We start from the raw sequence: 57,671 nt of genomic DNA, 5'->3' as shown, positions 1-57,671 counted from the left end.
TTTCAGCCTATCTCCGCTTACCAATGGCAACAAAACCGACTACATCGTCTTTCACGCCTTTGACACATCAGAAAACCAAGTACTTGTCCGTTCTTTAGAAGAGTCTGAAGCCAAATTCCACAAACTATCTCAACTACTCCCAGACGGATTACTGCTCGTTGAAAGTGACTACATCTTGTCATCCAACCCAGCAGCAGCGCGCTTGCTTGGCTTTAACTCAACCACAGAGTTAATTGGCGAAGAGTTGGGACGCCTATTTATCGATGAACAAACCAAAACAGTCTTTAGTAATAACCTCAGCTCTATTATTTCTGAATCTGGTTTGGTTTGCTTAACAGGTGCCCGATGCGGCTTTGAACGTAAAGTTCAGCTCAACATCGACTCCACCACCGTTCTTGGAAGCAACACTCAGCTGGTGCTTATCCAAGACGCACAAGAAACCGCAAAACAATATACACCGGCAAACAGTGAAGATGCCTACATCGATGCACTGACCAAGCTCTACAACCGAGTTGGGTTTACTAAGCGTCTTGAGCAGTTCATTCACAACGATACGCAGGTGGTGATGCTCTATCTAGATATTGATAACTTTAAGAATATCAATGACTCACTTGGTCATCACATCGGTGACAAGGTGATAAAAGAGGTCGCTTCGCGCCTTAAACGCCTACTGCCTCGTAAGGCCGTGATTGGGCATTTAGGCGGGGATGAGTTTGGTATTATCCTGCCAGAACCTGAACATCAACGAACACCTGAAATGCTCGCTGAAAAGATCATATCTCTGATCAATCAACCCTTCGATCTTCACCACTTTAGCAAACGCTTAGCCTGTTCGATTGGTAGCGTGAGCTTTCCTCAAGATGGTACTGATGCTCGTATCTTGCTGCAAAATGCAGACACAGCAATGTATGAAGCCAAAGATCGTGGTCGCAACCGCCTGATCAAGTTCAACGAACAGATGAACAAAGAAGCGCGCATGCGACTGTGGCTTGAGATAGAGCTACAAAAAGCGCTGCAACAAAATGGACTAGAGGTTTGGTATCAACCGAAAGTGAATGCCCGTGATTTCACCATCAACGGCGCTGAAGCTCTGGTACGTTGGAAGCATCCTGTCGAAGGTTATATCAGCCCGGCCGCGTTCATTCCTGTAGCGGAGAGAGCTGGTCTTATCGAACAACTTGGTAGAGTGGTGATGCGCGAAGTATTTGCTACGGTTAAACGCTGGAAGATGCAAGGTATCCTTCCAGGTCGTGTCGCGATCAACCTATCTCCAGAACAGTTTGGGAATCCAAAGCTGATTGATTACATGGAAAAATTGCTGCGTTCGACCGAGCTTGATCCAAGTGCGATTACGTTCGAGCTAACGGAAAGCGCGGTAATGAGTGATAGTGAACACACACTTCAAATGCTTAACGCCATCAAGAAACTCGGCTTTGCTCTCTCCATTGATGATTTCGGTACTGGTTACTCTTCACTGTCTTACCTTGCTCGCTTCCCGATTGATGAACTTAAGATTGACCGAGCTTTCATCTCGGATATCGATACCCTACCAAAGCAAATTACAGTGATTGAAAATATCATCAATCTAGGTAAATCTCTCGATTTGACCGTGGTTGCTGAAGGTGTCGAAACCAGTGAGCAAGCGACTCTGCTATCGAACCTCAACTGTAGTTCGATTCAAGGTTTCCACTTCTATCGCCCGCAACCGAAACAAGATGTCGAAGAGTTGTTTGCCCAAAACCGCCGTCATAAGAACTAGCTAACCAATTCAAGTACCTCATATTTAAACCAAGCCAACATCTAAAACGGTCACTCGTCAGTACCTCAAACGGAGTAAAAGCAGATTTATCCATCTAAACCTGCCTTACATCAATTCCGTCATTCACAATTCTTCATAAAATGCTCGCTTCAACTTAATTCTACTGGTAGTGAGCAAATGGAACTCTTATGCCCAGCGGGTAACTTACCTGCTTTGAAAACCGCTATTGATTGTGGTGCGGATGCTGTCTATATCGGATTCAAAGACGATACCAATGCCCGACACTTTGCAGGCCTAAACTTTGCGGGTAAAAAGCTCGATCGTGCTGTGCAGTATGTGCATGACCACAACAAGAAAATTCATGTTGCCCTAAATACGTTTGCTCACCCAAATGGCTTCGACCGTTGGACCAATGCCGTAGACAACGCCGCAGCTCTGGGTGTTGATGCGCTGATCATCGCAGACATTGCGGTGCTTGAGTACGCAGCAAATAAGTATCCAGATCTCGAACTGCACCTGTCAGTGCAAGCATCTGCGACCAATGCGGCGGCTATCGACTTCTACCATAAAAACTTCAACGTTAAGCGTGTCGTACTGCCGCGTGTGTTGTCGATTCATCAGGTCAAACAGCTTTCTCGTAATATCACTTCTGACGTTGACCTTGAAGTATTCGCTTTTGGTAGCTTGTGTATCATGGCAGAAGGCCGTTGTTACCTCTCTTCATACATGACAGGCGAGTCACCAAATACCGTTGGTGCTTGTTCTCCGGCGAAATACGTTCGCTGGCAAGAAACAGAAACTGGCCTCGAATCTCGCTTGAACGAAATCCTTATCGATAAATATGAATCAGGTGAAAACGCAGGTTATCCAACGCTGTGTAAAGGCCGCTTTGAAGCCGAGATCGATGGTGAACGTAAGCGCTATCACGCACTTGAAGAGCCCACCAGCCTCAACACGCTATCCATGTTGCCTGAGCTTTTCGCGGCAAACGTTGCCTCAGTGAAGATTGAAGGTCGCCAACGCAGCCCTGCTTATGTTGAACAAGTCACTCGCACTTGGCGCGCAGCTATCGCTCGCTACTTAGCGAACCCAGAACAATACCAAGTGGAACAAGCTTGGAATGCGACACTGGCGAATGTATCTGAAGGTACACAAACCACGCTTGGCGCTTATCACCGTAAATGGCAATAGAGCCAAATGGAGAACTCAATGAAATACGCATTAGGCCCTCTACTTTATTTTTGGCCAAAACAAGACGTTGAAAGCTTCTATGAGCAAGCGAAATCAAGCTCTGCCGACATCATCTACCTAGGTGAAGCGGTGTGTTCAAAGCGTCGTGAGATGAAAGCGAAACACTGGATGGACATTGCTAAAGAGCTGTCTACTTCAGGTAAGCAAGTTGTCCTCTCGACCATGGCATTGCTCGAAGCGCCAAGCGAAGTCAACATCATGAAGAAGTACATTGATAACGGTGACTTTGCTATCGAAGCCAATGATGTGTCTGCAATTCAACTAGCCAGCGAAAGCAAAGTACCTTTCGTGGTTGGCCCTGCAGTAAACACCTACAACGCACGCACGCTAAACCTGTTCTTGAAACAAGGTATGACGCGTTGGTGTATGCCGGTTGAGCTTTCTCGCGAATGGCTAAGCAACGTGATGACCCAGTGTGAAGAGCTAAATATTCGTAACAAGTTCGAAGTTGAAGTGTTTAGCCACGGCTACCTGCCGCTTGCTTACTCGGCACGCTGCTTTACCGCTCGCGCTGAAAACAAAGCTAAAGACGATTGCGAAACCTGCTGTATCAAGTACCCAACAGGGCTACAAGTAGAAAGCCAAGAAGGCCAATCAGTCTTCAACCTTAATGGCATCCAGACGCAATCAGGCTACTGCTACAACCTAGTCAACGATTTACCAAACATGCATGACCTGGTTGATGTGGTTCGTTTAAGCCCACTCGGTATCGATACCTTCTCTGAAATCAATAACTTCAGAGCAAACGAGCAAGGTCAAAAACCGATGAAGATTGAAAGCCGCCAATGTAATGGTTACTGGCATCAGCTTGCAGGTTTAGACGTTAAGAACATCTAGTTCCTCGCATTGAACTAACCAGCAACAGATACAAAAAAGGTCTAGCATTCGCTAGACCTTTTTAATTCGACTTAAGAAACACGACCTATGCCGTCGCTGTTTCCATCGGTGAGGCATCGAGCTTCTTTAAGTCTTTGTAAAGCATTACCATCACCACCACACTTAGTGCGATGTTAGACAGTGGGTACGCAATCCAGATCCCCGGCACACCGTACAACTTAGGCATAATGTACAAGAAAGGTAACTGGATCAGCATGTTACCTATCGTCACAAACATCGCCTTGCTGCCCTTGTTCACTGCCTGATAGTAAGCACCTGCGACTACCAAGAAGCCATCCAGCGCTAAGGCAAACATGTGAAGTCGAATACCCAACACGGTGTACTCAACTAACTGAGGTTCGTCTGAGTTAAATACTGATACAAACTCACGTGGGAACGCGTTCAAAAGCAGCACGAAAGCCACACCAATCAATACCGAACTCATCATCGCTATCTTAAGTAACTTACGGATGTTCGCTTGGTTACGCGCACCATGGTTGTAGCTCACCAATGGCTGCATGCCGTTGGCGATACCTTCCGCTGTGAGGTAATAAACTGTCACGATGTAGCCCAAAATAGCGTAAGCACCAATCATCAACTGGTCGCCATATTGAGAGAACAACGCATTGTGCAGCGCCACCATCATCGAACCATAAGCGTACATAAAGAAGCTTGATGTACCAATGGCGAAGATTTGTGGAATCACATCCAGCTTCAGTCTCAACTCATTCCAACGTAAACGTAGGTTTGCTCGACGTGAGAAGAAGTAAGCCAAGCCGAGAGCCGTTACTACAAACTGGGCAATCGCTGTTGCTAATGCTGCACCCATCAACTCCCAGCCATAGAGCGCGATAAACAGGTAATCGAGTACGATGTTAATCACCGCACCAACAATCATCAGTATCGTCGCTAGATTAGGGCTATCATCGTTACGCAGTAAAAACGGCATCGCGATCGAACCTAACGTGAAGACACTGGCACCAATCAGAATGTGTAAGTACTGCAGGCCAAGTTCATACACTCGCCCTTCAGCGCCCTGCCAAAGCAAGAAGTTATCAGCAAACAAGAACAGCAATGCAGAGACAATAGGCGTTATCGCTAACAACAAGGTTAAGCCCGTTGCTAAGATCTGTTTAGCGCCTTGAGTATCTTTTTCACCTTGGCGAATCGAGACAAGCGCACCTGTGCCCACACCCACCAACATACCAATACCGAGAATCGAACCAATCACAGGCCACGCAACATTGATACCTGCAAGACCATCAGCCCCCACATAGCGGCCGATGAAGATGCCATCCACCACTTGGTACAGGCCATTAACCAACATGGCTGCCACAGTAGGGATTGTGTATCGCCAAAACTGGCGACTAATTGAGTTACTCATTTCTTATTCTACTTTCATTTGTGAGTCGCATATCAACAAGATATGACTCGAAAAATTAGTTAACAAGGCTAACTAAATATCTAAATATTTACTTCAAAGCTTTATTTAATAATAAGTTTAGCTGCTGAGATTCTTGCTCAGACAAACGACTTTCCAGTATCTGTGCCATGACCTGATAGATCTTACTTTCTTCTTCCAAGCCCACTTCAGCTTTGCTGGTCAATACGACCAACTTAGACCTAGCATCTTCGAGCGAAGCTTTACGCTCCACAAGCCCCTTTCTCTCAAGCCTTTGAACCATAGTGGTTGCTGAAGGTTTGGTTACTTGCATTTCAATCGCCAGATCAGTCAATCGGATCGGTTCAGGAGAGGCTTGGATGACCTTCAAATAGTCATACTCATTGAAGCTCAATTGGCAAATAGGATCTTCATTTACCTGAGTGCGCCATATCTTAGAGGCGAAGCGCTCAATCTTTTCTAAATTCTGGTTCAGCATACTCACCTAATCAAAAATGGCATTTAGTTAGCAAGGCTAACTATTTTAGTGTTGTTTAAATAAAAAGCAATCAAAACGAGATGAAGATCATAAAAAAGGAGCATAAAAAAACCGCTGACAGGCAGCGGCTTTTCGGAATCAAAATGTGTTGCTTACTTAGCGTTGGCTTCTTCTTCGGCCTCAGCCAGCTTAACTTGCGCTAAGTGTTCGGCTTTGAGCGTGGTGAAGATACGGCTTAACTCTAAGAAAGAGTAACGGTGTTCTACGTATTCATACACGTTAAAAGAAACCGCTAACTTGTACAAAGAGATAGCATTCGCGTAGTCACCATTCATATGGTAACGCTTAGCAAGGTAGAAGTACGTCTCTGTTAGGCGCTGCGCAAGTAACGTGTTGTCACGAGTACCGGTTAAGATCGCCTTGAAAGCCTGCTCTTCAGTAATATCATCAAGCATAATCGCGACTAATACCCAGCCCCACTGCTCATCACGGCTCTCATAACGTTTTTGTAAATCAAGCTTAGCTTGTTCTGGCGTTAGCTCATGCTGAATGATGTACAACCACAGAGCGCGAAACGGATCGCTAGGATCATCGGCATAGTGCTTCATCATCTCTTCATTGGCTAAGTCGTAACGCTCGCCATAATAAAGCGCGATAGAGCGGTTTCTTTCTGCGTAAGAGTTTGCAGGATCAAGCTCTAACGTAGAATCAAAAGATTCATAAGCTGCATCAAACTCCCCTACCTGCGTAAAGTAAACACCCAAAAGATTAAAGATATCAGGTTGAGCAGGGTTCAATGAAAGAGATTGGTTGAAGTCGAGACGCGCGAGATCACGCAGGCCAACACTGTCGTAGTAGTTACCACGTTCAAACAGCATCTTAGCTCGAACTTCATCGTTCAAATCTGGGCGCTGTAATAACTGACTAAGACGTGCAATTTGAACTTCTTGCTGAACGCTTGGTTGCAGTGGCACAGCCATCGGTGGATAAACCCAACGTGAGGTGTTATCTGATGTTGTCGCACAACCTGTTAGTACAAGCAGTAAACACATACTCGCGGTTTGAAACCATTTCACAAATAATTACTCCTGTTATGACCGCAATAAAAAAGGGGAGCGATATGCTCCCCTTTATAACATGCTTTGTTGACGATAGGTTAGAAATCACTAAAAAGCGATATCACCATCGACACACTGAGAATTACTCAGCAGCAGGTGCTTCGCCTTCAGCTGGCGTTTCAACTGCTTCTTTCATGCTTAGACGTACACGGCCTTGACGGTCAATTTCAAGAACCTTAACAGGAACTTCTTGACCTTCAGTTAGGTAGTCAGACACTTTCTCAACGCGCTTGTCAGCGATTTGAGAGATGTGTACTAGACCATCTTTACCTGGAAGGATAGTAACGAATGCACCGAAGTCAGCTAGACGAGCAACTTTACCTTGGTAAATGCGGCCAACTTCAACTTCAGCTGTGATCTCTTCGATACGACGGATAGCTTCTTTAGCAGCTGCGCCTTCAGTAGCAGCAATCTTGATTGTGCCATCGTCTTCGATTTCGATTGTAGTACCCGTTTCTTCACAAAGAGCACGGATAACTGCGCCGCCTTTACCGATAACATCTTTGATCTTATCAGAGCTGATTTTCATTGTGTGGATACGTGGAGCGAATTCAGAGATATCTTCACGAGCACCAGAGATAGCTTCATCCATTACAGAAAGGATGTGCTTACGTGCACCTTGCGCTTGGTTAAGTGCAATTTGCATGATCTCTTTAGTGATACCTTCGATCTTGATGTCCATTTGAAGTGCAGTGATACCAGCGTTAGTACCTGCTACTTTAAAGTCCATGTCACCTAGGTGATCTTCGTCGCCAAGGATGTCAGAAAGAACAACGAAATCGTCGCCTTCTTTAACAAGACCCATTGCGATACCCGCAACAGAAGCTTTGATTGGAACACCAGCATCCATAAGAGCTAGAGATGTACCACATACAGAAGCCATTGAAGAAGAACCGTTAGATTCTGTGATTTCCGATACAACACGAACTGTGTATGGGAATTCTTCAACAGAAGGCATTACTGCTTGGATACCACGTTTAGCAAGCTTACCGTGACCAATTTCACGACGCTTAGGAGAACCAACGAAACCAGTTTCACCTACACAGTATGGAGGGAAGTTGTAGTGTAGAAGGAAGTTGTCTTTCTTCTCACCCATTAGGCTGTCGATGATTTGAGCATCACGTTGTGTGCCAAGCGTTGCAGTAACAAGTGCTTGAGTTTCACCACGAGTGAATAGAGAAGAACCGTGTGTACGTGGAAGAACACCAGTACGTACGTCTAGCGCACGAACCATGTCTTTTTCACGGCCATCGATACGTGGGTTGCCAGCGATGATGCGGCTACGTACTACGTTTTTCTCTAGAGAACCAAGCATGCCGCGGATTTCGCGCTCATCTAGGTTTTCGTCTTGTGCAATTAGAGCTTCAACAACGTCGTTCTTGATTGCGCCAACTTGCTCGTAACGAGCCATTTTCTCAGTGATCTGGTACGCGTCAGATAGACGAGTTTCAGCAAGTTCAGCAACTTGAGCTTTAAGCTCAGTGTTAACTGCTGGCGCTTCCCAGTTCCAAGATGGAGTTGCAACTTCAGCAGCAAACTCGTTGATTGCTTTGATTACAACTTGTTGTTGGTCGTGACCGTAAACAACAGCTGAAAGCATTTCTTCTTCAGATAGGTTATCTGCTTCAGATTCAACCATAAGTACTGCGCCTTCTGTACCAGACACAACTAGGTCTAGTTTAGAGTTTTCAAGCTCAGTATTTGATGGGTTAAGAACAAGTTCGCCGTCGATGTGACCAACACGTGCAGCACCGATAGGACCATTGAATGGAGCACCAGAGATAGCAAGTGCAGCAGACGTTGCGATCATAGTGATCATGTCTGGGTTTACGTCAGGGTTGATAGAAACAACCGTAGCGATAACTTGAACTTCGTTTTTAAACGCACTTGGGAAAAGTGGACGAATTGGACGGTCAATCAGACGAGCTGTTAGTGTTTCGCCTTCAGATGGACGACCTTCACGCTTGAAGAAACCACCAGGGATTTTACCCGCAGCGTATGTACGCTCTTGGTAGTTTACTGTTAGTGGGAAGAAGTCTTGACCTGCAACTGCTTCTTTCTTAGCAACAACAGAAACGAATACTGATGTATCGTCCATAGTCGCCATTACAGCAGCAGTAGCTTGACGTGCAATTACGCCCGTTTCTAGAGTAACGGTGTGGTTACCGTACTGGAACGATTTTACAACTGGTTTTTCAAACATTGTATATCCTTAGCTCTAAAGTCAGACTTTAGATTAAGTGAATAATGACTCAAGACATTACCAATCGCGACTAGTGAAAAGGGACTTAGGATGGTGACTCTTTGTATGTGTTCATACGCCGAATTAGGACCAAATCCGCCTTTGAATAGTCGCGACCTATTGGCCGACATCTGTGACTGTAATCTCTTGAGAGGTTGATTGCCAAACGCTGAAAACGCTATAGGCGGGCGTAGTATAAACTATTTTTATTAGGAGATATATTTCCTATCAGAAAAAGCCAGATGATATTCTGAGCATCCAGCCTAGCATTTTCTTACAGGCACAAAAAAAGGAGCATAAATGCTCCTTTTCTTCAAACTGTCTTTGCAGACATCGCTATTAGCGACGTAGGCCTAGACGCTTGATTAGGTCTTGGTAACGAGCAAGGTTTTTGCCTTTCAAGTAATCAAGAAGCTTACGACGGCTAGAAACCATACGTAGTAGACCACGACGGCTGTGGTGATCGTGTTTGTGCGCTTTGAAGTGACCTTGTAGGTGGTTGATAGAAGCAGTAAGTAGTGCTACTTGTACTTCTGGTGAACCTGTGTCGCCTTCAGATTGTGCGTATTCTGCAACGATTGCTGCTTTAGTTTCTGCATTCAGAGACATAATTCTCTCCTGATAAGAGTAAGTTTATATTTGTAGCAGCCAATCTCTGATTCAGCCGCTACGCGAGCCGAGGATTATAGGGAAGTTTGTCAGTTGGTGCAATAACAATCGAACCCATTAAAAACGAAAAAAGCGAACCACCTAAATTAGGCGTTCGCTTTCTGTCTTATCTGCTCGCTTTTCACGACTCAGCGCTAAGATCAGACACTATGTAAGCGCTACGCTTGTGGCTCTTCATCTCTGAAAACAACCAAACGCTTCGGTGCAACTCGGCCATCTTCAGCAATCTGAGCAACGCCGACAAACAGCTTCTCTTCGCCACTTGTCATACGAACCGTGCCTTCCGTTGGCGCACCAGCAACCTGAACTGGCATACCGTGCTGAACTAAGTCAGTCAGTTCCGCGTTCAGGTTCACTTCTGGTAAGTCTTCAACAGCAGTGTCCATTGGCATCAGCAGAGGATCAAGCAGCTCTTTCGGTGCAATTTCTTGCGTCTGTGCTTGCTCTAGGATCTCGTTTAACTGCTCCAAAGTAACCATACGCTCGTATGGGTACTTTGCAACACCTGTACGACGAAGCATAGTCACGTGGGCACCACAACCTAGCATCTCACCAAGATCGTCGGTAATTGTGCGGATGTATGTGCCTTTCGAACAATGCACTTCCATTTCAACTTCATCACCTTCAAAGCGAAGCAGTTCAATTGAGTACACAGTGATCTTACGAGACTCACGAGGAACATCGATACCTGCACGTGCGTACTCGTACAAAGGCTTACCTTGATACTTCAATGCCGAAAACATTGATGGTATCTGATCGGTTTCACCCTTGAAGCTCGCAATGCAACGCTCAAGCTGTTCTTGAGTCACGTTAACATCACGTGTCTCTACCACTTCACCATCGGAGTCAGAGGTATTGGTACGCTCACCAAGCTTAGCGATAACAACGTAGCGCTTATCAGAATCTAGAAGAAACTGAGAGAACTTCGTCGCTTCACCAAGACAAATTGGCAGCATGCCAGTCGCAAGAGGATCCAGAGCACCGGTGTGCCCTGCCTTCTCTGCAAAGTAAATACGCTTTACTTTTTGCAGTGCATCATTAGACGAAATGCCCGTCGGCTTATCTAATAGAATTACCCCGTTGATAGGGCGACCTTTACGACGGCGAGCCATTACTCTTCGCCCTTAGACTGAGTTTCGTCAGTGCGGCCAGCTTCTTCTTGCTTACGCTTGTCGTCGTTCAGAACTTCACTTACTAGGTTAGACATACGCATGCCTTCTACTAGTGTGTTGTCGTAAGTAAAACGAACTTCAGGCGTTAGACGGTGGCGAATACGCTTACCAAGAGCCATACGAACTGGCACTTCATGCTCTTTAAGAGCTTTAAGACATGATTCAGGAGTTTGCTCACCAACACATAGGAAAGTCACGAACACTTTTGCGTAAGCAAGGTCACGAGACACTTCTACGTCTGAGATAGTTACCATACCGATACGTGAGTCACGAACTTCACGTTGTAGGATAAGCGCAAGCTCTTTTTGAAGCTGCTGAGACACACGTTGTGTGCGGCTAAATTCTTTTGACATTTTCTTTTCTCACTTAGAAAGATGGGGGGCTTGGTAATTACCAGCCCCCCATGGTGTATTCAACAACCGATTACTTATTACCTTTACTAGTAATGTTAGTAACCTTAGTCAATATGTCGAGTCGTACAGACTGATTAGTCTAGAGTACGTTTAACCTCAACGATTTCGAATACTTCGATCTGGTCACCAACGCGAACGTCGTTGTAGTTCTTAACGCCGACACCACACTCGTAACCGTTCTTAACTTCTTGAACGTCATCTTTAAAGCGACGAAGTGACTCTAGTTCACCTTCGTAGATAACAACGTTTTCACGAAGTACACGGATTGGGTTGCTACGCTTAATCGTACCTTCAGTAACGATACAACCAGCGATTGCACCAAGTTTAGGCGACTTAAATACGTCACGAACTTGTGCAAGACCAATGATCTCTTGACGGAATTCAGGAGCAAGCATACCGCCCATCGCCTGTTTAACTTCGTCAATCAGTTGGTAAATGATTGAGTAGTAACGTAGATCTAGGTTTTCGTTCTGAACCGTGTTACGCGCAGTTGCGTCAGCACGAACGTTGAAACCAAGGATGATAGCGTTAGAAGCTGCAGCAAGAGTTGCATCAGTTTCAGTAATACCACCAACACCAGAACCTACGATGTTCACTTTCACTTCGTCAGTTGACAGTTTCAGTAGAGAGTCAGCAATCGCTTCTACAGAACCTTGAACGTCAGCTTTAAGTACAACGTTAAGCTCAGCAACTTCGCCAGCCGTCATATTCGCGAACATGTTCTCTAGTTTCGCTTTTTGTTGGCGAGCTAGTTTAACATCACGGAATTTACCTTGACGGTAGTTCGCAACTTCACGTGCTTTACGCTCATCACGTACAACAGTCGCTTCATCGCCTGACGAAGGAACACCAGAAAGACCTAGAATTTCTACAGGAATAGATGGACCTGCAGTTTCGATGTCTTTACCGTTTTCATCACGCATTGCACGAACACGGCCGTACTCTTGACCACAAAGAACGATGTCGCCTTTGTTTAGAGTACCAGACTGTACTAGTACTGTTGCAACTGGACCGCGACCTTTATCAAGACGAGATTCAACAACAACACCAGACGCCATGCCTTCTTTAACCGCTGTAAGTTCAAGAACTTCAGACTGAAGAAGGATTGCTTCTAGAAGGCCATCGATGTTTGTACCCTGTTTAGCAGAGATGTGAACGAAGATGTTCTCACCGCCCCATTCTTCAGGGATAACGTCGTATTGAGCTAGCTCATTCTTAACGTTGTCTGGGTTTGCACCCTCTTTATCGATCTTGTTCACAGCAACAATCAGAGGAACGCCTGCCGCTTTCGCGTGCTGGATTGCTTCGATTGTTTGTGGCATTACGCCATCGTCTGCTGCAACTACAAGTACAACGATATCTGTCGCTTGAGCACCACGAGCACGCATAGCTGTAAACGCCGCGTGTCCAGGAGTATCAAGGAAAGTGATCATGCCGTTGTCAGTATCTACGTGGTAAGCACCAATGTGCTGCGTGATACCGCCAGCTTCGCCAGAAGCAACGTGTGCTTTACGAATGTAATCAAGTGTTGAAGTTTTACCGTGGTCAACGTGACCCATGATAGTAACAACAGGAGCACGACCTTCAGCGATAGCATCGCTATCACGGTCAGCTAGTACTGCTTCTTCAAGTTCGTTTTCTTTACGTAGGATTACCTTGTGACCCATTTCTTCAGCAACAAGTTGTGCTGTTTCTTGGTCGATCACTTGGTTGATAGTCGCCATAGCGCCCATCTTCATCATTACTTTGATAACTTCAGTTGCTTTAACTGACATTTTGCTAGCCAGTTCAGAAACAACGATAGTTTCGCCGATAGCAACGTCAGATTTAGCAACAGTTGCTGACTTATCGAAGCCTTGCTGCATTGAAGTTGGTTTAGCAAGCTTACCTTTACCGCCACGACCACGTTGGTTACGACCACCACGGTTGTTTGCAGGTTGGTTAGCAGGAGCTGCTTTCTTCTTGCGACGACGAGGTGCTTTCTCATCTTTCTTATCTGCCGCATCTTCAGCTTCACGAGCGTAAGTAGAAGTAGTCACATGGTAATCCGCAGATTTCTCTTGCTCTTTCTTCTTCTTCTCTTCTTCAGACCAACGTTCTTGGTTCTCTTCTGCTAACTTACGAGCTTCTTCAACAAGCTTAGCTGCTTCAGCTTCTGCTTTACGAGTTGCTTCTTGCTCTTGACGAGCTTTAAGTTCATCCGCTTCTTTTTTCGCTTGTGCGTTAGCGTCTGCATTTTTTGAATTCATGTCTTTTTTAGCCTTTTCAGCTTGTGCGCGTTGAGCCTTCTCTTCAGCTTCACGTTTTGCATCCGCTTCACGTGTTACTTTTTCTTCGGCTTCGCGCTGTGCTTTCTCTGCAGCATCACGTTTCGCTTGCTCTTCAGCATCGCGTTGTGCTTTCTCTTCCGCTTCACGATTAGCTACTTCCTCAGCTTCACGTTTCGCTTCATCTTCAATAGTGCTGCGCTTCACGTAAGTACGCTTTTTACGTACCTCTACTTGAACATCCTTACTCTTACCGCCTCCAGCGGCAACACTTAGCGTGCTGCGGGTCTTGCGTTGAAGAGTTAAACGAGTCGGTTCTGTTTCGCCTGAAGTATCGCCGTGCTCCTTTTTAAGGTGCGTTAGCAATGTTTGCTTCTCTGAATCAGTCACTTGATCCGACCCTGCTTTCTTCATGCCTGCATCAGCAAGTTGTTCAATTAAGCGGTCAACTGGCGTACCAATCTCTTCACTCAGTGCTTTAACTGTTAATTGTGTCATACCGCTTTCTCTCCTTGCTGAATTATTCTTCGTCGCCGAACCAACAGATGTTACGCGCAGCCATAATTAGCTCGCCTGCACGTTCTGCAGTTAGGTCTTCGATGCCTTCTAGTTCATCAACGCCTTGGTCAGCTAGGTCTTCCAATGTCGCAACGCCTTTTGCTGCTAGCTTGTAAGCCATTTCACGCTCAAGACCTTCAAGTGCAAGTAAGTCTTCAGCAGGCTCAACACCGTCGAAAGTTTCTTCTTTCGCTAGCGCTAGAGTAGTCAGTGCGTCTTTTGCGCGGTTACGTAGTTCTTCAACGATACCTTCGTCTAGACCATCTACTTCAAGAAGCTCGTTCACAGGAACGTATGCTACTTCTTCAAGCGTAGAGAAACCTTCTTCAACAAGCATTTGAGCAAAGTCTTCTTCAATGTCTAGGTGCTTCATGAAGTTTTCAATAGAAGCAACTGCTTCTTCTTGGTGCTTCTTCTCAAGATCAGCAACAGTCATTACGTTCAGTTCCCAACCAGTAAGTTGAGAAGCTAGACGTACGTTTTGACCGCTACGGCCAATCGCTTGTGCTAGGTTATCCGCTTCAACAGCGATATCCATAGAGTGTGCGTCTTCATCAACGATGATTGAAGCAACATCAGCAGGAGCCATTGCGTTGATTACGAATTGAGCCGGGTTATCATCCCAAAGAACGATATCGATACGCTCACCACCAAGATCGTTAGAAACAGCTTGTACACGTGCGCCACGCATACCAACACACGCACCAACTGGGTCAATACGTTTGTCGTTTGTTTTCACAGCGATTTTAGCACGAGAACCAGCGTCACGTGCAGCACCTTTAAGTTCAATTAGCTCTTCACCAATCTCAGGCACTTCAACACGGAATAGTTCAGCTAGCATTTCTGGCTTCGAACGAGTAACGAAAAGCTGGAAACCACGAGCTTCTGGTTTAACTGCGTAAAGAAGACCACGAACACGGTCACCTGGACGGAAGTTTTCACGAGGAAGTTGGTCATCACGAAGGATTACCGCTTCAGCGTTGTTACCTAGGTCTAGGATAACAGTGTCACGGTTAACTTTCTTAACTGCGCCAGTTACTAGCTCGCCTTCGTTATCGATGAACTGCTCAACGATTTGAGCGCGTTCAGCTTCACGTACTTTCTGTACGATAACTTGCTTAGCCGTTTGAGTCGTAATACGGTCAAACGTTACTGATTCGATATCATCTTCAATGAAACCGCCAAGTTCGATCTCTGGGTCATCGTACTTTGCAGCTTCAATAGAGATTTCTTTTGTTGGGAATTCAACTTCCTCAACAGCTTCCCAACGACGGAAAGTTTCGAAATCACCCGTTTTACGGTCAATTTCAACACGAACTTCGATTTCTAGTTCGCTTTTCTTTTTTGTTGCCGTTGCAAGCGCGATTTCAAGCGCTTCAAAAATACGCTCACGAGGAACTGCTTTCTCATTTGAAACAGCTTCTACTACCGCCAAAATTTCTTTGTTCATTAATCTAGCCTCTTAAGCTCTTCTCTCTAGGAGAACTAAAATTTAGGGATCAGGTTAGCTTTCGCAATATTGCTCAGGACGAATTCTTCTTCTTGTCCTTCAACCAATACTTTCACTGTCTCGCCTTCGATAGATTGGATATCACCTTTCCATTTACGACGGTTGCCGACAGCCATTTTCAAAACGATGCTTACCTCGTGACCAATAAATTGTTGGTAATGCTCTGCTTTGAACAGTGGTCTCTCTAAACCTGGTGAAGACACTTCAAGGTTATAAGCCACTGAAATTGGATCTTCAACGTCCATTACGGCACTTACTTGGTGACTAACTTCAGCGCAATCATCTACATTGATACCGTTTGGTGAATCGATGTAAATACGTAGCGTTGAGTGCTCACCAGCACGAATAAATTCTAATCCAACTAACTCATAACCTGATGCTGCTACTGGAGCGTCAAGCATTTCAGTAAGTTGTCTTTCTAAACCAGTCATTTAACCACTCCAGAAACAAAAAAAGGGCTCAAAGCCCAATTTAAATTCCAAGCAAACATTATCTAAATACAGTTACAAATGCTTAGATAACAAAAAACCCCGTATAAGCCGGGGTTTTTGTTGCTGGACCCTTATATGTTAAGTACCATCATATTCGATATCGCACTTAACTCACAGTGAGGTTCACACTGTGCAAACTTGCTACCAATACAAGCTATATAATAGCATTGAAATTGGTTGCGGGAGCCGGATTTGAACCGACGACCTTCGGGTTATGAGCCCGACGAGCTACCAAACTGCTCCATCCCGCGTCCGACTTGCGAGCATTATACGCCCAACAAGATGTTTTACAAGTTTGTAAACATGGTGCCGAGAGAGGGACTCGAACCCTCACACCCTAAGGCACTAGCACCTCATGCTAGCGTGTCTACCAATTTCACCATCTCGGCATCAAATCTTTACAGATTATTGTGGAATTTCGTCGCCTTGCGCCGGAACTTCACTCACTGCATCATCAGCTTGTTGAATTACCTGACCTTGGGTCGGGTCAATCCATTGTGACTCAGTTTTATGTGTAGACATATTACCAAGCACTAAGCTAAGGATAAAAAATGTAGTTGCAAAAATTGCAGTCATTCGGGTAAGGAAATTTCCTGAGCCACCAGCACCAAACACAGTGTTTGAAGCGCCAGCACCGAAAGAGGCTCCCATATCTGCGCCTTTACCTTGTTGAATCAACACTAGGCCAATTACACCAAGCGCTGCCAACAGGTAAATCACAAGTAGAACTGTAAACATTTTTCCACCTATGTTCCTAATTGTTGAGCCAGCGCCGTTCAAAAAACTATTTTTAAGAACAAGGCTAGCGACCTCCTAACTGAAGGCCGAGCAATACTAGCGAATGCGACGATGGCTGACAAGGAGAATTTGCTAAAAAATAAGCCTTTACCAAGTGAATGGTCAAAAAAAGGTCAAAAGCGACACAAAACTCATTTACGTCTCTTTTGACCTTTATATCTCTTGACCGTTATATCTTTTGACCGTGAGATAACTCAATCACTTCTAATCACGGGCGCTATTCGTTGCGCCAGCTAAGTAAAAGGTTAAATTAGCAGTTTGCTTTTACTGCATCTGCAATCTTAAGCGCAGACGCTTGAACAAGCTCTGCATCTTCGCCTTCAACCATGACACGCAGCAGTGGCTCGGTACCAGACTTGCGTAATAGCACACGGCCTTTCTCGCCAAGCTCTGCTTCTACTTCAACAACCGCTGCTTTCACCGCTTCGGCTTCAAGTGGGTTTGAATCTCCACTGAAACGAACGTTTTCTAAAACTTGAGGGTACAACGTCATGCCTTGAGACAGCTCATTCAGTGTCATTTCGCTATCAACAACTGACGCCAACACTTGTAGAGCAGCAACGATAGCATCACCCGTCGTCACTTTATCCAGTAGGATAACGTGCCCTGAGTTTTCAGCGCCGATCTTCCAGCCTTTAGCAAGAAGCTGTTCCATTACGTAACGGTCACCAACAGCAGCACGGACAAACGGAATACCTAACTGCTTAAGGCCATTTTCCATACCAAGGTTGGTCATTAGTGTACCAACAACGCCACCTTTCAACTCACCGCGACGCAGTGCATCACGAGCAATGATGTAAGCGATTTGGTCACCATCAACTTTGTTACCTAGCTCGTCAACCATGATGATACGGTCACCATCGCCATCAAAGCCAAGGCCTAAGGCCGCTTTCTCTTCAACCACTTTTGCTTGCAGAGCACGTACATCCGTCGCACCGACTTCGTGGTTGATGTTAGTACCGTTTGGCTCAACACCAATCGCAACAACCTCAGCCCCCAACTCTTTAAATACAGCAGGTGCAATGTGGTAAGTCGCACCATGAGCACAATCGATAACGATCTTCATGCCGGCCAGTGTCATTTTATGTGGGAACGTACTTTTACAGAACTCGATGTAACGACCAGCTGCATCGTTCAAACGTACTGCTTTACCTAGCTCAGAAGAATCAACACATTCGATGTCTTTATCCAACTCTGCTTCAATTGCCAACTCGATATCGTCTGGCAGTTTTGTTCCCTCAGAAGAGAAGAACTTGATACCGTTATCGTAGTAAGGGTTGTGCGATGCAGAGATAACAATACCCGCTTCAGCGCGGAAAGTTTGAGTTAGGTAAGCAACAGCAGGTGTTGGCATTGGGCCAGTAAACGTAGCCTGAAGACCAGCAGCAGCAAGGCCAGCTTCTAGCGCAGACTCAAGCATGTAGCCAGAGATACGAGTATCTTTACCAATGATGACTTTCTTTGTGCCCTGCTTCGCAAGAACACGACCCGCAGCCCAGCCAAGCTTCAGAACAAAATCAGGTGTAATCGGGTACTGGCCAACTTTGCCACGTACACCATCTGTGCCGAAGTAACGTCTCTTATCAGACATATTGATTTTCCTTAATTATGATTAGTGATTGTTATTCATCACTTCGATTATTTTCATCGCTTCCAATGTATCTTCAACATCGTGAACGCGAATAATTTGTGCGCCTTTGATTGCTGCGATAGTCGCGCAAGTGACGCTAGCGACCATGCAATCGGCTGGAGCTTTGTCTAGTAGCTTAAAGATCATCGACTTTCTCGACATCCCCGCTAAGACTGGCAACCCAAGCGTGTGAAATTTTTCAAGGTGCGCTAATAGGTGGTAATTATGCTCAATGGTTTTACCAAAACCAAAACCAGGATCCAGAATCAGCTGATCTTTTGATATACCAACAGCCTCACAAGCCTCCACCCTTTCTTTTAAGAACGCTTCAACATCCGTTAGGACATCATCGTAATTTGGGTTGGCTTGCATGGTTCTTGGCTGACCTTTCATGTGCATCAGGCAAACTGGCACATTAGCATCGGCGGCCGCTTCTAGAGCTCCGGGCTCTTGCAGTGCGCGCACATCATTGATCAAATCAGCCCCCGCTTCAACGGCTTGGCGCATCACTTCAGCTTTACTGGTATCAATGGAGATCCACACATCAAACTTAGCGCGAATTGCTTTAATGGCAGGTATAACGCGAGCGAGCTCTTCTTCTAAAGGTACATCAGGTGCTCCCGGGCGAGTTGACTCACCACCAATGTCAATAATGCTAACACCAGCTTGAATCATTCGCTCTGCTTGCAGTAGAGCATTATCTAATGAATTGAATTTTCCGCCATCAGAGAAAGAGTCAGGCGTAACATTGAGAATACCCATCACATGTGGGCGGTCTAAAACGAGCGTTTTATTATGTGCTTTTAATATCATGGAAGGCGGGTCTTAAAGGTAAAAACATCTTGGGCTAGAAACAGAAAAACCCTGAGCGTACTCAGGGTTTTAATTTAAAGCTTAGCAATTAAGAATCTTTGTTTTGAACATCATCTGTTTCAGATTTAACTTCTTCAATTTTCGACTCTTTAGCTTTTGGTTCAGCTGTTGCTTCTTCTGATTTCGCTTCAGGTTTAGCTTCTTCCTTCGCAGGTTCTGCTTTCGCCTGATCACCCCAACCAGCTGGCTCACGAATGTCGTCTTTACGTTCCATCAAGTCATCAATCTGACCTGCATCAATCGTTTCAAACTTCATTAGCGCGTCTTTCATCGAGTGCATGATATCCATGTTCTCTTCAAGAATTTGCTTCGCACGAGCATAGTTGCGGTCTATTAGAATACGAATTTCTTCATCGATCAGCTTAGTCGTATCGTCAGAAACATGTTTCGCTTGGCTCATACCACGACCTAGGAAAACTTCGCCTTCTTCTTCAGCATATAGAAGAGGACCCAGTTTTTCAGAGAAGCCCCACTGCGTTACCATCTTACGAGCAATATCAGTTGCACGCTCGATATCGTTAGACGCACCAGTCGAAACTTTGTCTTTACCGTAGATAAGTTCTTCAGCAAGACGACCACCGTACAAGCTAGAGATCATTGATTCTAGATGTTGGCGAGACATGCTTACGCGATCTTGCTCAGGTAGGTACATAGTTACACCAAGCGCACGACCACGTGGAATGATTGACACCTTGTACACTGGATCGTGTTCCGGCACCAAACGACCAACAATTGCGTGACCCGCTTCGTGGTAAGCCGTTGACTCTTTCACTTCTTCAGACATAACCATTGAACGGCGCTCTGCACCCATCATAATTTTGTCTTTCGCAAGTTCAAACTCAACCATAGATACATTGCGCTTGTTACCACGAGCAGCAAATAGCGCCGCTTCGTTCACAAGGTTCGCAAGATCTGCACCAGAGAAGCCTGGAGTACCACGAGCGATCAACGATGGTTCAACATCACCTGATAGTGGCACTTTACGCATGTGTACTTTAAGAATCTGTTCACGACCACGTACATCCGGTAGACCAACCACAACTTGACGGTCAAAACGACCAGGACGAAGTAATGCAGGGTCTAGTACGTCTGGACGGTTAGTCGCAGCGATAACGATAATACCTTCGTTACCTTCGAAACCATCCATCTCAACCAGCATCTGGTTCAGTGTTTGTTCACGTTCATCGTGACCACCACCAACACCAGCGCCACGTTGACGACCTACAGCATCGATTTCATCGATAAAGATGATACAAGGTGCCGCTTTCTTCGCTTGTTCGAACATGTCACGCACACGAGATGCACCAACACCAACAAACATTTCAACGAAGTCAGAACCAGAGATAGTAAAGAACGGTACTTTCGCTTCACCAGCAATCGCTTTTGCAAGCAATGTTTTACCGGTACCAGGAGGACCAACCAACAGGATACCTGTCGGGATCTTACCACCTAGCTTTTGGAAGCGGCTTGGGTCACGAAGGTAGTCCACGAGCTCTTTCACGTCTTCTTTTGCTTCGTCACAACCAGCAACATCAGCAAACATCGTTTTGATTTGTTCTTCGCTCATCATTCGAGCTTTACTCTTACCGAAAGACATCGCGCCTTTACCGCCGCCGCCGCCTTGCATTTGACGCATGAAGAAAATCCATACACCAATCAGTAAGATCATTGGGAACCATGAGATGAAGATAGTGCCAAGCAAGCTCTGCTCTTCAGGTGGTGTACCCTGAACTTTTACGTTTTGATTAATTAAGTCATCAAGAAGCTTTTGATCATAAACAGGCATGTAAGTTACATACTTAGAACCACCACCACGACGTGTGAAAGTGATTTCGCTGTTATTGAACTGTGCGTCTTGAATCTGGCCTTGGCCAACTTCCTGTACAAACGTGGTGTAATCTACTGCTCTGCCGTTACTTTCCCCAGGGCCGAAGCTCTGGAATACCGACATCAACACTACCGCGATAACAAGCCACAGAATTAAATTTTTTGCCATGTCACTCAAGGTGTAAGCCTCTCGATAACTAATTGTAATTAAAGGTAGGGTACTACAGTTTGTAACCTGTAGCCATGTTGTTAACTCTCACTCTTGGAAGAGAATCGTTAACCTTTGTAACCAGTGGCTACGATAAACACTTCACGAGATCGAGCTCGAGAAGAGTCGGGTTTTCTAACTTTTACTGTTTTAAACATCTCGCGGACGTCCTTAACGTATTGGTCAAACCCTTCGCCTTGGAATACTTTTACAACAAAACTACCATTGGTAGCTAGAACTTGTCGACACATATCCAAAGCTAATTCAACTAAATACATAGCTCTTGGCTGATCCACAGAATTGTTGCCTGCTATATTAGGTGCCATATCTGACATCACGACATCAACCATGTTTGGTTGTATACGTTCCAACAAGGCATCTAGCACAGCTTCTTCGCGGAAATCGCCTTGTAAAAAGCTAACACCAGCAATCGGATCCATTGGTAACAAGTCACACGCAATGATTTGTCCGTTGTCTCCAACAATCTTAGCAGCATATTGAGACCAACCGCCAGGTGCTGCACCCAAATCCACAATGGTCATCCCAGGAGACAGCAATTTATCTTTCGTTTGAATCTCTTCCATTTTGAAATAAGCACGTGAACGATAGCCTTTCTTTCTTGCTTCATTTGCGTACTTGTCGTCGAAGTGTTCCTTCAACCAACGGCCTGAACTGGCCGAGTGTTTCTGTTTGCTCATTGGATACCTAAATTGGAGGAAAGTACTTATTGCTGAATAAATTATAGTCTTCAGCTTTAGATGGCGTTAAAATAGGTTTTTTCAACCCTAATAGTAAAGAAAATTGGCCGCGTAATGAACCTAAGTACCAAACAAAAGCAGCATCTAAAGGGCCTAGCTCACAGTTTAAAACCTGTTGTGCTAATGGGCGCAAATGGACTTACTGAAGCTGTTCTAGCGGAAATCGAATTAGCTCTAGACCACCACGAACTGATCAAGATTAAAGTTGCATCAGAAGACCGTGAGACTAAGCAACTGATTATCGATGCAATTGTACGTGAAACTAAAGCTGAGAAAGTACAGACTATCGGTAAAGTTCTAGTACTGTTCCGTCAGTCAGAAGCACGTAAAATCGAGATTCCACGTAAATAAGCGAGCTTAATATAAGCTAACTTCACTAATAGGAAGCCACAGCGCTTATCTTTTAGTGTAGCGTGAGAAACGAAAAAGGTCGCATTTAGCGACCTTTTTACTTATCAGAAACAAAGAAAATTCAATTAGATATATTCTACTTTGTCGATTTCGAAGTCTTTGTCACCACCAGGGGTAGAGATCATGACTTCGTCGCCTTCCATTTTACCGATAAGGCCGCGAGCAATTGGCGATTTCACAGAAATACGACCCGTTTTGATGTCTGCTTCGTCTTCTGAAACGATTTGGTAGCGGAACTCATCATCAGTATCCACATCAATCAGTGTCACTGTCGTACCAAAGATAATCTTGCCCGTATTATCCATTTGCGTTACATCGATGATCTGAGCCAGTGATAGCTTATATTCAATATCACGGATCTGAGCTTCACAAATACCCTGCTCTTCACGAGCGGCGTGGTATTCAGCATTCTCTTTCAGGTCACCTAGTTCACGTGCTTCACCAATAGCTGCTGAGATAACAGGGCGTAGCTTAAGTAGGCGATCTAATTCGTCACGTAGCTGTTGAGCGCCACGTACTGTCATTGGAACCTTTTCCATTTTTTACCTCTATGCCAAAGCTTTCTTTGGCCAACATAAATACACCCAACGCATTTATTGGGTGATAGAAACAAAACGATTTGGCTTAGTGTAAACAAACTTTATGGCTAAATCACCTTTATTCCACTTTGCGTTATAAAAGCTTTATCTAGGTCTAAATTACAGACATCACAAAAATGAATAATAACTCCCTCATCAATCAGTAGAGAGTTAAATACCTAAAAAAACAAAAAACAAACAAAATAAACACAGATCACACTCTTATAAAAGCATTTTAAAAACAACCACTTAAACAACAAGAGATATAATAAAACAGTGTTCATTTTTTGGTTTTATATCATTTTACTAACTAACTATGGAACTTTAGAGGTAAAAAGTAACCCATGGATTGCACTGGCATTTTTCAGACTTCTGTTCTAATCATGATTATGACACCTGACTAATACAGGCAATACACAAAAGGGTTCAAATCCTTGATAAAACTTCTATGGACAGTAATTAGGAAATAATAACATGAACAAGACTATGATCGCGCTTGCTGTATCTGCTGCAGCTCTTGCTACTAACGCAGTAGCAGCCGACGGTAAACAAGCTGGTGGTATCGAAGGTACATCTGTATACAGCTCAAACGGCACTTCTCTAGAGATCGGTGGTCGTGCTGAAGCTCGTCTATCTCTAAAAGATGGCAAAGCACAAGATAACTCTCGTGTACGTCTAAACTTCCTAGGTAAAGTTGAAATCCAAGACGGCCTATACGGTGTTGGTTTTTACGAAGGTGAGTTCACGACTGCAGACAACGCTGACGGTTCTGATCTAGACAACCGTTACACATACGCTGGTATCGGCGGTACATTCGGTGAAGTAACTTACGGTAAAAACGACGGTGCGCTAGGCGTAATCACTGACTTTACCGATATCATGTCTTACCACGGTAACTCAGCGGCATACAAAATTAAAGCAGCTGACCGTACAGACAACATGCTTTCTTACAAAGGTGAATTCCAAGACCTAGCAGTTAAAGCAAGCTACCGTTTTGCTGACCGTACAGAAAACAAAGTTGGCGATACTGTAATTTCTTACGATGATAACGAAGCAGACGGCTACTCTCTATCAGGTATCTACGCAATCGGCGATTCTGGCTTTAAGCTAGGTGCTGGTTACGCTGATCAAGCAGAGCAAAACGAGTACATGCTAGCGGCATCTTACCGCACTGACGCTCTATACTTTGCTGGTACGTTCACAGATGGTGAACTATCGAAAGACAACGGTGATTACACTGGCTACGAATTCGCAACTGCTTACACGCTAGACCAAGCTGCATTCACGCTAACGTACAACAACGCAGAAACAGATGGTGATACATCAGCTGACAACGTTGCTGTAGATGCGACTTACTACTTCAAGCCTAACTTCCGTACGTACATCTCGTACAACTTCAACCTTATCTCTGAAGGCGACAAGTTCGGTAAAGCTGATACAGCGGTAAACGTAGGTGCAACTAAAGCACAAGCTGAAGACGAGCTAGCTATTGGTCTACGTTACGACTTCTAATTCTGATTACCTAATTGATTGATTAGTTAATTGAGAATCAAAACGCCCGCTCTATAGCGGGCGTTTTTTATATCTGTATACTGAAAACATCAGTCATCCAAGAAAACCTTCTATGCGCCTTCTATCCAGCTTACTCCTATGTGGTTTGTCACTGTATAGCTATTCAATTAGTGCTTTCGAATACCTCCCTCTAGATAAACTACCTGATGGCAGTAGCACAAGTGTGATTTTGGAATCCCTGAGAGGCGATTCAGACAAAATGAATTCCAACAGTGATGCCTTCTACCCCCCCGCTAGTACGTTAAAGCTAGTCACCGCTTTGGCAGCCAAATTGGAGTTAGGAGATAATTTTAACTACACGACCAGCATTGCGCGTTCTAATAAAGATGTCGTGATCGCATTCAGTGGTGACCCAACACTACAAAGAGAGCATCTAAAAAACCTTTTAGATCAATATGCTAAGTCGAAATCTAAAACAATCAAGGGCAACTTATACCTCGATAACTCAGCTTTTACTGGCTATCAACGAGCGGTTGGTTGGCCTTGGGACATTTTAGGCGTTTGTTACAGCGCTCCCTCTAGTGCAATGACCTTAGACAGTAACTGCGCACAAGCCTCTATTTATACAAAAGATAACGGTGCGACACGCGTTTATATTCCCGCTCACTATCCGATAGACGTGACGACCACCGCCGCCACGGTAACTCGCTCTGGGCAGAAGGCTACACAATGCGACTTGGAGCTCATAACGACACCAGATAACGCTTACAAGCTCTCTGGTTGCTTAGTTGAACGTAAAAAGCCACTGCCACTCAAGTTCGCGATTCAAAATCCAGAACTTTACACCTATCAAGTCGTTACGTCGCTTCTCAAAGAACTGAAAATAGACGTAAAAGGTGATGTGATTATTGGTAAAAAAGAGAAAGCAGACAAAACCACGTTAGTCGCTAGTCACAACTCAGAAAAGCTTCCTGAACTGATCGATATCATGCTCAAGAAGTCGGATAACCTTATCGCAGATAATCTAACTAAAACGTTGGGTGCGACATTTTATGTTCAACCGGGCAGCTTCAATAACGGCACTGAAGCAATAAAACAGATACTGCTGACCAAGGCTAATATTGACCTCAGCAAAGCGCAGCTCGTCGATGGTTCAGGGTTATCCAGAAATAACCGAATGAGGTCACAGACCATGGCTCAAGTGCTTCGTTATATCTGGGAAAACGATCAACAGCTCAACCTGATTGAGGCTATGCCTACATCTGGCACTGATGGAACGCTCAAATACCGTCAAAGCATGAGAAAAGCACCGATTCAAGGCAACATTATCGCCAAAAGTGGTTCTCTATACGGCAGTTACAACATGGCGGGATACGGATTAGATAAGGCGGGAAAACCAAACTCTCTGTTTGTGCAGTTTGTTCGTGATTACTTCCCTGAAGAACAAGATCCAGACAAACCAGTGGAAGCACCTATCACCCAGTTTGAACGTGCTTTCTACAAAGATGTGGTCGAGTTCAGTCAAACACAAAGCAAATCTAAGTAATGCTTAGCTCTGTGTAAACTTCTACTTTAATAACAAAAATGGCGCTGAAGACCTTCAATATTCAGCACCATTTTTGTTTCTCAGATGTATTTAACTATTTTTATCAGCTTTTAAGCGATTCCTAGGAATGAGTTCACGACAGTGAAGTAGATCCACATTCCTGAGATATCCACTATCGAAGCAAGCACTGGGCTCACTAACACCGCTGGATCAAGCTTAAATAGCCTAGCAACTATCGGTAACCCGCCACCGAGTACAGTTGATATGGTCACCTGAATAAACAGCGCTACCGCAATCGCTAACGCAATCATGTTGATGTCATAACCACCTGTCGATTGGTTTTCACTGAATAGCAGAATACGCCCAATCATCACTACGGCAATCGCTAGAGCTAAACAAATAGCAACTCTAAACTCTTTCCACAGAACGTTAGCCCATTGGCGTTTTTTCAACTCACCTGTGGCTAAGGCTCTAATCACCAAAGTCGCGGCTTGTGTTCCGGTGTTACCACCAGCAGCAGCAATTACCGGCATGTAGATTGCCAAAAGTACCAACTGACTGAGAATGTCTTCATACTGAGCAATGATAAGCCCTGAGACGATTCCCAATAGTGCTAACGCAATAATCCAACCGATACGCTGCCTAACGTGGCTCATGACACCAGTAGAAAGATAACCCTGCTGAGGTTCTACCTCTGAGTAGATCAGCCCTAGTTGGTGAGCTAGATGTCGAGAGCGCTTCTCAAAGCCCTGCTCTTCTAACTCACTAAGTAAAGTCTGAATCGTACTAAGAGAGCACTGGCCCAGCACTAGCACCGCATCTTCGAGCGGCATTCGGTTCAAAAGATTAATTTGTTGTTCACGTCCGTACTGTTGAAATGCATTCGATACAGCTTGGATGTCTTGCTCTGAGTACAGAGCTTCAATAGATAAAAAAGTGTTGTTCATTACCGTCATGGCGAATCTCCCGATTGGCAAAGGTAACGACCATCAAAACAAATAGCCTATAGTTAATACACCAAGAACGTGCAGCTAAGCGCACCAAGAGCTGAAAGCTACTAATGTGTCTACTTGTTAGAATCTAGTGTGTGGAAAAGAATGCGGGGGAAACAAAGATACCCTACCTGAACGGCAGGACAATAGATCAATACCGAGACAGGTTATTCTTCTCCATTCAAACTAGGAGGATGGTCGGTATTGTTCATAAAAATCTCCAGAATTACTGTCAATTTGACAGCGCGCATAGTGTAGCAATAGGCGTTTCAAAGTTTCGTCAATTTTAAGTCAATAAAAAAGGCATCCGTGGATGCCTTTGGTTCAATTATTGATGTGCATTATTACTTAATGGTAATACGAGCAAATTTACGCTTACCTACTTGGTAAACGGCAGTACCTGCTTCAGGTACGAATTTGCTGTCTTCAATCTTCTCACCTTCAAGCTTAGCCGCGCCTTGCTTGATCATACGCATCGCATCAGAAGTCGAGTTTACAAGACCTGCTTCTTTTAGAACGTTCGCAATTGGCAGACCAGCTTCGAATTCGAATTCTGGCATTTCATCAGGAACTTGGTTCTTAGCAAAACGGTTAACGAACTCTTGCTCAGCGGCTTCTGCATCTGCTTCACTGTGGAAACGAGCGATGATCTCTTTAGCAAGAAGCACTTTAACGTCACGCGGGTTCTTACCTGCATCAACGCCAGCTTTCAGTTCCGCAACTTCTTCAAGAGGACGGAAAGACAGTAGCTCGTAGTAGCTCCACATTAGATCGTCAGAGATAGACATGATCTTACCAAACATCTCGTTTGGTGCTTCGCTGATACCGATGTAGTTGTGCGCAGACTTAGACATCTTCTTAACGCCGTCTAGACCAACAAGTAGTGGCATCATCAGTACCGCTTGTGGTTTTTGACCTGCTGCTTTTTGCAGTTCACGCCCCATTAGAAGGTTAAACTTCTGGTCAGTACCGCCAAGCTCAACATCACTCTCTAGTGCAACAGAGTCGTGACCTTGTAGAAGTGGGTACATGAATTCGTGGATTGCGATCGGTTGACCACCAGCATAACGCTTTTTGAAGTCATCACGCTCAAGCATACGAGCAACAGTTTGGTTAGAAGCAAGACGAATCATACCTTCAGCGCCAAGCTCAGATAGCCATTCAGAGTTGAAACGAATTTGCGTTTTCGCAGGATCTAGAATCTTGAATACTTGTTCTTTGTAAGTTTCAGCATTCTTCAATACGTCTTCGCGGCTTAGCGGTGGACGTGTTGAGTTTTTACCGGATGGGTCACCAACCATTGCAGTGAAATCACCGATAAGGAATGTCACTTCATGACCAAGCTCTTGGAAAGCACGAAGCTTGTTAAAGATAACCGTATGGCCTAGGTGGATATCTGGAGCTGTTGGATCGGCACCCAGCTTAATGCGTAAAGGACGACCTTCTTTTAGTTTTGCAATCAGTTCGTCTTCTGGAATCAGTTCTTCTACGCCACGTTTGATCTCGGCTAGTGCAGCTTCAATACTCGCCATTCTTGTTCACTCCCACAGATTTGGCAAAAATACATTAATTAGACATCTTACTTGAATAGCGATGTATTTTGAAACCAGTTACACTATTCCGTCGTCGATTTTCATAATATTTACAGAACGAACCGGAACATGTTGTCTATTTTTGCACGCCTTCCTATTTTGCACCGGGCTTTTATCGCATTTTTTAGTGCCATAATTTTCGTCGCGATTTTCTTACTCCCCGACGTCAACAGTTTGCGTGACGATTCGGGCGCTTTAGTTGTGGGAAAACATTACCCACTGACTATCAATGCCTCTGCGCTTATTAGCTCGAGTGACGCACCGCCGACGGCAGTGCTCAATTGGGAGAAATACACCGTTCGCTCTGGCGAAAGCACCTCTGTTTTATTTGAACGTATTGGCCTCTCATACCGCCTGCTGATCACGCTACTCAATACCAATGATGATATTAAGAAGCAGCTGTCTAATCTAAGACCTGGCGATGTATTGCAGTTCGGCTTCGATGAAAACAACGACCTTATTCAGTTAAAAAGACAACTTAGTGCGTTTGAAAGCTTCAAGATCACTAAGTCTGGCGATTCTTTCTCATCAAGTTTCGACAAAAAAGAAGTGGCCTACCAATACAATTATGCCGAAGCCAGCATCACCTCTAACTTCTGGAATGCTGGCGTAAGTGCAGGTTTAACCGCAAACCAAATTATGGAACTGGCAGGTATCTTTGGTTGGGATATCGATTTTGCGCTAGATATTCGTAAGAACGACAGCTTCAAAATCTTGTATCAAGAGAAAGTGGTTGAAGGCGAAGTGATTGGTCGCGGCAAGATCATGGCGGCAGTGTTCAAAAACCAAGGTGATTCATTTACCGCGGTATTGGACGATAAAACTGGTAACTACTACGACGAAAATGGTCGTGCGATGAAGAAAGCGTTCTTGCGCTCACCAATTGATTTTCGTCGCGTAACATCGAACTTTAATCCTACCAGAAGACACCCAGTAACAGGTAAGGTTCGAGCTCACCGCGGCACTGACTACGCAGCTCCTGTTGGCACACCTATCTGGGCAGCCGGTGACGGTATCGTGCAGAAGTCTGGGTACAACCAATTCAACGGTAACTACGTGTTCATTCGCCACAGCAACACTTATATCACCAAGTACCTACACATGAAGCGACGTATGGTGAAAACTGGCCAGCGCGTAAAACAAGGCCAAACCATTGGTACTTTGGGTGGAACAGGTCGTGTAACTGGCCCGCATTTACACTATGAATTCTTGGTCAATGGCGTGCATAAAAATGCGCGTACCGTGAAGTTGCCTCAATCAAAGTCGTTAACGGGTAAAGCAAAAGCAACATTTATTGCGAACTCAGAGATTCGACTAAATAACCTTGAGCGATACGGTCAGTTGCTAGCGACTAATTAGGCTACTAGCGACCAATTAGATTAATAGCCATATAAACCAACGAAAAGAGCGCCCACCAAGGCGCTCTTTTTTATGTTCATCGAACCACTATATCTACTATTTTTCCGGCTTCTTATCTCGCCCTAACATTAATAAACAAGGAGTCAGTACCAAGGTCAATACTGTCGCGAATGCTAAGCCTCCCGCAATTGCCGTAGCGAGTTGCGACCACCATTGCGTGCTCGGCGCACCAAATTCTATCTTTTGATTAATCAAGTCGATATTCATTTCTAGCACCATCGGCATCAAACCTAAAATGGTGGTGACCGTGGTAAGCATTACAGGCCTTAAACGCTGAACACCGGTTCTCAGAATCGCATCTCGCTTATCCAAGCCTCTTTTAATCAATTGGTTATAAGTATCGATCAGCACGATGTTGTTATTCACCACTATACCAGCCAGCGCAATCACCCCAATACCGGACATCACGATGCCAAACGGGCGCTGGAAGATAAGTAAACCAACGAACACACCAACCGTTGAGAACAACACTGCACTTAGAATCAAGAACGCCTGATAGAAACTATTGAACTGAGTAATCAGAATTAAAGCCATCACCGCTAGTGCCACCAAGAACGCGCTTTGTAAAAAGGCTGACGAGTTCTCTTGTTCTTCGTTTTGGCCACGGATACGAAATTCCACGCTACTCGGCAGCCCTAGCTCACTTAATGCTTGTTCGATCTTTGGTAGTTCCAGCGCAAGGTTATAGCCTTCTTCCATATCCGCCATGATGTTCACCACACGCTTACCATCGAGACGTTTAATCGTATCTTGCTTATGGTCGGGAACAATCTGAGCAAAGTTGGTGATCGGCACCAAGCCTGCAGGTGTTTTGACTCTCAGCTGGTCGAAGCGTCCAATATCCCTTTTATCATTCGGGTAACGCACCAATATATCGACCTCTTCTGAAGAATCATCTGGGAGGTAATCACCAATCTTGAGACCATTAGTCACGAATTGAACGGTATTACCCACCAAGGTCGCATCAGCAGCAAAGCGCGCAGCATCGTCGCGGCGAATATCCACCTTCCAGTCGATGCCATCTTTACTCGCGGTATCACTGATATTAGTTAGCGCTTGATTACCATCCGCCCAACCTCTCACAATTTTTGCAGCCTGATTAAGTTGCTCTGGCGTTCTTGCCGACAGCTCAATCACTAAGTCATTCTCAACCGGAGGCCCAGCATCAGGAAACTTATATTCAATCTCAACACCTGCGTATTGATCAGTTTGCACTTTTAACTCATCAATGATCGCCTTAACACTGCGACGGTATTGCCAGTCAACAGGCGTAATTGAGATCAAACCAATCTGGTCGTCACCACCCGTTCGCGTGTAAACGGTATCGAACTCATCATGATTGAGCATCATCAGTTCAATATCGCGCATAATGTCATCCTTTTCTTGGATAGACAGATCACCATGAGAACGAACTTTGACGTTAAAGAATGGCGGATCAACCTCAGGAAAGAACTCTGCTCCAAGACCGGCTTTGGAGTAAGTAAAGCCAACCGCAACCGCGAGTAATATCGCACTGAAGAGGATCTTAAATGGGTGTTTAATCGCAATCGAAAGCGTGTGGTAGTAAGCCTTGGTTAAACCAGTAGCCTGTGAGAAATCACCGTTGTGCAGTGCGACCATTCGAGCTTGGCTCTGAGAAGATACGTATTGAGGTTTGCCAATCAAACCGCCTAATACAGGGACAAACAACAGCGCCATAATCAATGAGGCAGTTAACGTAGCGATCAATGTTAATGGCAGGAACTTCATGAATTCGCCCGTCACATCCGGCCAAAACAGCAACGGAGCAAATGCGGCTAAGGTTGTTGCCGTCGATGCGGTTATCGGCCAAGCCATCCGTTTCGCTGCATCTCGGTAAGCGGCTTTGCGCCCTTCACCCTCTTGCATTCGCCTGTCTGAAAACTCGGTCACCACAATGGCGCCATCAACCAACATACCCACCGCCATAATCAACGAGAACAGCACTACGATGTTGACGGTTAAGCCAAACACAGAAAGAACCAATAACCCGGTTAGGAATGAGCCAGGGATTGAAATACCCACTAACAAAGCGGTACGCACACCAAGAATCGCGATGATAACGATAACCACCAGAATAATGGCGGATAAGATATTGTTTTGCAGATCATTAAGCATGATCTTCACATCTTTAGATTCATCCCAGGTGTATTTGACCAAGAGATTGTTTGGCCATTCCGCTTGCTGCTGAGCGCCTGCCATTACTGCTTTGACTAGCTCAACGGTTTCGATGATATTCTCACCTGCACGCTTCTTGATATCCAACACCACCGCAGATTTGCCATCTAAACGAGCAAAACTTTCAGGATCTCGAAACGCTCGACGAACCGTGGCGACATCACCAAAAGTGACTACCTGTTTACCATCCACTTTGATAGGCAACTCAAGTACGTCTTTTAAAGAGTTAAACACCGAAGGAACTTTGACTGAGAAACGTCCGTAGCCAGTGTCAACAAAACCAGCGGCAACTACTCGATTGTTCAGAGCGATCAGATTGTAGATATCTGCTTGATCTAAGCTGTAGCTCTCCATCAATAACGGATCAACAATGATCTCGACGATGTCATCGCGATCGCCTGCAATATCGACTTCAAGGATTTGGCGATAGCTTTCTAATTTGTCTCCAAGTTCTCGGGCAATTTGCACTATGGTGCGCTCAGGAACGGTACCGAATAGTACAACAGACAAAACAGGTTGCTCTGAAGCCAGCGTCACCTCATTTACGGTTGGCTCATCACTGTCTTCTGGCAGTTTTGGTTTAGCCAGATCAACCGCGTCACGCACATCGGCCATTGCTTTGGTGAGATCGACACCAACATTAAACTCCAACACAACAGAGGCGTGGCCTTCAGCTGCAGTTGCTGTCATCTCTTTTACGCCCTCAATCGACCTCAGCTCTTGCTCTATCGGCCTAACCAATAAACGTTCTGCATCGGTTGGCGAAATACCTTGGTGCCCAACAGAGACATAGATAATCGGGATCGTAATGTCTGGGCTCGATTCTTTGGGGATAGTGATATAAGTGACGACACCAGCGACCAAGATAAGCGCCAAAAGGGAAAGCATTGTTCGAGCACGAGACAAGGCTGCATCAATTATTGAATACATCGGCAATCTCCTACTCTGCGGTTAGATTTGAGAGTTCAGCACCTTGCTCAACAGCAATCACAGAATCACCATCACGCACAAAGCCTTGACCTACGGTGATGATGTCGACGCGTTGACCTAGCCCAGTGAGCCACACTCCATCTTGTTCGGCCTTTACTAGCTGAATGCCTACAAACTTCACCGTTGGTGAGTCACTAGCAGAGACCAAGGTTTTGACCCCGAGGTTACCCGCCTCATCCAATGCCAGCATCGCCGGTGTTATTTTGATTGCGTCTCTTGTTTCTAGGTTGAGTTTTACTTCGGCACTGACACCTGCAGGTAATAGGCCTTTGGAGTTATCGATTTCAATCTCGATTGGAAAAGTATTGGTAGAAGCAGAAGATATTCGAGAAACATAACGTAAGCGGCCTTCAGCCTCTTCTCTTCCCAATAAGCGAACCAAGGCGGATTGATTGACTAACAAATGCTGGATATGACGTTCACTGACATCGGCTTCGATGACCAGAGGATCCAGGTCAATCACGCCCGCGACCGGATCACCAACCCCAACAAAGTCACCAAGTTCAACCATTAAGTCTTGAACCACACCCGAAAAAGGCGAAGTAATGACAGTATTCTTTAAAGCCAATTCCGCATTGCGCATCATGGCTTTTGCTTCTGTTAATGAAGCCTCAGCTGTGGTGTAGGCGATTTCACCTTGCAACCCTCTTTTCTTCAGTGACTGCGCCGCTTTGAACTCTTTCTGCTTCAAGCGATATAACGCAGATGCTCGCTCTAGTTGAATCTCTAAATCACCCTTATCTATCTGGGCAATGGCTTGTCCTGCTTTAACCATATCCCCCTTAACAACATTCAATCTGACAATCTTGCCCGCGACTTCTGCACCTAGACGAGCATGCCGATCGGGCGCCGTTCTTCCATAGAGATCTATCGTTTTAAAGGTCGGTGATGAAGTGAATGTTTGAAAGGAAACCTTAGCCAATGGAATTTCTGTCGCCTTTTTTTCAGGTGACTCTTCAGCTTGCCCTACGCCTAAACCAAGCCAAATCGACAACAACACGACTAGAGTCAGAGAAACCAGCCACGGCTGCTTCAATTTCTGAAAAAGTGGTGAGTGAAAAAATAGAGTGGGCATAACAAATCCTTTTGTCCGATGTAATTCATGCGCGCTAGTTGGCTTAATAGCGTGATGTGCAACTTCCTTATGCACAAAGGTAACCTTAACAGACCAATCCTCAACGAAGTTGGACGCTATCGACAATTTAAAAAATATGCCGTGTACTAAAAATGAGAGGAATGCCTTGAAAAGTAATAAGTTACTAAGTAAAAACAAAAACGCCGAACATAAGTTCGGCGTTTGAAATGTTTCTAATGCAGCTTTGAGCTCAAGCTATTTTCAACTCATGCTATACGCTAAATGATGCACCACAACCACATGTTGTTGTCGCGTTCGGGTTGTTCACAAAGAAACGTGCGCCTTCTAGGCCTTCTGTGTAATCAACCATGCCGCCCATTAAGTACTGTAGGCTCATTGGATCAACAACTAGCGTTACACCGCTGTTTACAATCGTAGTGTCGCCATCATTTACTTTTTCATCAAATGTGAAGCCGTATTGGAAACCACTACAACCACCACCTGTAATGTATACACGCAGTTTTAGTTCTGGGTTTTCTTCTTCAGCGATTAGCGTTTGTACGCGGGTAGCTGCTGCATCAGAAAAAGACAATGGGATATTTACTTCGCTCACGACAACCTCTCTTACCTGTGTCAAAAACAACATGATACAAATCTAATTCGAGACCAGTGTTGTTGAGTATTTTCTTATATTCGGGTGATTATCTAATACCTGACTGAAACGTTCAAGTATTCACCACCGGATCCTTCCTTTTACTGCTGTAAACTCGTCAATATCTGGCAATTAAAACGTGTAACCACACAAAACAACCAGATTCGGGTGATTATCTGGGCGAAAGCATTCCTACTTGGATTAGGGATAGGTACAATGCGTGCCAATTGGTCCGACAGTCAAAAGAGGATATATCAATGACCAAATCAGCAGAGCTGTACGAAAAAGCACAGCAAACTATTCCTGGTGGCGTAAACTCTCCAGTTCGTGCATTCAATGGCGTAGGTGGTTCTCCAATCTTCGTTGAACGCGCTGATGGCCCACTTATTTTTGATGCTGATGGTAAAGCGTATATCGATTACGTTGGCTCTTGGGGTCCAATGATCCTTGGTCATAACCATGCTGTTATCCGTGATGCTGTGATTGCAGCAGCTCAACGCGGCCTTAGCTTCGGTGCTCCAACCGAAACTGAAATCAAAATGGCTGAACTTGTATCTGAGATGGTTCCATCAATGGAACAGCTACGTATGGTGAGCTCAGGTACAGAAGCAACAATGAGCGCGATTCGTCTAGCTCGTGGCTTCACTGGTCGTGACAAAATTCTTAAGTTTGAAGGCTGTTACCACGGCCACGCAGACAGCCTACTGGTAAAAGCTGGCTCTGGCGCACTGACTTTAGGTCAACCAAGCTCTCCAGGTGTTCCTGCTGACTTTGCTAAGCTGACACTAACGGCAACATTCAACAACCTAGATTCTGTACGTGAAATCTTCGCGGCAAACAAAGGCGAGATCGCTTGTATCATCGTTGAGCCAGTAGCGGGCAACATGAACTGTATCCCTCCTGTAGAAGGCTTCCACGAAGGTCTACGTGAGATCTGTGATCAAGAAGGCGCATTGCTAATCTTTGATGAAGTAATGACAGGTTTCCGCGTTGCTGAAGGTTGTGCTCAGGCTTACTACAACATCAAGCCAGACCTAACGTGTCTTGGTAAAGTGATCGGCGGTGGCATGCCTGTGGGCGCTTTCGGTGGTCGTAAAGACGTGATGCAATACATCGCACCAACTGGCCCTGTTTACCAAGCGGGTACGCTTTCAGGTAACCCTGTTGCAATGGCTGCTGGCTACGCATGTTTGAACCTTCTACGAGAAGAAGGCAACGAAAAGCGTCTAGCTTCAAAAACTAAGCAGTTGGCAAAAGGCTTCAAGCAACTTGCTGACAAGCACGGCATCCCGATGCTAGTTCATCAAGTTGGTGGTATGTTTGGTTTCTTCTTCACTGATCAAGAAACTGTGACGTGCTACGAAGATGTAACTAAGTGTGATGTAGAACGCTTCAAGCGCTTCTTCCACCTAATGTTAGATCACGGTGTTTACCTTGCACCTTCAGCATTCGAAGCAAGCTTTACTTCTCTTGCTCATGGTTCAAAAGAACTTGATGCAACACTAGAAGCTGCTGACCGCTCTCTTGCGATCATTGCTGCTGAAAGCAAATAATCGAAAGCACTTTATAAGTCGCTAACCGATTGAATTTAGGGCTGCATTAAATGCAGCCCTTTTTTATATATCGCGTTAACCTGCCACAAATATGACAGCTTATTTAGCCGTCGATTAAGGCTATAACCGAACCAAAAGCGACTAACGTTCCCAGAAAAGAAAAACCAACAACATCAAAGTGCCAAGGAACATTCTGAACCAAGGGATCTCTTTTTTTGTTTGCTGCTCTTCGTCTTGGCATTTCTTATCTTTATTACAGCATCCCATTATCAAAACTCCTCATTGCTAACTCTCTGTTTTGCAGCCATTATAAACTCAGAACGCAAATATAGAGACCATTACCGTGTCAGAAAAACTCAAAATCAATACCAGCCACTGGGTGATCATCATCGCCCTACTCGCGGCGGCTTATGCTTGTTACCTGCTTATCGAGCCATACGTTAACTCTATCGTTATGGCCTTTATCATTTCACTATTGATGTTCCCAATCCATGAGTGGCTTGAAAAAAAGCTACCAAATAAAGAAAACATCGTCTCTCTGCTGTCTTGTGTGATTCTGACTTTCATTATTGTTATCCCTTTATTGGCAGTATTCGCAGCAATTGTTCAGCAAGGTTCTCTGTTCTCTCAGAATACTTACCAATGGGTGACCCACGGTGGCATTCAGACTCTGTTTGCTCATCCGTTAGTGGTCAAAGCGCTGTCATTTGTGAATAACTACCTGCCTTTCGACAACATTGAGCCCCAAGCCATCGCACAAAAAGTCGGTGAGTTTGCGACAAGCTTTGGTTCTAAGCTAGTTGGTATCAGTGCGAAAATCTTAGGTGATGCGACCAATTTCTTGATGGATTTCTTCTTGATGCTGTTCGTTTTGTTCTTCTTATTAAGAGATCACGACAAAATCATCAGTGTGGTTCGTCATATTCTGCCGCTGTCTCGTAGCCAAGAAGACAAACTTCTAACAGAGATAGAGCAAGTATCTAAATCAGCAGTAATGGGCTCATTCTTAACCGCCATCGCGCAAGGTTTTGCTGGCGGTTTAGGTATGTGGATTGCTGGTTTCCCAGGTCTATTCTGGGGCACTATGATGGGCTTTGCCTCTTTCATCCCAGTTGTGGGAACCGCATTAATCTGGATCCCAGCTGCAACTTACTTGTTCCTAACGGGTGATACCACGTGGGCAATTTTCCTAACGGTTTACTGTGTGGCGATCGTTGGTTCAATTGACAACCTTCTGCGTCCGCTGCTAATGCAAGGCAGCGCAGGCATGAATACCCTAATGATCTTCTTCTCACTATTGGGCGGTATTCAACTGTTTGGCTTGATTGGTCTTATCTACGGCCCACTGATTTTTGCGATTACCATTGTTCTATTTAACATCTACGATGAAGAGTTTAAGGACTTTTTAAACCAGCAAGACAAGAGTTAAACCGCTCTTCAATCACTTACTTGCCCAACGAGTATTAAACACTTCAAGCTTTGGGCGGATTATGCGAAAATCCGTCCTCATTTTTTGCTAACGATTCAATAGAGTGTCCTATGTCAGCTTATATTGCCCCAAGCCAGATTGCTGAGCGCCAACTTGCCTACTTTGAAGGCAAACATGTTTTAGTTGCCGGTGAGGCTGAAGACTTATTCCCTGTTGAATTAGCGAAGCATTGTGAATCTGTCTCTGTGTTCACCTCTAATTACAGCTACTACCGTCAGCTTGAAGGTTATAGCAGCATCCAACGTTTTTACGGTGCTGAGTTTACCGAAGAGACCAAAGCCGACTTAGTGATGCTGTACTGGCCAAAAGCCAAAGCGGAAGCGGAATTTTTGTTGGCGATGCTATTTGCCAAGCTAGGCAAAGATACCGAGATCGTCGTGGTTGGTGAAAACCGTTCAGGCGTGAAAAGCATCGAGAAGATGTTTGCTCCTTACGGCAAAGTTGTTAAATACGATTCAGCGCGTCGTTGCTCTTTCTACTGGGGTCAATGCTTCGAGCAACCACAAGCGTTCAACCTGCACGACTGGTTTAAGACCTACACGGTTAACATTGATGAACAACCTCTGACGGTAAAAAGCCTTCCTGGCGTCTTCAGTCACGGTCAATTCGATGTTGGTAGCCAACTTCTATTGGACACCCTGCCAAAACTAAAAGGCAAGGTACTGGATTTTGGCTGTGGTGCAGGCGTATTAGGCGCGGTAATGGCATCTCGTAACCCAGATATCGAGCTAGAAATGTGCGACATCAGTGCGTTTGCCGTGGCATCAAGCCAAGCAACGCTAGAAGCGAATGGTTTAACGGGTAAAGTTTTCGCATCCGATGTCTATTCTGATACTGCACAAGACTACCAGTTCATCATCAGTAATCCACCATTCCATTCAGGTTTAGACACTAGCTACAGCGCTACTGAGACCTTGCTTGCTCAGGCTCCTAAGCATTTGAAGCGTTCTGGTGAGATGATTATTGTTGCGAACAGTTTCTTAAAATACATTCCAATTATTGAACAAGCATTTGGAAAATGCGCGACTCTAAATAAGACCACTAAATTCGCGATCTATCACGCAAACAAATAACCTCTCTAGCACAGCGCAGGGTCATTATCTGCGCTGTCTGTTCATATTTTTGTCAAAACTCTATAAAAATGAGCTTTTGCACACGCTTTAAATACCACTTACTTGTCAAAGTAAAAAAACTCGTTAATTTCGTTAAATTGGAACCCGTTAATTCTATTCTCTGTACTTGTTTTCGCCCCTTTTAGCAGTACATCAAAGGAAAGTAGTACCCAATTTATGTTTAGATTCTATCGTAAGCAGAAGTTTAAGCGCCTTCAAAATACCCTAATGCTGGCATTTCTTGTCCTCAGTATTACCCCTGTGACACTTATCGCGATATTTTTCCTCCAATCGCACAGTCAGGATCTTCAGGAACAAAGCACCTCACACCTTGTTTCGGTTCGTGATACTAAGCAACAGCAAATTGTCGATTACCTACAAGCTCAAGAATCCCAAGTGATGGGCTTTGTTCGCTCAGAATTGGCCAATGCCAGTGGCGGGCGATTTTATGGTTTGATCAATGCATTCCAACGATTGGGGTTAGATATTGACGAGGCTCGCGGTAATGCGCAGCAGCGCTACATTCAGGGGTCTGGCGATCAAATCAAAACGTCGATTCTTCCAGAGTCCAGCAGCTTTATTGGCAGCGAACGTTATCGCTTACTGCACAAGCGCTACCATAATGCTTACCTAGAACTGCTTAAACGCTCTGATTTTGACGATATTCTCTTAGTTGATATCAACGGTAACGTTGCTTATTCCGTCTTTAAAAATGACGATTACGGCACCAATCTGCTGACTGGAAAATACAAGGATTCCAACCTAGGTATTACCTTTCAACGACTAGCCAAAGACGTAACCGACCGACGTAAATCTAACGAAGATTACACGCCGGTTATCGTTTCTGACTTTAAAGACGAGAATGGCAAACAGACCGCATGGTTAGGCGCACCTATTGTTCAACAAGGCTACCTGCACAGCTACGCGATGTTTAGGCTGCCAATCAACGGCATTACTAAGCTGATTGCGGATCTCAACAAGAGTTCGAATATTCAAACGCTGCTTGTGGGTGATGATCACCTGCCGCGTAGCCTTGCTCATTCACAAGAGTCTATCAATTTGAGCCTAGACGTTGTCGATAAAGCATTGGCTGGTGAAACGGCGGTTGGTACCTTCGACAACACCCTAGATCAAGCGATCATCGCGGCATATACGCCAATTGAGCTGAAATACGCAACATGGGCTTTGGTGGTTGAACTGCCAGAGAAAGAGGCGTTTGCCCGAATTCATCAGCTAGAGAAGATCTTCGTGATCGTGATGCTAACGGCGATCATTCTCGTCGTTGTTGCATCGCACTACCTGTCTAACTTCATCACATCCCCACTACTTAAACTGACGTGGGCTGCCGAGAAAGTATCGGCGGGTGATCTCGATGAAACCATGATCAATACCGAGCGCAAAGATGAGATAGGCCGACTCGCGGTGAGCTTCGAAAGAATGCAGCGCTCGATTCGTGAAAAAATGCAGCTCATCAAAAGTCAAAATGATGAGCTTGAGGACAACCTTAAGACCATTCAAAAGCAAAACGAAGAGTTGCAACTGGCCAACAAACTTAAAGATGAGTTCTTAGCGACTACTTCACACGAATTGAGAACACCACTGCATGGCATGGTGGGTATCGCTGAAGCGTTGATATCTGGAGCAAACGGTCCTATTCCGGCAAATCAGAAGTATCAGTTGGATATCATCATCAATAGTGGCCAAAGATTGGCAACGCTGGTTGATGACCTGCTTGATTATCACAAGATGCGCTATGGCAGCTTAGACATTAAGAAGTCAGCCGTTGATTTATCTGCAGCCACCAGCTTGGTCCTAGAGTTGTCTCATCACCTATTGGGCAATAAGCCAATCCGTATTATTAACCAAGTCCCAAGTGATTTAGGTCTGGTTTCATCGGATCCTCAACGACTTGAGCAAGTGATGTATAACTTGGTCGGCAATGCCATCAAGTACACCTCAGAAGGTAAGATTGTTATCTCTGCCAGCGTTATCGACGACAACATTCGTGTACAAGTTGTCGATACTGGCCAAGGTATACCGGCCGAGTACCTTGAGCACATCTTTGAGCCATTGATTCAAGCAGGCCAAGATGCGAGTAACTACCGCCAAGGTGCAGGGCTTGGACTATCGATCAGCCGTCAGTTGATTGAGCTAATGGGTGGTTCACTGTACGTAAGTAGCCAACCAATGCTTGGCACTACGTTTAGCTTTACCCTACCTCTAGCGACTCAAGATGAGCTGGACAGCTACAACGAATCAGGTCACTACTCGCACTTCCAAGCGCCTGATTTAATTGATAACAGCCAACAAGAAAATAGTGTTATCAGTGAGAACCCAGATGGCCCGTTACTGGTTATCGCCGATGATGAGCCGGTTAACCTGCGAGTATTAGACAGCTTCTTGAAATTAGAAGGTTATCGAGTACGTACTGCATGTGATGGCCCTGAAACCATTGAACTGATTGAGAAAGAGAAGCCAGAGCTGCTTCTACTCGACATCATGATGCCAGGAATGAGCGGCTATCAGGTTTGTGAAGCACTGCGTAAGCAATACGATCATGCTCAGTTGCCAATCATCATGCTAACGGCACTCAACCAAGCAGAAGACCGTGTTCGAGGTTTCGAAGCGGGTGCCAATGACTATTTATCTAAACCGTTCAACAAACAAGAACTGGCGGCTCGAATTACAGCGCATCTTTCAGCAAGTAAAGCTGAACAAAGACGCCTTGAAAACGACCAACTGCAACTCGAGCTCAAACATAGAGCGATGGTTGAAGCTAACTTGCTAGAAACTCAAGGCCGCTTATTGGAGCAACTTGAATCGGCACCTGAAGCCATCATCTGTATTCGTGATGACCAACGCATTCGCTTTGCTAACGAAGCTGCCGCGAAGCTATTCAGACGCGGACAGGAACAACTTAAACGCTCAATGGCCGACGAGATCATTGCGCCTAAATACCTTAAAGTGGAACAAGCCCACTACTGCGGTGATATTGATATCTATATAGACGATACACGTCAGCGCATACCGAGTGACATCCTTAAGCTACCTGAAGGCTCAGGGCTCGACACCATGTACATCTTCAATGTCGGTGGTGGCGTTAACTCCAACCGAATCAATAACCTTGAAACGGCGGTTGAGGCTCTTTCTAGTTATGCCTTTGAAGGCGACAAAGATAAGTTACAGCAGCTTAAAGAGCTTGGCGGAGAATTTACTCGTCTTGCTGACAAGGCAACCGGTGAAGGTAAAAACAAGCAAGAGTTAATGCGCGAGGTACTGGTCGATGCGATGACTAATGCCATCATCTACTGGGAATCAGTGACTGGTGAAACCAAGTTCGCTTTCGCCGAGAAGAGTGGCTTGTGGCGCGTCTACTTAGACCGCAGTACGCTGCAAACTCGAACGCTGGACAAATACCTACGCGTAGAAACCCTACCGAAAACCCCTCGCTGGCGAACGGTACTGAGCTCAATCGAATTCATACTGGAACACTGTAAAGAACAGACGCCAGAAAGAACCCATATTGAGATGCTAAGAGATAAACTTCAGAAACTACTGACCAGTTAAACCCTGAACCAACATCACCAAATTAGCCCACCTAGCGTGGGCTTTTTTGTACACCTAATAATCACAAAAAGTAGAATCCCAACGCTTGCAACGCACTTTTTTCACGTCTTTAAACAAGGCAGAATTCACGCCAATTACGCACAGTGCGTGCTCGTAACCGTCAGTGCTTTTCGTTCTATTCTCAATCATATCTGACCGTTATCTGACTCTTTGTTGCAGTTTGAGAAGCGAGTCACAACAGAACGGCAGATTTAATTTTCTAGGGAAATTTAACGTAAAACTGGCAAGTGACCGAGATCTACAATTATACCAACGTAGGGTAAAGCATTATAATAAAAAGCCTTTAAAGTTAGTGAACACTTACAACTAGCAAGAACCACAAAACCAAATGCGAGTCACATCACCTTAACAATTGCGAACAAAAAACCACCAAAGCAACCTATTTTGACGTTAATGACGTGGGGCTGTGTGTTTTTAACGTTTTTGACGGGAAACGAGTTTGATTAATTCATCGATAAGGTGTTTTCTTATTCCTGCCAAAGGCCTACAGGCCACTCTTACCACTTCTCAGAATCAACGATGAATCTGGAGCAACGAAGAAGAGGTAGGCCTTTAACCAGAGTGTGTATCTACTAAACAATTTAGCGACAGATAACATTCAATCCATTAGTGAAATGAAAGCAAATAGTAAGGAACAGCTATGCTTGCCAATATAAAAAAAACAGCAATAGCAACAGCAATTATTGCAACTGCTACAACAGGTTTTGCATCAGTAGCAACCGCTGCAGAACGCAGTGAACTGACCGTTCACCCGAAAGAGTACACTACCTTCGTACGTAACTTTAACCCGTACCTTGGTGCTACTAACCTACATACTACAACTGACTTCATGTATGAGCCGCTAGTAGTATTTAACGAAATGCACGGTAACACTCCAGTGTTCCGTCTAGCTGAAAACTTCAAGATGTCAGATGATCTGATGAGCGTTGTTTTCGACATTCGTAAGGGTGTTAAATGGTCTGACGGAGAAACTTTCTCTGCTGATGATGTTGTTTTTTCTTTCAACCTTGTAAAAGAGAAGCCAGAGCTTGACCAATCTGGTATCAACTCTTGGGTAACTTCTGTAGAAAAACTGAACGACAACCAAGTTAAGTTCACACTAACAGAAGCAAACTCAAACGTACCTTACGAGATTGCTAAAGTACCTGTAGTACCTAAGCACATCTGGAAAGACGTTAAAGATCCATCAACGTTTACCAATGAGAACCCGGTAGGTTCTGGTCCATTTACAGAAATCGATACGTTTACAGCGCAACTATACATCCAGTGTGCAAACCCGAACTACTGGGATGCAGACAACCTAGATGTTGACTGTCTACGTGTTCCACAAATTGCGAACAACGACCAATTCCTAGGTAAAGTTGTAAACAGTGAAATGGACTGGACGTCTTCTTTCGTTCCAGATATCGATCGTACATACGCAGCAGCTAGCCCTAAACACCACTACTGGTACCCGCCAGCAGGTACACAGGCATTCATCGTTAACTTCAAGCACCCTGATGCTGCGAAGCATGAAGCATTGAGCAACGTTGACTTCCGTCGTGCTTTCTCTATGGCTCTTGACCGTCAAACTATCATCGACATCGCATTCTACGGTGGCGGTACTGTGAACGATTTCGCATCGGGTCTTGGCTACGCGTTTGAAGCTTGGTCTGATGAAAAAACTCATGACAAGTACAAAGGCTTCAACACTTACAACGCTGAAGGCGCGAAGAAGCTTCTTGCTGACGCTGGCTTCAAAGATGTAAACAAAGATGGTTTTGTTGACACTCCATCAGGCAAGTCTTTTGAACTAATGATTCAATCGCCAAACGGCTGGACTGACTTCAACAACACAGTTCAACTAGCGGTAGAACAGCTGAACGAAATCGGTATTAAAGCGAAAGCTCGTACACCTGACTTCTCTGTTTACAACCAAGCAATGCTTGAAGGTACATACGACGTAGCATACACAAACTACTTCCACGGTGCGGATCCATACACGTACTGGAATAGTGCTTACAACTCATCACTACAATCTGGTGATGGTATGCCTCGTTTCGCTATGCACTTCTACAAAAACGACAAGCTAGATGGTCTTCTAAACAGCTTCTACAAAACAGCTGATAAGAACGAACAGCTAGACATTGCACACGGTATCCAGCAAATCATCGCTGCAGACCAAGTGACAATCCCTGTGATGTCTGGTGCTTACATGTATCAATACAACACAACTCGCTTCACTGGTTGGTGGAACGAAGAAAATCCAAAAGGCCGTCCAAACATTTGGGCTGGTATTCCAGAGCGTCTACTTCATGTACTGGACCTAAAACCAGTTAAATAAGTAATCGTTCAATCCTTGCGGCGTAACCTCTTACGCCGCTTATAAAAATCCCCACACTCTCAATTGAAAGTATGGCGCTAGTCGTCAGGGGATTTTTCGTTCCAAATTTCGCTAGGAGCGACCTGAATCCAGAAACAGGGAAACAATCTGGGTGAGTAAGGTGTGAGTTATGGGTTATTTTTTAAGACGTTTGTCATTTTATTTTGTCGCGCTATTAGTTGCTGCGACGTTAAACTTTATTATTCCAAGAGCAATGCCTGGTGACCCCGTTACCATGATGTTTGCGAACGCTTCTGTACAAGTTACTCCAGAGCGTATTGCTGCAATGAAAGAACTATTAGGCTTTGTTGATGGTGGCCTACTGGTTCAATACGTAGCGTACATGAAGAACATTCTTAGCTGGGAACTTGGTACATCAATTCAATTCTACCCACTTTCTGTAAACACACTGTTGGGTGGAGCATTCGGTTGGTCGCTTTTCTTAGCCGGCACCGCAGTTATTCTTTCTTTCTCGATTGGTTCGATCCTAGGTATTTTCGCAGCGTGGAAACGCGGCAGTAAATACGATGCCTTCGTAACGCCAGGGATGCTGATTCTACAAGCTGTTCCTCAAGTTGTTATCGCGATGATTGCACTATTTACCTTTGCAATTGGCTTGAAGTGGTTCCCAACCGGTTATGCCTACACCGCAGGTACCATGCCTGATTGGACAAGCTGGGCATTCATCAAAGATGTCGCTTACCACGCCTTCTTACCATTGTTCTGTGCTTCTGTTGTTCAAATTGGTGGCTTCCTAGTAAACATGCGTAACAACATGATCAACCTATTAGCCGAAGACTACATCACCATGGCGAAAGGCAAAGGCCTGAGCGAAAACCGAGTAGTATTCAACTACGCAGCTCGTAACGCGATGCTACCAAGTGTGACAGCCCTTTCAATGTCGCTAGGTATGGCAATCGGTGGTCAGTTAATTATCGAAATCATCTTTAACTATCCAGGTCTTGGCAGCGTACTTTTCAACGCAATTAACGCTCGTGACTACCAAGTACTGCAAGGTCAGCTGCTTATCATGACGCTATTCATGCTGTTCTTTAACCTAGTTGCAGACATGCTTTACGTTGTTCTTGACCCTCGTCTTCGTAAGGGTGGTAAATAATCATGAAAGACTTTCTAAAACTCATTTGGCGTAACCCGATGGCCCTAACAGGCGTCATCATCCTAAGTATTTTTATTCTTGGCGCGATTGCAGCTCCATTAATCACCAAACATGTACCAGACAAGCGTACAGGCAACCCACATGAATACCCTGGTTTCGTGGTGAAGTCTGCACAAACTAACCCTGATGGCTGGGTTGCTCAAAACCTAGCAGACGACCGCCGTACATTGATCATGTCTAAGAAGGCAGACCACGTACTAGGTACAACTCGTATGGGTCGTGACGTTTGGTCTCAAGTGGTATACGGCGCACGCGTATCTCTTGCTGTAGGTTTTGGTGCGGGTCTAACCGTATGTTTACTCGCCACTGTTATTGGTGTTTCTGCGGGCTACTTCGGAGGCCGTGTCGATGACGTTCTAACAGCCGCAATGAACATCATGCTGGTAATCCCTCAATACCCATTACTGTTCGTAGTAGCAGCCTTTATCGGTGAGGCAGGGCCACTCACCATAACCTTGGTTATCGGCTTTATGTCCTGGGCTTGGGGCGCTCGTGTTGTTCGCTCCCAGACCTTGGCACTGCGTGAAAAAGAGTTTGTAAAAGCCGCTGAAGTTTTGGGTGAATCTTCATTCCGCATCATCTTCGTAGAGATTCTGCCAAACCTTATCTCTATCGTTGGCGCAAGCTTCATCGGTTCGGTGATGTACGCAATCATGATGGAAGCAACGATCTCGTTCCTAGGTCTTGGTGACCCGAACACAATCAGCTGGGGCATCATGCTTTACAACGTTCAAACCTCTTCATCAATGCTGATTGGCGCTTGGTGGGAACTGTTGGCTCCTTGTATCGCACTGACACTACTTGTAACTGGTCTTGCTCTACTTAACTTCGCTGTCGATGAAATTGCTAACCCGCAACTGCGTTCTCACAAAGGCATGAAGCGTTGGAAGAAACTAGCAGCACAAGACAAAGAAGAACGTGAACCAGAACTACCACCACAAAATGCACTTTGGAGCGGAGATAAATAATCATGTCTGAACCACTAATTTCTATCCGCAACTTATGCGTGGATTACATCACAGAGTCTGGCGATGTTCGTGCGTGTAACAACGTAAGCTTCGACATCGCTCCAGGTGAAGTATTCGGCCTAGCTGGTGAATCTGGCTGTGGTAAGTCAACGGTCGCTTTCTCTCTGATGCGTCTTCATAAGCCGCCCGCTTACATCAGTGGTGGTGAGGTTATCTTCAACGGTGAGAACATCCTTGAATACAGTGATGACCGTATGCAGTCGTTCCGTTGGAGCGAGATGTCGATGGTATTCCAGAGCGCGATGAACGCACTCAACCCAGTACTACCGATGGAAGAGCAGTTCTGTGACGTAATTATGCGTCACACCAACATGACTCGTGAGCAAGCTAAACAACGTGCTGAAGGTCTACTTGAAATTGTAGATATTCACCCAAGCCGATTGAGTGACTACCCTCACCAATTCTCTGGCGGCATGCGTCAGCGCTTGGTTATTGCTATCGCGTTAGCACTGAATCCAAAACTGATCATTATGGATGAACCGACAACCGCACTTGATGTGGTTGTGCAACGCGAAATCCTACAAAAGATCTATGCACTGAAAGAAGAGTTTGGCTTCTCTATTCTGTTTATCACCCATGACTTGTCATTGATGGTCGAGTTCTCTGACCGCATCGGCATCATGTACTCAGGTGAGCTAATCGAGGTGGCTAACTCTCAAGATATTCTAGAAAACCCTTACCACCCTTACACCAAAGGGCTGGGAAGTTCTTTCCCTCCACTGACAGGGCCAAAGACAAAGTTAGCAGGTATTCCGGGTAACCCTCTGAACCTGTTAGAGATCCCAGAAGGGTGTCGTTTCCAAGCTCGTTGTGACCGTGTACATGAAACGTGTACTAAGGTGCCAACCAAGCTGCGTTCTATCGACCCGGGACATTTGTCTAACTGCCACCTGTACGGTGACCCAATAGTACAAAGGAAGCTATAGCTTGCACGCTGACTTGGCGTGAATAACGAACAAGGCGGCTCGCCCGCCTAAAAACAAGCAAAGCGAATAAGGATTCTGGAGACAATTATGAGCAAAGATTTCGGTCAATTATTGGTAGAAGGTAAAAATGTCGTAAAAGACTTCCCAATAAGCAGTACCACCATTCAAACCCCAATGATGCGTGCGATTAACGACGTGTCATTCAAGATGTATAAAAGTCGCGGCTTAGCGGTGGTTGGTGAGTCTGGTTCAGGCAAATCAACAACGGCAAAGATGATCGCAAAAATGTACGCGCCTTCGGGCGGCACGATCGAATACAAAGGCCGTGATATCCAAGAGATCTCAAGCAGAAAAGATCTTATGCACTACCGTGAAGGCGTGCAAATGGTATGGCAAGACCCGTTTGGTTCATTGAACCCAACGCACAATATCTTCCACCACATTGCTCGACCGTTGTTAATCCACAAGAAAGTATCTCCGGGCAATAAAAAAGAGCTAGAAGAACGCGTTTACGATCTTTTAGAGCAAGTTGGTCTCATTCCGCCAAAAGAGACGGCGAAGAAATACCCTCACCAACTGTCTGGCGGCCAACGTCAACGTGTCAATCTAGCACGTAACATCGCAGTTGGTGCTGAAGTTGTTCTGGCCGATGAACCAACATCAATGCTAGACGTTTCAATTCGTGCGGGTGTTTTAAACCTGATGGAAGAGATGAAGTTTGAGAAACAAATGTCACTGCTTTACATCACTCACGACATCGCAACTGCTCGTTATATTGCTGAGGATCTTTCAGTGATGTACGTCGGTCACATGGTGGAATGGGGCGATACCGACGACGTTATTGCTAACCCTCAACACCCATACACGCAATTGCTTGTTTCTGCTGTTCCAGATCCTAAGAAATCGATCCACGAACAACTTGCTGGCAATAAAGGTGAGATTCCACTTTGGACACCAGTATCAGCAGGTTGCCCGTTTGCAGGCCGTTGTACTCACGCAATGGACAAGTGTAAAGAGCAGCTACCAGGGGTTACACAGCTAGCTGATAACCACTTTGTACGCTGTTACCTACACGAAAGCTAAGCATAAAAACCCAAGTTAGGGTCTGCGGACCCTAACTATTTATATCCAAAAAAATTCAAGTACCTAGCCAATAGAAACTAGGACTGTCGGAGAATATTGATGCTGTTATTGACCAACCATATTGGGTATGAGTCCACAGGCCCCAAGCAAGCTATCTTACAAACTAAGAAAGCTCGCCTATCTAGCACAACGGCTCTACTCGTCTGTGCTGACAACCATATGACTGTCGGAAGTTTTGATGTGGTTAAACAAGGCCGCGTAGCAAATTGGCATCAAGGGCAATTCTTCACTATTGATTTCAGTTCAGCCACTGAATCTGGTCGCTACTACCTGCGTTTTGATAACCTACGCTCAGAAGTTTTCGAGATTGGTAGCAACCTATTAATGAACCACACCTTTTCTGATGTGCTTCATTACTTTAAGTCTCAACGTTGTGGCGGCACTTTTGACAAGAAAGATCGACAAGCACAAATTCTTGGCACCGACAGATACGTCGATGTCCACGGTGGCTGGTACGACGCATCAGGTGATGTAAGCAAGTACTTTAGCCACTTGTCTTACGGCAACTACCTCAATCCACAACAGATTCCTATGGTTGTTTGGAACATGCTCAAAAGCGTGCGCTTAACCAGTGGCAATCCAGACTTCCCTAAATTCTCCATGACTCGCCTAACAGAAGAAGCGCTATTCGGTGCTGATTTCTTAGTACGTATGCAAGACGCGGCTGGATACTTCTACATGACAGTATTCGACAAGTGGAGTAAAGATATCAACCAGCGCGATATCTGTGCTTATGCGACTCAAGAAGGTCATAAATCAACAGACTTACAAGCAGGCTACCGACAAGGTGCAGGTGTTGCTATTGCGGCACTCGCTGTGGCTTCTGAACTTGAGGTTTCAGGTAGCTACTCTAGCCAAACCTATCTTGATACCGCGACCAAAGGTTACTGGCATCTTAAAGAGTACAACCTCCAATACCTAAACGATGGTGAAGAGAACATCATCGATGAGTATTGCGCCCTACTCGCAGCCAATGAGCTGTATCGAGTAACACAAGACGAACAATACCTTTCAGAAGCAAGAACTTGGGCGACTCGTTTAATCTCTCGCCAACAGTCAGATGATTTATTTGAGCACTTCTGGTCAGCAAACTCTGATGGCTCTCGCCCATACTTTCATGCAGCTGAAGCTGGCCTTCCAGTAATTGCTTTGTGTGAGTACATCAACAATGAAACCGATACGGAGCTCAAAGAACAAGCTCGCATTGTTGTTGAACAAGCATGTCAATTCGAAATCAACATCACCGATAAAGTAACCAACCCATTTGGCTACCCAAGACAGTACGTTAAAAATGTTGATGGTGATAAGCGCGATGCTTTCTTCGTCGCTCAGAAAAACGAAACAGGCTACTGGTGGCAAGGCGAGAACGCACGTCTTGGCTCAATCGCAACCATGGCTTACCTAGTTCAACCGCACATTAAAGATAGCGAACTTCAAGAGCGCTTAATCCAGCTTTCACAAAATAGCCTTGATTGGATCTTGGGCCTCAACCCATACCACATGTGCATGCTCGATGGTCATGGCCATAACAACCCAGACTACCTACCTCAGCTTGGGTTCTTCAATGCGAAAGGAGGTATCTGTAATGGCATCACGGCTGGTTTTGAAGATGAACAAGACATTGCGTTCAACCCATCAGCACAAAAAGATGACATGCTCCAAAACTGGCGCTGGGGTGAACAATGGATCCCTCACGGCGCTTGGTTCCTATTAGCAACCGCTGCACAGTTCAACTTCTTAGCACAGCGTAAGGAGCAATAATCATGACGCTTTACTACGTCGGTATTGATGGTGGCGGCACTTCTTGTCGTGCTCGTATTCGTGATGACCAAGGCAAACTGATTGGTGAGGCGAAAAGTGGCAGTGCCAACATCCTTTTGGGTGTTGATGTTGCGATGAGCTCAATTATTGATGCCATCACAAAAGCGGCACAACAAGGGCTACTCAACTCTAACGATTTTTCTAATATGCATGTTGGCCTAGCTCTGGCTGGCGCTGAGCAAAAATCAGCATGGTTTGACTTCATGGTACAACCGCACCCTTTCGCAAGCATGACACTAAATACCGACGCTTATGGCGCTTGTATTGGTGCTCATAATGGCCAAAACGGCGCAATCATGATTGGTGGCACGGGCTCTTGCGGTATCTACTTAAAAGACGGTGAGCAACATGTGGTTGGCGGTCGTGAATTTCCGATTTCAGATCAAGGCGGCGGCGCAGTCATGGGCTTACGTTTGATTCAACAAGTCTTGCTTGCAGAAGACGGTATTCGCAGCAAAACCCCACTGACTCAGCACGTTATGAATCACTTTGATAATGATGTGGATGCCATCGTCGAATGGTCAAAAGGCGCTATTCCAAAGGATTACGGTCAATTCTCGCCAGTGATTTTTCAACTCGCTAACGAAGGCGATGAACTGGCTATCGAGATGCTCAAGCAAACCGCGGCTGATATCGAAATGTTTGTCTTAGCACTGCATCGAAAAGGCGCTGACAAGGTGTGTTTAATGGGGAGTATCGCTGAGCGTATTCTCAACTGGCTATCACCACCAGTACAACAATGGATAGTTAAACCTCAATTCGACGCTATCGAAGGCGCATTGATGTTTGCCGGTAAACCACAACACAACTTGTATCAACAGGCTTAGCAGGGAAGTTATATGAATTATCGCATCGACTTAGCTGTTCTTTCTGAACAAAAAAATAACTGCCGATTTGGCCTTACGGTACATAATTTAAGTGACCTCGACGTAAAAGATTGGTCTCTGCACTTTGCATTTGATCGATTCATCCTTCCAGAGAGTTTATCGCAAGGAGAGCTGACTCAAGTTGGCAGCTTTTGCTCGTTCACACCAAGTTCTTCAGTGTTAAAGGCCAACAACCATTACTACCTTGAATTCAGTATTCAAAGCGCACCATTCCGCTTCTATTCTGATGGCCTTAACGATGCCTTTATCCAGTCACATAATGATGGAGAAACATCGGTACTGCCTGTCGCGATATCACCCATTGTACTGGCTTCGCCATACCGTGAACGCAATCAAATACCTGAAGTTAACGCTGCTGAGATTGCATTGATTCCTCAACCGAATCATATCGAACTTCAGCATGGTAGTTTCGCGCTAAGCAGCGACTGCAAAATTGAGGTTCAATCTCATCTTGCTGATAAGGCAGTCTCTTGGTTCCAGCAAGAATTGCTCTCGACCTTTGAGCTGCCTGTTTCGACCGCGCTTTCAGCTGAACTTCCAAAAGACGAAAGCGGCGACATTCTATTTCGCAGCAACCCGACGTTAGATGAAGCCGAATACAAACTGACCATCACTGCACAACAGATTATTGCTGAATCAGGCAGCCAGTCGGGCTTTACACACGCTGTGGCAAGCTTGATTCAACTAGTTCAACAATTGGACGCAGAGAACTTCTCTCTACCATGCTGTCAGATAGCCGATCAACCTCGCTTTAAGTACCGCGGCATGATGTTGGATTGCGCTCGTCACTTCCACTCAGTGGATCAAGTGAAGCGTTTAATCAACCAATTGGCGCACTACAAATTCAACGTTTTTCACTGGCACCTCACCGATGATGAAGGCTGGAGAATTGAGATAAAGAGCCTGCCACAGCTAACAGAAATTGGCGCTTGGCGTGGCCCTGATCATGCACTAGAGCCGCAATATACCCACATTGCGGACAACTATGGCGGCTTCTACACACAACAACAGATTCGCGAAGTCATTAAATATGCAGAGCAACGCAGCATCACGGTGATCCCAGAGATCGATATTCCGGGACACTGCCGCGCCGCAATCAAATCACTGCCTGACATATTGGTAGAGCAAGCGGATACCACTCAATACAAGAGCATTCAGCACTACAACGACAATGTACTAAACCCAGGTTTAGCAGGTACTTACCAATTTCTAGATGCAGTTATTGAAGAAGTCGCAGAGCTGTTCCCTAGCGAATTAATTCACATGGGTGCAGACGAAGTGCCACCCGGTGTGTGGACCAACAGCCCAGCTGCTCAAGCATTGATGAAAGAACACCAGTACCAAGACAGCAAAGACCTACAAGGCCACCTATTCCGCTACGCCGAGAACAAGCTTAAGCAACTCGGCAAACGCATGGTCGGCTGGGAAGAAGCGCAGCACGGCGACAAAGTGAGTAAAGAGACCATCATCTACTCATGGCTCAGTGAAGAAGCGGCTGTCAATTGCGCTCGCCAAGGCTTTGATGTGGTGTTGCAACCTGCACAGTTTACCTATCTCGACATGACCCAAGATTATGCACCGGAAGAGCCGGGCGTAGATTGGGCTGCCGTTATCCCATTAGAACAAGCTTATACCTACGAAGCGCTTGCTGAGATATCCGACACCGACCCAATTCGTAAGCGGATCCGCGGAATTCAGTGTGCTCTATGGTGTGAGATCGTCACCAACCAAAAGCGTATGGATTACATGGTATTTCCAAGAATTAGCGCTTTAGCTGAAGGATGTTGGACACATAAAAACAACCGAAACTGGCTAGATTACCTGTCTCGCCTAAAGGGTCACTTGCCGCTACTCGACAGACTCAATGTTGACTATCGCAACCCTTGGAAAGCTCAATAAAACAAAACCAAAGCAACACTCACATCGAGCGCTTGCTAACTCAAATTAAGGTGCTCAGTCAGATAAGACTCAGCATCACTATTTAAAAATTAGCTGCATAGATGCAGTTTGTTAAAAAGGAAATGACAATGAAATACGGCTATTTCGATAACGACAATCGCGAATACGTCATCACTCGCCCTGATGTACCAGCACCTTGGACCAACTACCTAGGTACTGAAAAGTTTTGTACTGTAATTTCGCACAATGCGGGCGGTTACTCGTTCTACAATTCTCCGGAATACAACCGTGTTACTAAGTTCCGTCCAAACGGTACCTTTGACCGTCCTGGACACTATGTTTACTTGCGTGATGATGAGACGGGTGATTACTGGTCTATCTCTTGGCAACCAGTGGCCAAGAGCCTAGATGAAGCGAACTACGAGGTTCGTCACGGCCTGTCATACTCAAAATTCAAATGTGAATACAGCGGCATTACCGCAACCAAAACGCTATTCGTACCTAAAGGCGAAGATGCAGAAGTTTGGGACGTTGTGCTAAAGAACAACACTGATAAGCCACGTACTATCAGCACATTCTCATTTGTAGAGTTCTCGTTCAGCCACATCCAATCAGACAACCAAAACCACCAGATGTCTCTGTACTCTGCGGGCACGTCTTACCAAAAAGGTGTGTTGGAATACGATCTGTACTACAACACTAACGACTTTGAAGGCTTCTACTACCTAGCGTCAACCTTCTCACCAGACAGCTACGACGGTCAGCGTGACAACTTCCTTGGTATGTACCGCGATGAAGCTAACCCGATTGCGGTTGAAAACGGTCAGTGTTCGAACAGCGCTCAAACCTGTTACAACCACTGTGGTTCTCTGCATAAGCAATTTACCATTCAACCGGGTGAAGAAGTTCGCTTTGCTTACGTACTAGGTATCGGCAAAGGCAACGGTGAGCGCCTACGTGAGAAGTACCAAGACACAGCAAACGTAGATGCGGCTTTCCAAGGCATCAAAGATCACTGGGACGAGCGTTGCAACAAGTTCCAAGTTAAGTCTCCAAACGAAGGCTTAGACACCATGATCAACACTTGGACACTGTACCAAGCAGAAACCTGTGTAGTTTGGTCACGCTTTGCATCATTCATTGAAGTTGGGGGTCGTACTGGTCTTGGCTACCGTGATACTGCGCAAGATGCGATTTCAGTACCTCATGCCAACCCACAAATGACCAAGAAACGTATTATCGACCTGCTTCGTGGCCAAGTAAAAGCGGGCTACGGTCTACACCTATTCGATCCAGACTGGTTCGATCCAGAGAAAGCAGACGTTGAGCCTTCAAAATCACCAACTGTTGTTCCAACACCGTCAGATGACGACAAGATCCACGGCATTGAAGATACTTGTTCTGATGATCACTTGTGGATCGTTCCGACCATCATCAAATATGTGATGGAAACCGGTGAACATGACTTCTTTGATGAAGTAATTCCATACGCAGACGGAGGTGAAGCGACTGTCTACGAACACATGAAAGCGGCACTGAACTTCTCTGCAGAATACGTAGGGCAAACCGGTATCTGTAAAGGTCTACGTGCTGACTGGAATGACTGTTTGAACCTAGGTGGCGGTGAATCTTCAATGGTGTCATTCCTACACTTCTGGGCGCTACAAGAATTTTTAGACCTAGCTAAGTTCCGCAATAACGATGCTGATGTTGCTAAATACACAGAAATGGCAGCGAACGTACGCGAAGCGTGTGAAACTCACCTTTGGGATGACGAGGGTGGTTGGTACATCCGTGGTCTGACTAAAAATGGCGACAAGATCGGTACCGCTCAACAAGCTGAAGGTCGTGTGCACCTTGAGTCAAACACGCTCGCGGTTTTATCTGGTGCTGTTTCTCAAGAACGTGGCGAGAAAGCGATGGACGCTGTTGATGAAAACCTTTTCTCTGAATACGGCCTACACCTAAACTCTCCTTCATTCGCAACACCAAACGACGATATCGGCTTCGTAACTCGCGTTTACCAAGGAGTAAAAGAGAACGGTGCAATTTTCTCTCACCCGAATCCATGGGCTTGGGTAGCAGAAGCGAAACTAGGTCGTGGTGACCGTGCGATGAAATTCTACGACGCACTGAACCCGTACAACCAAAACGACATGATTGAAACGCGTTACGCAGAACCATACTCGTACGTGCAGTTCATCATGGGTAAAGATCACCAAGACCACGGCCGTGCAAACCACCCTTGGTTAACGGGCACCTCTGGTTGGGCTTACTTTGCGGTAACCAACTTCATTCTTGGTGTTCGTACTGGCTTCGAAGGATTAACGGTTGATCCTTGTATCCCGACTGATTGGCCTGAGTTTGAAGTAACTCGTCAATGGCGTGGCGCAACTTACAACATCACCGTGCAGAACCCGAATGCGGTAAGCAAAGGTGTTGCCTCTATCACTATCAACGGTGAACAGGTTGAAGGTGCAATTCCAGTACAAGCGGAAGGCAGCGTGAACGAAGTTATCGTTGTACTCGGCTAATCACTTAATTTGATGAACAGCTCCTATCTCAAGTCTTTACTGGCTTGAGATAGTGAGACTAAAAGGATTTTCTAATGATTAAATTTGGTACTGGCGGCTGGCGCGCGTTTATTGGTGAAGAGTTCACTAGAGAAAACGTCCGCTTAGTGGCACAAGCACTCTCTAACATCATCAATAATGAAGATGCAGCGAAAAACGGCTTCGTTATCGGCTATGACCGCCGCTTCCTTTCAGATAAAGCCGCGTGCTGGTTTGCTGAAGTATTGGCAGCCAACAACATCAAAGTGAGCTTTATCGACAAGTTCGTTCCGACTCCTATCGTGATGTTCCAAGCGAAAGAGATGGGATGCACCTACTCGGCGTGTATTACCGCCTCTCACAACCCCGCTGATTACAATGGCATCAAGGTGTTCATTGAAGGTGGCCGTGATGCCGATGAGATCATCACCGAGAAGATCGAACAGCAAATCGCAACACTAACCAACGAAGACGTTATCCGAGTCGATTTCGAACAAGCATTAAACGACAAAGAAATCGAAATCATCAACCCGATGAACGACTTTGTCGATTCAATCATCGACTTCATCGATATCGATTCGATCAAGAAAGCTAATCTACGAGTGCTGATTGATCCAATGTTTGGCGTGGCAAAAAATGCTCTGCAAACTGTGCTGATTAACGGTCGCTGTGATGTCGACGTCATCAACGATGGCAAAAACCCAGATTTTGGTGGCTTAATGCCGTCGCCAAACGCTGCAACGCTCTATCGCTTGAAGCACTTAGTTGCAGCAGAAGGCTATGACATTGGTATTGGTACTGATGGCGATGCTGACCGTTTGGGTATCATCGA

The 57,671-nt window shown here is 45.3% G+C and carries 42 protein-coding genes and 2 tRNA genes (2 of these 44 running past the window's edge); 21 read left to right on the top strand and 23 right to left on the bottom strand.

Annotation, left to right across the window (positions count from 1 at the left end; all coding sequences use genetic code 11):
- The 3 genes from OCV19_RS03050 to OCV19_RS03040 form a co-directional block, all read left to right on the top strand.
- Positions 1-1,759 carry the 3' portion of a bifunctional diguanylate cyclase/phosphodiesterase gene (locus OCV19_RS03050; protein WP_065676718.1) on the top strand. 281 nt of this gene lie to the left of the window's left edge, so 1,759 of the gene's 2,040 nt are visible here — the last part of the coding sequence; its start codon lies off the left edge, out of view; the stop codon is at positions 1,757-1,759.
- 177 nt (positions 1,760-1,936) lie between these two features.
- Positions 1,937-2,950, top strand: coding sequence for a ubiquinone anaerobic biosynthesis protein UbiU (gene ubiU / locus OCV19_RS03045; RefSeq protein ID WP_065676717.1), 1,014 nt, complete (start codon positions 1,937-1,939; stop codon positions 2,948-2,950).
- An 18-nt stretch (positions 2,951-2,968) separates the two neighbouring features.
- A complete protein-coding gene (locus OCV19_RS03040; RefSeq protein ID WP_065676716.1) occupies positions 2,969-3,847 on the top strand; it encodes a U32 family peptidase in 879 nt (292 codons plus the stop codon).
- Positions 3,848-3,932: 85 nt separating this feature from the next.
- Here OCV19_RS03040 and OCV19_RS03035 read toward each other — a convergent pair whose 3' ends face one another.
- The 17 genes from OCV19_RS03035 to rlmE all read right to left on the bottom strand — a co-directional run bounded on the left by OCV19_RS03035 (position 3,933) and on the right by rlmE (position 22,240).
- Positions 3,933-5,270, bottom strand: coding sequence for an MATE family efflux transporter (locus tag OCV19_RS03035; protein WP_050633591.1), 1,338 nt, complete (start codon positions 5,268-5,270; stop codon positions 3,933-3,935).
- Positions 5,271-5,358: 88 nt separating this feature from the next.
- On the bottom strand, positions 5,359-5,766 hold the full coding sequence (locus OCV19_RS03030) for a MarR family winged helix-turn-helix transcriptional regulator (protein ID WP_017056675.1): 408 nt from the start codon (positions 5,764-5,766) through the stop codon (positions 5,359-5,361).
- Between the two features lie 152 nt (positions 5,767-5,918).
- Positions 5,919-6,842, bottom strand: coding sequence for a lipoprotein NlpI (nlpI, locus tag OCV19_RS03025; protein WP_048605659.1), 924 nt, complete (start codon positions 6,840-6,842; stop codon positions 5,919-5,921).
- A 124-nt stretch (positions 6,843-6,966) separates the two neighbouring features.
- Positions 6,967-9,087 carry a polyribonucleotide nucleotidyltransferase gene (gene pnp, locus OCV19_RS03020; protein ID WP_019819855.1) on the bottom strand — a complete coding sequence of 707 codons (2,121 nt, stop codon included), beginning with the start codon at positions 9,085-9,087 and terminating at the stop codon, positions 6,967-6,969.
- Between the two features lie 378 nt (positions 9,088-9,465).
- Positions 9,466-9,735 carry a 30S ribosomal protein S15 gene (rpsO, locus tag OCV19_RS03015; protein WP_010436144.1) on the bottom strand — a complete coding sequence of 90 codons (270 nt, stop codon included), beginning with the start codon at positions 9,733-9,735 and terminating at the stop codon, positions 9,466-9,468.
- Positions 9,736-9,953: 218 nt separating this feature from the next.
- Positions 9,954-10,907 (bottom strand): tRNA pseudouridine(55) synthase TruB, encoded by a 954-nt coding sequence (truB, locus tag OCV19_RS03010; RefSeq protein WP_065676715.1) that lies wholly within the window; start codon positions 10,905-10,907, stop codon positions 9,954-9,956.
- Complete coding sequence (gene rbfA, locus OCV19_RS03005; RefSeq protein WP_017065964.1) at positions 10,907-11,320, bottom strand: 30S ribosome-binding factor RbfA; 414 nt, start codon at positions 11,318-11,320, stop codon at positions 10,907-10,909. Before rbfA ends, truB begins: the two co-directional genes overlap by 1 nt.
- Positions 11,321-11,454: 134 nt before the next feature.
- Complete coding sequence (gene infB / locus OCV19_RS03000; RefSeq protein WP_065676714.1) at positions 11,455-14,145, bottom strand: translation initiation factor IF-2; 2,691 nt, start codon at positions 14,143-14,145, stop codon at positions 11,455-11,457.
- A gap of 22 nt (positions 14,146-14,167) precedes the next feature.
- The gene (nusA, locus tag OCV19_RS02995) at positions 14,168-15,655 is read right to left on the bottom strand and encodes a transcription termination factor NusA (RefSeq protein WP_010436132.1); all 1,488 of its coding nucleotides are present in this window, start codon (positions 15,653-15,655) and stop codon (positions 14,168-14,170) included.
- Positions 15,656-15,690: 35 nt separating this feature from the next.
- Positions 15,691-16,146: a ribosome maturation factor RimP gene (gene rimP, locus OCV19_RS02990; protein ID WP_004738265.1), complete on the bottom strand. Its 456-nt coding sequence runs from the start codon at positions 16,144-16,146 to the stop codon at positions 15,691-15,693.
- 234 nt (positions 16,147-16,380) lie between these two features.
- A tRNA-Met gene (locus OCV19_RS02985) sits at positions 16,381-16,457 on the bottom strand.
- A gap of 53 nt (positions 16,458-16,510) precedes the next feature.
- Positions 16,511-16,595 (bottom strand) — tRNA-Leu (locus OCV19_RS02980).
- Positions 16,596-16,611: 16 nt separating this feature from the next.
- Complete coding sequence (gene secG / locus OCV19_RS02975; protein WP_017059392.1) at positions 16,612-16,944, bottom strand: preprotein translocase subunit SecG; 333 nt, start codon at positions 16,942-16,944, stop codon at positions 16,612-16,614.
- Between the two features lie 310 nt (positions 16,945-17,254).
- Positions 17,255-18,595, bottom strand: a complete 1,341-nt coding sequence (glmM, locus tag OCV19_RS02970) for a phosphoglucosamine mutase (RefSeq protein WP_050651777.1) — start codon at positions 18,593-18,595, stop codon at positions 17,255-17,257.
- A 21-nt stretch (positions 18,596-18,616) separates the two neighbouring features.
- Positions 18,617-19,447: a dihydropteroate synthase gene (gene folP, locus OCV19_RS02965; protein WP_065676713.1), complete on the bottom strand. Its 831-nt coding sequence runs from the start codon at positions 19,445-19,447 to the stop codon at positions 18,617-18,619.
- Positions 19,448-19,535: 88 nt separating this feature from the next.
- Positions 19,536-21,503: an ATP-dependent zinc metalloprotease FtsH gene (gene ftsH / locus OCV19_RS02960; RefSeq protein ID WP_065676712.1), complete on the bottom strand. Its 1,968-nt coding sequence runs from the start codon at positions 21,501-21,503 to the stop codon at positions 19,536-19,538.
- Between the two features lie 107 nt (positions 21,504-21,610).
- The gene (gene rlmE, locus OCV19_RS02955) at positions 21,611-22,240 is read right to left on the bottom strand and encodes a 23S rRNA (uridine(2552)-2'-O)-methyltransferase RlmE (protein WP_017059396.1); all 630 of its coding nucleotides are present in this window, start codon (positions 22,238-22,240) and stop codon (positions 21,611-21,613) included.
- A gap of 114 nt (positions 22,241-22,354) precedes the next feature.
- On the opposite strand from rlmE, the gene yhbY reads away from it, so the two are divergent.
- Positions 22,355-22,651 (top strand): ribosome assembly RNA-binding protein YhbY, encoded by a 297-nt coding sequence (yhbY, locus tag OCV19_RS02950; protein WP_004738252.1) that lies wholly within the window; start codon positions 22,355-22,357, stop codon positions 22,649-22,651.
- Positions 22,652-22,776: 125 nt separating this feature from the next.
- Here the strand turns inward: yhbY and greA are convergent, their stop codons facing one another.
- Complete coding sequence (gene greA, locus OCV19_RS02945) at positions 22,777-23,250, bottom strand: transcription elongation factor GreA (protein ID WP_017059397.1); 474 nt, start codon at positions 23,248-23,250, stop codon at positions 22,777-22,779.
- Positions 23,251-23,763: 513 nt separating this feature from the next.
- On the opposite strand from greA, the gene OCV19_RS02940 reads away from it, so the two are divergent.
- Together OCV19_RS02940 and dacB are read left to right on the top strand one after the other, a co-directional pair.
- On the top strand, positions 23,764-24,801 hold the full coding sequence (locus OCV19_RS02940) for a porin (RefSeq protein ID WP_065676711.1): 1,038 nt from the start codon (positions 23,764-23,766) through the stop codon (positions 24,799-24,801).
- Positions 24,802-24,913: 112 nt separating this feature from the next.
- Positions 24,914-26,347 (top strand): serine-type D-Ala-D-Ala carboxypeptidase, encoded by a 1,434-nt coding sequence (gene dacB / locus OCV19_RS02935; protein ID WP_065676710.1) that lies wholly within the window; start codon positions 24,914-24,916, stop codon positions 26,345-26,347.
- A 110-nt stretch (positions 26,348-26,457) separates the two neighbouring features.
- On the opposite strand, the gene OCV19_RS02930 is transcribed toward dacB, so the two are convergent.
- Both OCV19_RS02930 and tyrS read right to left on the bottom strand, forming a co-directional pair.
- Positions 26,458-27,303: a magnesium transporter gene (locus tag OCV19_RS02930; protein ID WP_017068902.1), complete on the bottom strand. Its 846-nt coding sequence runs from the start codon at positions 27,301-27,303 to the stop codon at positions 26,458-26,460.
- 380 nt (positions 27,304-27,683) lie between these two features.
- Positions 27,684-28,871: a tyrosine--tRNA ligase gene (gene tyrS, locus OCV19_RS02925; protein ID WP_065676709.1), complete on the bottom strand. Its 1,188-nt coding sequence runs from the start codon at positions 28,869-28,871 to the stop codon at positions 27,684-27,686.
- A 129-nt stretch (positions 28,872-29,000) separates the two neighbouring features.
- Here tyrS and OCV19_RS02920 point away from each other — a divergent pair, with 129 nt between their 5' ends.
- Complete coding sequence (locus OCV19_RS02920; protein ID WP_065676708.1) at positions 29,001-30,290, top strand: peptidoglycan DD-metalloendopeptidase family protein; 1,290 nt, start codon at positions 29,001-29,003, stop codon at positions 30,288-30,290.
- 96 nt (positions 30,291-30,386) lie between these two features.
- Here OCV19_RS02920 and OCV19_RS02915 read toward each other — a convergent pair whose 3' ends face one another.
- The 3 genes from OCV19_RS02915 to erpA all read right to left on the bottom strand — a co-directional run bounded on the left by OCV19_RS02915 (position 30,387) and on the right by erpA (position 35,224).
- Complete coding sequence (locus OCV19_RS02915) at positions 30,387-33,476, bottom strand: efflux RND transporter permease subunit (RefSeq protein WP_065676707.1); 3,090 nt, start codon at positions 33,474-33,476, stop codon at positions 30,387-30,389.
- 10 nt (positions 33,477-33,486) lie between these two features.
- Positions 33,487-34,611, bottom strand: coding sequence for an efflux RND transporter periplasmic adaptor subunit (locus OCV19_RS02910; protein WP_065676706.1), 1,125 nt, complete (start codon positions 34,609-34,611; stop codon positions 33,487-33,489).
- Positions 34,612-34,882: 271 nt separating this feature from the next.
- A complete protein-coding gene (gene erpA, locus OCV19_RS02905; RefSeq protein WP_004734539.1) occupies positions 34,883-35,224 on the bottom strand; it encodes an iron-sulfur cluster insertion protein ErpA in 342 nt (113 codons plus the stop codon).
- A gap of 296 nt (positions 35,225-35,520) precedes the next feature.
- Here erpA and hemL point away from each other — a divergent pair, with 296 nt between their 5' ends.
- The 14 genes from hemL to OCV19_RS02835 all read left to right on the top strand — a co-directional run.
- Positions 35,521-36,816: a glutamate-1-semialdehyde 2,1-aminomutase gene (gene hemL / locus OCV19_RS02900; protein ID WP_010436060.1), complete on the top strand. Its 1,296-nt coding sequence runs from the start codon at positions 35,521-35,523 to the stop codon at positions 36,814-36,816.
- A 343-nt stretch (positions 36,817-37,159) separates the two neighbouring features.
- A complete protein-coding gene (locus tag OCV19_RS02895; RefSeq protein ID WP_004734536.1) occupies positions 37,160-38,245 on the top strand; it encodes an AI-2E family transporter in 1,086 nt (361 codons plus the stop codon).
- A gap of 110 nt (positions 38,246-38,355) precedes the next feature.
- On the top strand, positions 38,356-39,378 hold the full coding sequence (gene rsmC / locus OCV19_RS02890) for a 16S rRNA (guanine(1207)-N(2))-methyltransferase RsmC (RefSeq protein WP_065676705.1): 1,023 nt from the start codon (positions 38,356-38,358) through the stop codon (positions 39,376-39,378).
- A 216-nt stretch (positions 39,379-39,594) separates the two neighbouring features.
- Positions 39,595-42,984: a response regulator gene (locus OCV19_RS02885; RefSeq protein ID WP_065676704.1), complete on the top strand. Its 3,390-nt coding sequence runs from the start codon at positions 39,595-39,597 to the stop codon at positions 42,982-42,984.
- Positions 42,985-43,684: 700 nt separating this feature from the next.
- Positions 43,685-45,367 (top strand): ABC transporter substrate-binding protein, encoded by a 1,683-nt coding sequence (locus tag OCV19_RS02880; RefSeq protein ID WP_017056650.1) that lies wholly within the window; start codon positions 43,685-43,687, stop codon positions 45,365-45,367.
- 169 nt (positions 45,368-45,536) lie between these two features.
- Positions 45,537-46,523, top strand: coding sequence for an ABC transporter permease (locus OCV19_RS02875; RefSeq protein ID WP_017633262.1), 987 nt, complete (start codon positions 45,537-45,539; stop codon positions 46,521-46,523).
- A 2-nt stretch (positions 46,524-46,525) separates the two neighbouring features.
- Positions 46,526-47,551, top strand: a complete 1,026-nt coding sequence (locus OCV19_RS02870) for an ABC transporter permease (RefSeq protein WP_017056648.1) — start codon at positions 46,526-46,528, stop codon at positions 47,549-47,551.
- Positions 47,552-47,553: 2 nt separating this feature from the next.
- Positions 47,554-48,537 carry an ABC transporter ATP-binding protein gene (locus OCV19_RS02865; RefSeq protein WP_048605693.1) on the top strand — a complete coding sequence of 328 codons (984 nt, stop codon included), beginning with the start codon at positions 47,554-47,556 and terminating at the stop codon, positions 48,535-48,537.
- 87 nt (positions 48,538-48,624) lie between these two features.
- Positions 48,625-49,620 carry an ABC transporter ATP-binding protein gene (locus tag OCV19_RS02860; protein ID WP_017059411.1) on the top strand — a complete coding sequence of 332 codons (996 nt, stop codon included), beginning with the start codon at positions 48,625-48,627 and terminating at the stop codon, positions 49,618-49,620.
- Between the two features lie 99 nt (positions 49,621-49,719).
- Positions 49,720-51,441, top strand: a complete 1,722-nt coding sequence (locus OCV19_RS02855; protein ID WP_065676703.1) for a glycoside hydrolase family 9 protein — start codon at positions 49,720-49,722, stop codon at positions 51,439-51,441.
- A 2-nt stretch (positions 51,442-51,443) separates the two neighbouring features.
- Entirely contained in the window at positions 51,444-52,328 is an 885-nt protein-coding gene (locus OCV19_RS02850) for an N-acetylglucosamine kinase (protein WP_065676702.1), read from the top strand.
- A 12-nt stretch (positions 52,329-52,340) separates the two neighbouring features.
- The gene (locus OCV19_RS02845) at positions 52,341-54,287 is read left to right on the top strand and encodes a beta-N-acetylhexosaminidase (protein WP_065676701.1); all 1,947 of its coding nucleotides are present in this window, start codon (positions 52,341-52,343) and stop codon (positions 54,285-54,287) included.
- 128 nt (positions 54,288-54,415) lie between these two features.
- Positions 54,416-56,821 (top strand): GH36-type glycosyl hydrolase domain-containing protein, encoded by a 2,406-nt coding sequence (locus OCV19_RS02840; protein ID WP_065676700.1) that lies wholly within the window; start codon positions 54,416-54,418, stop codon positions 56,819-56,821.
- A gap of 74 nt (positions 56,822-56,895) precedes the next feature.
- A protein-coding gene (locus tag OCV19_RS02835; protein WP_065676699.1) for a phosphoglucomutase/phosphomannomutase family protein crosses the window boundary here: on the top strand, positions 56,896-57,671 show its 5' portion. Its footprint extends 637 nt past the window's final position; the window shows 776 of its 1,413 coding nt (coding positions 1-776); the start codon lies at positions 56,896-56,898; the stop codon falls past the right edge of the window.

Origin of the sequence: Vibrio celticus, assembly GCF_024347335.1 — a bacterium.
GTDB lineage: Bacteria > Pseudomonadota > Gammaproteobacteria > Enterobacterales > Vibrionaceae > Vibrio > Vibrio celticus.
This window is presented reverse-complemented; position numbering and strand designations above follow the sequence as displayed.

What these genes read in the sequence shown, in the direction of transcription:
- ubiU (WP_065676717.1), top strand. Translation starts at nt 1,937, where the DNA reads ATGGAACTCTTATGCCCAGCGGGTAACTTACCTGCTTTGAAAACCGCT.
- OCV19_RS03040 (WP_065676716.1), top strand. Translation starts at nt 2,969, where the DNA reads ATGAAATACGCATTAGGCCCTCTACTTTATTTTTGGCCAAAACAAGAC.
- OCV19_RS03035 (WP_050633591.1), bottom strand. Translation starts at nt 5,270, where the DNA reads ATGAGTAACTCAATTAGTCGCCAGTTTTGGCGATACACAATCCCTACT.
- OCV19_RS03030 (WP_017056675.1), bottom strand. Translation starts at nt 5,766, where the DNA reads ATGCTGAACCAGAATTTAGAAAAGATTGAGCGCTTCGCCTCTAAGATA.
- pnp (WP_019819855.1), bottom strand. Translation starts at nt 9,087, where the DNA reads ATGTTTGAAAAACCAGTTGTAAAATCGTTCCAGTACGGTAACCACACC.
- rpsO (WP_010436144.1), bottom strand. Translation starts at nt 9,735, where the DNA reads ATGTCTCTGAATGCAGAAACTAAAGCAGCAATCGTTGCAGAATACGCA.
- truB (WP_065676715.1), bottom strand. Translation starts at nt 10,907, where the DNA reads ATGGCTCGCCGTCGTAAAGGTCGCCCTATCAACGGGGTAATTCTATTA.
- rbfA (WP_017065964.1), bottom strand. Translation starts at nt 11,320, where the DNA reads ATGTCAAAAGAATTTAGCCGCACACAACGTGTGTCTCAGCAGCTTCAA.
- infB (WP_065676714.1), bottom strand. Translation starts at nt 14,145, where the DNA reads ATGACACAATTAACAGTTAAAGCACTGAGTGAAGAGATTGGTACGCCA.
- nusA (WP_010436132.1), bottom strand. Translation starts at nt 15,655, where the DNA reads ATGAACAAAGAAATTTTGGCGGTAGTAGAAGCTGTTTCAAATGAGAAA.
- rimP (WP_004738265.1), bottom strand. Translation starts at nt 16,146, where the DNA reads ATGACTGGTTTAGAAAGACAACTTACTGAAATGCTTGACGCTCCAGTA.
- secG (WP_017059392.1), bottom strand. Translation starts at nt 16,944, where the DNA reads ATGTTTACAGTTCTACTTGTGATTTACCTGTTGGCAGCGCTTGGTGTA.
- glmM (WP_050651777.1), bottom strand. Translation starts at nt 18,595, where the DNA reads ATGTCTGATAAGAGACGTTACTTCGGCACAGATGGTGTACGTGGCAAA.
- folP (WP_065676713.1), bottom strand. Translation starts at nt 19,447, where the DNA reads ATGATATTAAAAGCACATAATAAAACGCTCGTTTTAGACCGCCCACAT.
- ftsH (WP_065676712.1), bottom strand. Translation starts at nt 21,503, where the DNA reads ATGGCAAAAAATTTAATTCTGTGGCTTGTTATCGCGGTAGTGTTGATG.
- rlmE (WP_017059396.1), bottom strand. Translation starts at nt 22,240, where the DNA reads ATGAGCAAACAGAAACACTCGGCCAGTTCAGGCCGTTGGTTGAAGGAA.
- yhbY (WP_004738252.1), top strand. Translation starts at nt 22,355, where the DNA reads ATGAACCTAAGTACCAAACAAAAGCAGCATCTAAAGGGCCTAGCTCAC.
- greA (WP_017059397.1), bottom strand. Translation starts at nt 23,250, where the DNA reads ATGGAAAAGGTTCCAATGACAGTACGTGGCGCTCAACAGCTACGTGAC.
- OCV19_RS02940 (WP_065676711.1), top strand. Translation starts at nt 23,764, where the DNA reads ATGAACAAGACTATGATCGCGCTTGCTGTATCTGCTGCAGCTCTTGCT.
- dacB (WP_065676710.1), top strand. Translation starts at nt 24,914, where the DNA reads ATGCGCCTTCTATCCAGCTTACTCCTATGTGGTTTGTCACTGTATAGC.
- OCV19_RS02930 (WP_017068902.1), bottom strand. Translation starts at nt 27,303, where the DNA reads ATGACGGTAATGAACAACACTTTTTTATCTATTGAAGCTCTGTACTCA.
- tyrS (WP_065676709.1), bottom strand. Translation starts at nt 28,871, where the DNA reads ATGGCGAGTATTGAAGCTGCACTAGCCGAGATCAAACGTGGCGTAGAA.
- OCV19_RS02920 (WP_065676708.1), top strand. Translation starts at nt 29,001, where the DNA reads ATGTTGTCTATTTTTGCACGCCTTCCTATTTTGCACCGGGCTTTTATC.
- OCV19_RS02915 (WP_065676707.1), bottom strand. Translation starts at nt 33,476, where the DNA reads ATGTATTCAATAATTGATGCAGCCTTGTCTCGTGCTCGAACAATGCTT.
- OCV19_RS02910 (WP_065676706.1), bottom strand. Translation starts at nt 34,611, where the DNA reads ATGCCCACTCTATTTTTTCACTCACCACTTTTTCAGAAATTGAAGCAG.
- hemL (WP_010436060.1), top strand. Translation starts at nt 35,521, where the DNA reads ATGACCAAATCAGCAGAGCTGTACGAAAAAGCACAGCAAACTATTCCT.
- rsmC (WP_065676705.1), top strand. Translation starts at nt 38,356, where the DNA reads ATGTCAGCTTATATTGCCCCAAGCCAGATTGCTGAGCGCCAACTTGCC.
- OCV19_RS02885 (WP_065676704.1), top strand. Translation starts at nt 39,595, where the DNA reads ATGTTTAGATTCTATCGTAAGCAGAAGTTTAAGCGCCTTCAAAATACC.
- OCV19_RS02880 (WP_017056650.1), top strand. Translation starts at nt 43,685, where the DNA reads ATGCTTGCCAATATAAAAAAAACAGCAATAGCAACAGCAATTATTGCA.
- OCV19_RS02875 (WP_017633262.1), top strand. Translation starts at nt 45,537, where the DNA reads ATGGGTTATTTTTTAAGACGTTTGTCATTTTATTTTGTCGCGCTATTA.
- OCV19_RS02870 (WP_017056648.1), top strand. Translation starts at nt 46,526, where the DNA reads ATGAAAGACTTTCTAAAACTCATTTGGCGTAACCCGATGGCCCTAACA.
- OCV19_RS02865 (WP_048605693.1), top strand. Translation starts at nt 47,554, where the DNA reads ATGTCTGAACCACTAATTTCTATCCGCAACTTATGCGTGGATTACATC.
- OCV19_RS02860 (WP_017059411.1), top strand. Translation starts at nt 48,625, where the DNA reads ATGAGCAAAGATTTCGGTCAATTATTGGTAGAAGGTAAAAATGTCGTA.
- OCV19_RS02855 (WP_065676703.1), top strand. Translation starts at nt 49,720, where the DNA reads ATGCTGTTATTGACCAACCATATTGGGTATGAGTCCACAGGCCCCAAG.
- OCV19_RS02850 (WP_065676702.1), top strand. Translation starts at nt 51,444, where the DNA reads ATGACGCTTTACTACGTCGGTATTGATGGTGGCGGCACTTCTTGTCGT.
- OCV19_RS02845 (WP_065676701.1), top strand. Translation starts at nt 52,341, where the DNA reads ATGAATTATCGCATCGACTTAGCTGTTCTTTCTGAACAAAAAAATAAC.
- OCV19_RS02840 (WP_065676700.1), top strand. Translation starts at nt 54,416, where the DNA reads ATGAAATACGGCTATTTCGATAACGACAATCGCGAATACGTCATCACT.